This is a genomic window from Allobosea sp. NPDC055353 (assembly GCF_053644975.1).
The window spans coordinates 711,294-765,132 of sequence record NZ_JBSHMC010000001.1 but is presented as its reverse complement, the minus strand read 5'-3'; the positions used below and the strand labels follow the sequence as shown (position 1 = coordinate 765,132).

The 53,839-nt window shown below is 67.0% G+C and carries 58 protein-coding genes (2 of these 58 only partly in view); 16 read left to right on the top strand and 42 right to left on the bottom strand.

From position 1 onward, the window contains the following. From ACWIEX_RS03455 to ACWIEX_RS03420, 8 genes are all read right to left on the bottom strand, one after another. Positions 1-1,165 carry the 5' portion of an ArgE/DapE family deacylase gene (locus ACWIEX_RS03455; protein ID WP_454031734.1) on the bottom strand. Its footprint begins 125 nt before the window's first position, so only the first 1,165 of its 1,290 coding nucleotides appear in the window; it begins with the start codon at positions 1,163-1,165; its stop codon lies beyond the left edge, outside the window. A 135-nt stretch (positions 1,166-1,300) separates the two neighbouring features. Then, a complete protein-coding gene (locus ACWIEX_RS03450; RefSeq protein WP_454031733.1) occupies positions 1,301-2,908 on the bottom strand; it encodes an ABC transporter ATP-binding protein in 1,608 nt (535 codons plus the stop codon). 8 nt (positions 2,909-2,916) lie between these two features. Then, positions 2,917-3,753: an ABC transporter permease gene (locus ACWIEX_RS03445; protein ID WP_454031732.1), complete on the bottom strand. Its 837-nt coding sequence runs from the start codon at positions 3,751-3,753 to the stop codon at positions 2,917-2,919. 136 nt (positions 3,754-3,889) lie between these two features. Beyond that, positions 3,890-4,867: an ABC transporter permease gene (locus tag ACWIEX_RS03440; RefSeq protein WP_454031731.1), complete on the bottom strand. Its 978-nt coding sequence runs from the start codon at positions 4,865-4,867 to the stop codon at positions 3,890-3,892. A gap of 165 nt (positions 4,868-5,032) precedes the next feature. Then, positions 5,033-6,586: an ABC transporter substrate-binding protein gene (locus tag ACWIEX_RS03435; RefSeq protein ID WP_454033451.1), complete on the bottom strand. Its 1,554-nt coding sequence runs from the start codon at positions 6,584-6,586 to the stop codon at positions 5,033-5,035. Positions 6,587-6,724: 138 nt separating this feature from the next. Further along, a complete protein-coding gene (locus ACWIEX_RS03430; protein ID WP_454031730.1) occupies positions 6,725-7,519 on the bottom strand; it encodes a bestrophin-like domain in 795 nt (264 codons plus the stop codon). 113 nt (positions 7,520-7,632) lie between these two features. Continuing rightward, positions 7,633-8,241, bottom strand: coding sequence for a helix-turn-helix transcriptional regulator (locus ACWIEX_RS03425; protein ID WP_454031729.1), 609 nt, complete (start codon positions 8,239-8,241; stop codon positions 7,633-7,635). Between the two features lie 188 nt (positions 8,242-8,429). Next, entirely contained in the window at positions 8,430-9,200 is a 771-nt protein-coding gene (locus tag ACWIEX_RS03420) for a GntR family transcriptional regulator (protein ID WP_454031728.1), read from the bottom strand. 59 nt (positions 9,201-9,259) lie between these two features. On the opposite strand from ACWIEX_RS03420, the gene ACWIEX_RS03415 reads away from it, so the two are divergent. Then, on the top strand, positions 9,260-10,201 hold the full coding sequence (locus tag ACWIEX_RS03415) for a PfkB family carbohydrate kinase (RefSeq protein WP_454031727.1): 942 nt from the start codon (positions 9,260-9,262) through the stop codon (positions 10,199-10,201). Between the two features lie 120 nt (positions 10,202-10,321). Beyond that, positions 10,322-11,461, top strand: a complete 1,140-nt coding sequence (locus ACWIEX_RS03410) for a helix-turn-helix transcriptional regulator (RefSeq protein WP_454031726.1) — start codon at positions 10,322-10,324, stop codon at positions 11,459-11,461. Between the two features lie 118 nt (positions 11,462-11,579). Here ACWIEX_RS03410 and ACWIEX_RS03405 read toward each other — a convergent pair whose 3' ends face one another. Genes ACWIEX_RS03405 through pyrF form a run of 4 tightly spaced genes read right to left on the bottom strand, consistent with a single transcriptional unit; the run spans position 11,580 to position 14,073 of the window. After that, on the bottom strand, positions 11,580-12,722 hold the full coding sequence (locus tag ACWIEX_RS03405) for an anhydro-N-acetylmuramic acid kinase (protein ID WP_454031725.1): 1,143 nt from the start codon (positions 12,720-12,722) through the stop codon (positions 11,580-11,582). A gap of 2 nt (positions 12,723-12,724) precedes the next feature. Next, a complete protein-coding gene (locus ACWIEX_RS03400; protein WP_061965366.1) occupies positions 12,725-13,033 on the bottom strand; it encodes a DUF1330 domain-containing protein in 309 nt (102 codons plus the stop codon). 2 nt (positions 13,034-13,035) lie between these two features. Beyond that, positions 13,036-13,323, bottom strand: a complete 288-nt coding sequence (locus ACWIEX_RS03395; protein WP_061965368.1) for a DUF1330 domain-containing protein — start codon at positions 13,321-13,323, stop codon at positions 13,036-13,038. A 42-nt stretch (positions 13,324-13,365) separates the two neighbouring features. Further along, positions 13,366-14,073: an orotidine-5'-phosphate decarboxylase gene (gene pyrF / locus ACWIEX_RS03390; RefSeq protein ID WP_061965370.1), complete on the bottom strand. Its 708-nt coding sequence runs from the start codon at positions 14,071-14,073 to the stop codon at positions 13,366-13,368. Positions 14,074-14,252: 179 nt separating this feature from the next. Here pyrF and ACWIEX_RS03385 point away from each other — a divergent pair, with 179 nt between their 5' ends. Further along, positions 14,253-15,017 (top strand): TSUP family transporter, encoded by a 765-nt coding sequence (locus ACWIEX_RS03385; protein ID WP_454031724.1) that lies wholly within the window; start codon positions 14,253-14,255, stop codon positions 15,015-15,017. 108 nt (positions 15,018-15,125) lie between these two features. On the opposite strand, the gene ACWIEX_RS03380 is transcribed toward ACWIEX_RS03385, so the two are convergent. The 3 genes from ACWIEX_RS03380 to epmA all read right to left on the bottom strand — a co-directional run bounded on the left by ACWIEX_RS03380 (position 15,126) and on the right by epmA (position 17,988). Then, entirely contained in the window at positions 15,126-15,788 is a 663-nt protein-coding gene (locus ACWIEX_RS03380; protein ID WP_091856092.1) for a DsbA family oxidoreductase, read from the bottom strand. Between the two features lie 71 nt (positions 15,789-15,859). Beyond that, a complete protein-coding gene (locus ACWIEX_RS03375) occupies positions 15,860-16,927 on the bottom strand; it encodes a lysine-2,3-aminomutase-like protein (RefSeq protein WP_454031723.1) in 1,068 nt (355 codons plus the stop codon). After that, complete coding sequence (gene epmA, locus ACWIEX_RS03370) at positions 16,924-17,988, bottom strand: EF-P lysine aminoacylase EpmA (RefSeq protein ID WP_454031722.1); 1,065 nt, start codon at positions 17,986-17,988, stop codon at positions 16,924-16,926. Before epmA ends, ACWIEX_RS03375 begins: the two co-directional genes overlap by 4 nt. Before the next feature lie 176 nt (positions 17,989-18,164). On the opposite strand from epmA, the gene efp reads away from it, so the two are divergent. The 3 genes from efp to ACWIEX_RS03355 all read left to right on the top strand — a co-directional run bounded on the left by efp (position 18,165) and on the right by ACWIEX_RS03355 (position 19,979). Continuing rightward, positions 18,165-18,734, top strand: coding sequence for an elongation factor P (efp, locus tag ACWIEX_RS03365; protein WP_306226669.1), 570 nt, complete (start codon positions 18,165-18,167; stop codon positions 18,732-18,734). Between the two features lie 231 nt (positions 18,735-18,965). Further along, positions 18,966-19,484, top strand: a complete 519-nt coding sequence (locus ACWIEX_RS03360; protein WP_454031721.1) for a DUF1993 domain-containing protein — start codon at positions 18,966-18,968, stop codon at positions 19,482-19,484. Between the two features lie 15 nt (positions 19,485-19,499). Then, entirely contained in the window at positions 19,500-19,979 is a 480-nt protein-coding gene (locus tag ACWIEX_RS03355) for a GNAT family N-acetyltransferase (RefSeq protein ID WP_454031720.1), read from the top strand. Between the two features lie 260 nt (positions 19,980-20,239). Here the strand turns inward: ACWIEX_RS03355 and ACWIEX_RS03350 are convergent, their stop codons facing one another. The 10 genes from ACWIEX_RS03350 to ACWIEX_RS03305 form a co-directional block, all read right to left on the bottom strand. Then, complete coding sequence (locus ACWIEX_RS03350) at positions 20,240-20,896, bottom strand: MBL fold metallo-hydrolase (RefSeq protein ID WP_454031719.1); 657 nt, start codon at positions 20,894-20,896, stop codon at positions 20,240-20,242. Between the two features lie 150 nt (positions 20,897-21,046). Further along, a complete protein-coding gene (locus ACWIEX_RS03345) occupies positions 21,047-21,370 on the bottom strand; it encodes a hypothetical protein (RefSeq protein ID WP_454031718.1) in 324 nt (107 codons plus the stop codon). Further along, complete coding sequence (locus tag ACWIEX_RS03340) at positions 21,367-22,983, bottom strand: fumarate hydratase (RefSeq protein ID WP_454031717.1); 1,617 nt, start codon at positions 22,981-22,983, stop codon at positions 21,367-21,369. The genes ACWIEX_RS03345 and ACWIEX_RS03340 overlap by 4 nt, the downstream gene beginning before the upstream one ends. A 119-nt stretch (positions 22,984-23,102) precedes the next feature. Continuing rightward, positions 23,103-23,564, bottom strand: a complete 462-nt coding sequence (gene ptsN / locus ACWIEX_RS03335) for a PTS IIA-like nitrogen regulatory protein PtsN (RefSeq protein WP_454031716.1) — start codon at positions 23,562-23,564, stop codon at positions 23,103-23,105. Positions 23,565-23,649: 85 nt separating this feature from the next. Beyond that, a complete protein-coding gene (gene hpf, locus ACWIEX_RS03330; protein ID WP_454031715.1) occupies positions 23,650-24,234 on the bottom strand; it encodes a ribosome hibernation-promoting factor, HPF/YfiA family in 585 nt (194 codons plus the stop codon). A 136-nt stretch (positions 24,235-24,370) separates the two neighbouring features. Next, the gene (gene rpoN / locus ACWIEX_RS03325; RefSeq protein WP_454031714.1) at positions 24,371-25,894 is read right to left on the bottom strand and encodes an RNA polymerase factor sigma-54; all 1,524 of its coding nucleotides are present in this window, start codon (positions 25,892-25,894) and stop codon (positions 24,371-24,373) included. Positions 25,895-26,052: 158 nt separating this feature from the next. Continuing rightward, positions 26,053-27,015 (bottom strand): LPS export ABC transporter ATP-binding protein, encoded by a 963-nt coding sequence (gene lptB, locus ACWIEX_RS03320; protein ID WP_454031713.1) that lies wholly within the window; start codon positions 27,013-27,015, stop codon positions 26,053-26,055. Then, entirely contained in the window at positions 26,945-27,628 is a 684-nt protein-coding gene (locus ACWIEX_RS03315; RefSeq protein ID WP_454031712.1) for an LptA/OstA family protein, read from the bottom strand. Before ACWIEX_RS03315 ends, lptB begins: the two co-directional genes overlap by 71 nt. Positions 27,629-27,647: 19 nt before the next feature. Next, the gene (lptC, locus tag ACWIEX_RS03310) at positions 27,648-28,424 is read right to left on the bottom strand and encodes an LPS export ABC transporter periplasmic protein LptC (RefSeq protein WP_454031711.1); all 777 of its coding nucleotides are present in this window, start codon (positions 28,422-28,424) and stop codon (positions 27,648-27,650) included. Positions 28,425-28,581: 157 nt separating this feature from the next. Next, positions 28,582-29,196, bottom strand: coding sequence for a ribonuclease D (locus ACWIEX_RS03305; protein WP_454031710.1), 615 nt, complete (start codon positions 29,194-29,196; stop codon positions 28,582-28,584). A gap of 234 nt (positions 29,197-29,430) precedes the next feature. Here ACWIEX_RS03305 and ACWIEX_RS03300 point away from each other — a divergent pair, with 234 nt between their 5' ends. The 3 genes from ACWIEX_RS03300 (at position 29,431) to ACWIEX_RS03290 (ending at position 31,809) form a co-directional block, all read left to right on the top strand. Beyond that, a complete protein-coding gene (locus ACWIEX_RS03300) occupies positions 29,431-29,859 on the top strand; it encodes a DUF805 domain-containing protein (RefSeq protein ID WP_454031709.1) in 429 nt (142 codons plus the stop codon). A 91-nt stretch (positions 29,860-29,950) separates the two neighbouring features. After that, entirely contained in the window at positions 29,951-31,156 is a 1,206-nt protein-coding gene (gene dapE, locus ACWIEX_RS03295; RefSeq protein ID WP_454031708.1) for a succinyl-diaminopimelate desuccinylase, read from the top strand. Between the two features lie 68 nt (positions 31,157-31,224). Then, entirely contained in the window at positions 31,225-31,809 is a 585-nt protein-coding gene (locus tag ACWIEX_RS03290) for a hypothetical protein (RefSeq protein ID WP_454031707.1), read from the top strand. Between the two features lie 12 nt (positions 31,810-31,821). Here ACWIEX_RS03290 and truA read toward each other — a convergent pair whose 3' ends face one another. The 3 genes from truA to def all read right to left on the bottom strand — a co-directional run bounded on the left by truA (position 31,822) and on the right by def (position 34,248). Beyond that, on the bottom strand, positions 31,822-32,574 hold the full coding sequence (gene truA, locus ACWIEX_RS03285; protein ID WP_454031706.1) for a tRNA pseudouridine(38-40) synthase TruA: 753 nt from the start codon (positions 32,572-32,574) through the stop codon (positions 31,822-31,824). 53 nt (positions 32,575-32,627) lie between these two features. After that, positions 32,628-33,557 (bottom strand): methionyl-tRNA formyltransferase, encoded by a 930-nt coding sequence (fmt, locus tag ACWIEX_RS03280; RefSeq protein ID WP_454031705.1) that lies wholly within the window; start codon positions 33,555-33,557, stop codon positions 32,628-32,630. Positions 33,558-33,708: 151 nt separating this feature from the next. Continuing rightward, on the bottom strand, positions 33,709-34,248 hold the full coding sequence (gene def / locus ACWIEX_RS03275; RefSeq protein ID WP_454031704.1) for a peptide deformylase: 540 nt from the start codon (positions 34,246-34,248) through the stop codon (positions 33,709-33,711). A gap of 114 nt (positions 34,249-34,362) precedes the next feature. Between def and ACWIEX_RS03270 the strand changes: the two genes are divergently transcribed. After that, positions 34,363-35,547 (top strand): DNA recombination protein RmuC, encoded by a 1,185-nt coding sequence (locus ACWIEX_RS03270; RefSeq protein WP_454031703.1) that lies wholly within the window; start codon positions 34,363-34,365, stop codon positions 35,545-35,547. Here the strand turns inward: ACWIEX_RS03270 and ACWIEX_RS03265 are convergent, their stop codons facing one another. The 5 genes from ACWIEX_RS03265 to ACWIEX_RS03245 all read right to left on the bottom strand — a co-directional run bounded on the left by ACWIEX_RS03265 (position 35,548) and on the right by ACWIEX_RS03245 (position 39,201). Then, on the bottom strand, positions 35,548-36,057 hold the full coding sequence (locus ACWIEX_RS03265) for an OsmC family protein (RefSeq protein WP_454031702.1): 510 nt from the start codon (positions 36,055-36,057) through the stop codon (positions 35,548-35,550). Between the two features lie 83 nt (positions 36,058-36,140). Then, positions 36,141-36,590, bottom strand: a complete 450-nt coding sequence (locus tag ACWIEX_RS03260) for a VOC family protein (protein ID WP_454031701.1) — start codon at positions 36,588-36,590, stop codon at positions 36,141-36,143. A 5-nt stretch (positions 36,591-36,595) separates the two neighbouring features. Then, complete coding sequence (locus ACWIEX_RS03255; RefSeq protein WP_454031700.1) at positions 36,596-37,378, bottom strand: ABC transporter ATP-binding protein; 783 nt, start codon at positions 37,376-37,378, stop codon at positions 36,596-36,598. Between the two features lie 11 nt (positions 37,379-37,389). Further along, positions 37,390-38,220, bottom strand: coding sequence for an ABC transporter permease (locus ACWIEX_RS03250; protein WP_454031699.1), 831 nt, complete (start codon positions 38,218-38,220; stop codon positions 37,390-37,392). An 18-nt stretch (positions 38,221-38,238) separates the two neighbouring features. Further along, positions 38,239-39,201: an aliphatic sulfonate ABC transporter substrate-binding protein gene (locus ACWIEX_RS03245; RefSeq protein WP_454031698.1), complete on the bottom strand. Its 963-nt coding sequence runs from the start codon at positions 39,199-39,201 to the stop codon at positions 38,239-38,241. Positions 39,202-39,508: 307 nt separating this feature from the next. Here ACWIEX_RS03245 and ACWIEX_RS03240 point away from each other — a divergent pair, with 307 nt between their 5' ends. The 3 genes from ACWIEX_RS03240 to ACWIEX_RS03230 all read left to right on the top strand — a co-directional run bounded on the left by ACWIEX_RS03240 (position 39,509) and on the right by ACWIEX_RS03230 (position 43,675). Then, entirely contained in the window at positions 39,509-42,277 is a 2,769-nt protein-coding gene (locus ACWIEX_RS03240) for a [protein-PII] uridylyltransferase (protein ID WP_454033450.1), read from the top strand. Between the two features lie 170 nt (positions 42,278-42,447). After that, positions 42,448-43,050, top strand: a complete 603-nt coding sequence (gene grpE, locus ACWIEX_RS03235) for a nucleotide exchange factor GrpE (RefSeq protein WP_454031697.1) — start codon at positions 42,448-42,450, stop codon at positions 43,048-43,050. 4 nt (positions 43,051-43,054) lie between these two features. Next, a complete protein-coding gene (locus tag ACWIEX_RS03230) occupies positions 43,055-43,675 on the top strand; it encodes a trimeric intracellular cation channel family protein (protein ID WP_454031696.1) in 621 nt (206 codons plus the stop codon). 174 nt (positions 43,676-43,849) lie between these two features. Here ACWIEX_RS03230 and ACWIEX_RS03225 read toward each other — a convergent pair whose 3' ends face one another. The 3 genes from ACWIEX_RS03225 to ACWIEX_RS03215 all read right to left on the bottom strand — a co-directional run bounded on the left by ACWIEX_RS03225 (position 43,850) and on the right by ACWIEX_RS03215 (position 46,428). Continuing rightward, positions 43,850-44,470: an alpha-ketoglutarate-dependent dioxygenase AlkB family protein gene (locus tag ACWIEX_RS03225; protein ID WP_454031695.1), complete on the bottom strand. Its 621-nt coding sequence runs from the start codon at positions 44,468-44,470 to the stop codon at positions 43,850-43,852. 2 nt (positions 44,471-44,472) lie between these two features. Beyond that, a complete protein-coding gene (gene dapB, locus ACWIEX_RS03220; protein WP_454033449.1) occupies positions 44,473-45,279 on the bottom strand; it encodes a 4-hydroxy-tetrahydrodipicolinate reductase in 807 nt (268 codons plus the stop codon). A gap of 162 nt (positions 45,280-45,441) precedes the next feature. Continuing rightward, on the bottom strand, positions 45,442-46,428 hold the full coding sequence (locus ACWIEX_RS03215; RefSeq protein WP_454031694.1) for a Tim44 domain-containing protein: 987 nt from the start codon (positions 46,426-46,428) through the stop codon (positions 45,442-45,444). A gap of 193 nt (positions 46,429-46,621) precedes the next feature. Between ACWIEX_RS03215 and ACWIEX_RS03210 the strand changes: the two genes are divergently transcribed. Continuing rightward, on the top strand, positions 46,622-46,921 hold the full coding sequence (locus ACWIEX_RS03210) for a hypothetical protein (RefSeq protein ID WP_454031693.1): 300 nt from the start codon (positions 46,622-46,624) through the stop codon (positions 46,919-46,921). A gap of 585 nt (positions 46,922-47,506) precedes the next feature. Beyond that, on the top strand, positions 47,507-48,652 hold the full coding sequence (locus ACWIEX_RS03205; protein ID WP_454031692.1) for an extensin-like domain-containing protein: 1,146 nt from the start codon (positions 47,507-47,509) through the stop codon (positions 48,650-48,652). Positions 48,653-48,767: 115 nt separating this feature from the next. Here the strand turns inward: ACWIEX_RS03205 and mepA are convergent, their stop codons facing one another. Beyond that, on the bottom strand, positions 48,768-49,706 hold the full coding sequence (gene mepA / locus ACWIEX_RS03200; protein ID WP_454033448.1) for a penicillin-insensitive murein endopeptidase: 939 nt from the start codon (positions 49,704-49,706) through the stop codon (positions 48,768-48,770). Between the two features lie 221 nt (positions 49,707-49,927). Between mepA and ACWIEX_RS03195 the strand changes: the two genes are divergently transcribed. Continuing rightward, positions 49,928-50,098, top strand: coding sequence for a DUF3309 family protein (locus tag ACWIEX_RS03195; RefSeq protein ID WP_454031691.1), 171 nt, complete (start codon positions 49,928-49,930; stop codon positions 50,096-50,098). A gap of 119 nt (positions 50,099-50,217) precedes the next feature. Here ACWIEX_RS03195 and lhpI read toward each other — a convergent pair whose 3' ends face one another. The 5 genes from lhpI to ACWIEX_RS03170 all read right to left on the bottom strand — a co-directional run. After that, positions 50,218-51,171, bottom strand: coding sequence for a bifunctional Delta(1)-pyrroline-2-carboxylate/Delta(1)-piperideine-2-carboxylate reductase (lhpI, locus tag ACWIEX_RS03190; protein WP_454031690.1), 954 nt, complete (start codon positions 51,169-51,171; stop codon positions 50,218-50,220). After that, positions 51,171-51,509 carry a LapA family protein gene (locus tag ACWIEX_RS03185; RefSeq protein ID WP_454031689.1) on the bottom strand — a complete coding sequence of 113 codons (339 nt, stop codon included), beginning with the start codon at positions 51,507-51,509 and terminating at the stop codon, positions 51,171-51,173. Before ACWIEX_RS03185 ends, lhpI begins: the two co-directional genes overlap by 1 nt. A gap of 37 nt (positions 51,510-51,546) precedes the next feature. Next, positions 51,547-51,831, bottom strand: coding sequence for an integration host factor subunit beta (gene ihfB / locus ACWIEX_RS03180; RefSeq protein ID WP_047576935.1), 285 nt, complete (start codon positions 51,829-51,831; stop codon positions 51,547-51,549). Between the two features lie 28 nt (positions 51,832-51,859). Next, positions 51,860-52,831: a signal peptide peptidase SppA gene (sppA, locus tag ACWIEX_RS03175; protein WP_454031688.1), complete on the bottom strand. Its 972-nt coding sequence runs from the start codon at positions 52,829-52,831 to the stop codon at positions 51,860-51,862. Positions 52,832-52,992: 161 nt separating this feature from the next. Then, positions 52,993-53,839, bottom strand: partial view of an Hsp70 family protein gene (locus ACWIEX_RS03170; protein WP_454031687.1) — the 3' portion only. It continues 443 nt past the right edge of the window; 847 of the gene's 1,290 nt are visible here — the last part of the coding sequence; the start codon falls outside the window, past its right edge; it ends in the stop codon at positions 52,993-52,995.

Genomic DNA, 53,839 nt, shown 5'->3' with positions numbered 1-53,839 from the left:
CGTAGCAGAGCGCCGGGATCTTGTCGTAGAGCGCATGGACGCGGGTATCGAGATAGGCCGCCGTCATGAAGCTCTTGAGCGGCTTGCCGAGCGCCGCCTCATGGGCGCGGGCGAGCACGGCCTCGGCCTCGCTGCCGGGCTCCAGCACATAGCCCTCGGCCCAGAAGCCGTTGAACGTCACCTTCGGCGGGTTGTTCGCCAGGAAGGAATCGGCCCGCGCGGCCTCGCGGATGCAGTCCTCGATGCGCTGCGCCGTCTCCTTGGCGGTGACGCCGGGATAGAGCCCGACGCGGCAATCGACGCGGCACCAGCACGGCACGGAAGAGGCCCAGTCGCCGCCCTCGATCTTGCCGATATTCAGGTTGATCGGATGCGGATCGTTCTCGAAATGCTCGCGGCCGGCCTTCTCGAGATTGAACTGCTCCTCGAGCTTGCGCAAAGCCGCGACGACGCGATAGGCGGCGTCGATCGCATTGGCACCGGTGCCCATCTCGCGGACATGGGCGGGGATGCCGCGCACCTCGAACTGGAACCAGAGCACACCGGCATTGGCGCGGGCGAGCATCTCGTATTCCGGCTCAGGGATCAGCGCGGCCTCGGCGCGATAGCCGCGCAGATGCGTCATCAGCGCGCCGTTGCCGGTCGATTCCTCCTCGACGACGGATTCGACATAGACCGTCGCCGCCGGCTGCATGCCGATGCGCCGGAGCGCATCGAGGCAGAAGAGATTGGCGGCGGAGCCGGCCTTCATGTCGGCGCTGCCGCGGCCATACATCCAGTCGCCCTCGATGACGGGATCGAAGGGCGCGTGCTTCCATTGATCGGTGGGGCCGGCCGGGACCACGTCGACATGAGCCTGGAGGATCAGCGAGCGGCCCTTCTCCTCGCGGGGCCGATGGATGCCGACGACGATCGGGGCTTCGGAATGCGTGTCGGAAAACGGCGCGCCGCCGGGATGAGCCGCGATCAGCTCCCTGTCCATGGCGAAGCGGTCCATGGTGAAGCCGCGCTGCTTTAGGGCGCGGAAGATGAAATCCTGGACCGTGTGCTCCTGCCCGCGTGTCGAGGCGAAGCGGACTAGCTCCTGCGTATAGGCGACCTGCTCGTCGAAGCCCGCTTCGACGGCGGCGAGGATTTTTTCGCGCAAGGCGGGATCGAGAGGCATGGGGCAGGTCTCCTTTAGGCCAAATCCGTCATGCTCGGCCTTGTGCCGAGCATCCACGCCTTGCGACATGGATGAAGGGAAAGACGTGGATGGTCGGGACAAGCCCGACCATGACGCGGAGCGTGGTTCGCTCCATTAGTGCCCGAAGCGCCCGCCGCCCGGCACCGCCGCCAGCAGTTGCCGCGTATACGCGTGCTGCGGGTCGGCGAAGATCGCGGTGGTCGGCCCGCTCTCGACGATGCGGCCGCGCTGCATCACCGCGATGCGGTCGCAGATCTGCGCGGCGACGCGCAAATCATGCGTGACGAAGAGGATCGCGAGGCCGAGCCTGGCCTGGATGTCCTTGATCAGCGTGAGGATCTGGGCCTGCACGGAGACGTCGAGGGCCGAGACCGCCTCATCCGCCACCAGCACATCGGGCTCTAGCGCCAACGCCCTTGCAATGCCGACACGCTGGCGCTGGCCGCCCGAGAATTCATGCGGGTAGCGGTCAATGGCGTTGGCGGAGAGCCCGACGAGCTCCAGCAATTCCTTCGCCCGCGCCAGTGCATCCTTGCGCGGCGTGCCATGGGCGACGGGGCCGTCCGAGATGATGCGGCCGACGGTCTGGCGCGGATTGAGCGAGGCGAAGGGGTCCTGGAAGACCATCTGGATGCGCTTGCGCTGGCGGCGCAGTTCGGCCGGCTTGAGCTCGGAAAGGACAAGATCGCCGAGCGCGATGCGGCCGCGGTCGGGCTCGATCAGGCGCAGGCAGCAGCGCCCGACCGTCGACTTACCCGAGCCGGATTCGCCGACGAGGCCGAGCGTCTCCCCACGGACGAGCGCGAAGGAGATGTCGTCGGCTGCCTTGACCTCGCGGGCGACGCCGAAGAGCGAGCGCTTGCGATAGGTCTTGCCGAGACCCTCGACGCTGATGACCGGCGCGGTCTCTGGCAGCGGCGGCAGCACGGCCGGCGTCAGCGAAGGCACCGCCGCCAGCAGCTTCTGCGTATAGGGATGGCGCGGCGAACCGAGCACCTGATCGGCCGTGCCCTCCTCGACGAGCACGCCCTTCTCCAGCACGGCGATGCGGTCGGCGATCTCCGCGACCACGCCCATGTCATGGGTGATGAAGAGCACGGCCGTGCCGTGGCGATGGCGCAGGTTGTCGATCAGCTTGAGGATCTGCGCCTGCGTGGTGACGTCGAGCGCGGTGGTCGGCTCATCGGCGATCAGGAGCTTGGGTTCGAGCGCCAGCGCCATCGCGATCATCACGCGCTGGCGCTGGCCGCCGGAGAGCTCGTGAGGATAGGCTTTTGCGAGGCGCGGCGGATCGGGCAGGCCGACCTCGGTCAGGAGATCGATGGCACGGGCGCGGCGCGTCGCCCTATCGTGCAGGCCGTGGGCCTCGAAGGTCTCGACGATCTGGTCGGAGATGCGCATGACCGGATTGAGCGAGGTCATCGGCTCCTGGAAGATCATGCCGACCTCGCGGCCGCGCACCTCCTGCATCGCCTGTTCGTCGAGGGCGAGGAGATCGCGACCAGCGAGCCTGATGACGCCCGCGACCGGCTTCACCGCCTTGGGCAAGAGGCCCATCACGGCATGGGCGATCATCGACTTGCCGGAGCCGGATTCGCCGACGACGCAGAGCGTCTCGCCGGGCTGGATGGCGAGCGTGATCGTCTCGACCGCGTTCGGACGGTCGGCCATGGTCGGCAGGGCCAGCGTCAGGCCTTCGATGGAGAGCGCCGGAGCGGTCATTCGCGCCATCATTCCCGTCCCCTGGCCAGACGCGGATTCAGGGCATCGTTCAGCCCCTCGCCGGCGAGATTGAGCGCGAGCACCGTCAGGAAGATCGCGAGGCCGGGGAAGAACGAGATCCACCAGGCATCGAGCAGGCGCGTGCGGCCGGCGCCGACCATATAGCCCCAGCTCATCAGGTTGGGATCGCCCAGCCCGAGGAAGGAGAGCGAGGATTCCAGCAGGATCGCCGAGCCGATCATCAGCGAGCCCATGACGATGATCGGCGCGATGGTGTTGGGCAGGACCTGGCTGAAAATGATCCGCGGCGTCGACTGGCCGATGGTGACGGCCGCCTGGACATATTCGCGACTTCGCAGCGAGAGCACCTCCCCTCGCACCAGTCGCGCTACAGGCGGCCAACTGACGACCCCGATCGCGAGCACGATCGAACCGAGCTGCGGCTGCAGGATCGCGACCAGCACGATGGCGAGCGCGAAAGAGGGAATGGTCTGGAAGAACTCGGTGAAGCGCATCAGCGCGTCATCGACGAAACCACCGGCATAGCCCGCGGCCGCCCCCAACGGTACGCCGATGACCAGCGCGACCAGCGTCGAGACCACGCCGATCATCAGCGAGACGCGGGCGCCATGGACGAGGCCGGAGGCGAGATTGCGGCCGAGCGTGTCGGTGCCGAGCGGGAAGCGCTCCATGGTGAACGGCGCGAGGAAGGGCCGCGCCACCGGGCGCCAGGGTGATTGCGGATAGAGCGTCGGCGCCAGGATCGCGAAGGCGACGACGGCGAGCAGGATGACGATGCCGATGACGGCGCCGCGATTGCGGGCGAAGCGCTTGAGGAAGTTCAAGGAAGCGCCTCCAGCATCATGCCGCACTCGACGTCATGCTCGCCCTTGTGGCGAGCATCCACGTCTTGAACACAGCCTTCGACCAGCGAAGACGTGGATGGTCGGGACAAGCCCGACCATGACGGAAAGGACCGGTTCATGCGTGCGCCTCGATGCGCGGATCGACGATCCGGTAGACCAGATCGGTCGCGATGTTGAAGCAGACGACCATCGCCGATGAGACGAAGAAGACGCCCAGCAGGACCGAATAGTCGCGCTGGACCAGCGCATCGAACATCAATCGCCCGATGCCCGGCCAGGCGAAGACGGTTTCGGTCAGCACGGCTCCGCCGACGAGCTGGCCCGCCTGCAAACCGGCCAGCGTCACCACCGGCAGGATGGCGTTGCGGGCGACATGCCGCCGCCAGACGCGGGATTGCGAGACGCCCTTGGCGCGCGCCGTCTTGACGAAATCGGCGCCGGCCACCTCCAGCATCGAGGCGCGCATCATCCGGGCATACAGCGCGGTGAAGAACAGGCCGAGCGTCAGCGCCGGCAGGATGAGGTGCTGGCCGATATCGAGCGCGCGGGCCAGGCCGGTATAGTTCGCGCCGATGGTCTCGTAGCCGACATTGGGCACGAGCCCGAGCTTCAGCGCGAAGACGATCTGGCTCATCAGCGCCACCCAGAACAGTGGCGTCGCGTAGAACATCAGCGCCAGCGTCGTGATCAGGCTGTCCGACCATTTTCCGGCGCGGCGTGCGGCGAGCGCGCCCATGGCGGTGCCGACGACGAGCGACACGAGGAAGGCCGCGCCGGTCAAAAGCAGCGTCGCCGGCAGGCGCTCCATGATCAGGTTCAGCACCGGCTGCTGCTGGCGATAGCTGAAGCCGAGATCGAAGGTGAGATAGCCCTTCAGGTAGATCCAGAGCTGGGTCAGGAAGGGCTGGTCGAGGCCGAAGCGGGCACGCAGTTGCTCAAGGAGCTGCGCGTCGGCGGCACCTGCCTCGCCGGCAAGCACCTGCGCTGGATCGCCCGGCGCGGCGCGGATCAGCAGGAAATTCAGGATCGCGATCGCGAAGAGGACGATGATCCCCTTCACGAGCCGGCCGGCGAGGAATTGCGCGAGGTTCATTCAGGACTTTCGTGAAGCTGTCATCCCGCGCGCGCCGCGGCGCGAAGTGCCGCTGCGCAGACGCGGGACCGTCACCAGAATGGGGCGGCCCTGGAACCTAACCCCGATACGATCCCGGATCGCCGCTTCGCGGCGTCCGGGATGACGCGCCCCTCGGAGCTGACCTTACTCCTTCCAGGCGTCGCGGAAGCCGTCGTTCACGCCAACGCCGGTCGTGACGAGGTTCTTGACGTTGCAGCGATAGATGGTCGGGAAGTCCATCTCGAGCAGCCAGAGCACCGGCAATTCGTCGGCGAGAACCTTCTGCACCTTGGTGTAGAGCTCCTGGCGCTCCTTGTCGGTCGGTGCGATCGCAGCGTCGGCGAAGAGCTTGTCGACTTCCGGATTGGAATAGCCGCCGACATTGGCGAAGGGATTGCCCTTGGCAATGTTGGAGGAGATGTAAGAGCGCGCCACGCCCATGGCGGGGTCGCCGAGCTGGTAGAGGAAGTTGAAGTTCAGGTCGAAATCCCAGTTCGACGCCTTCTGCGTCCAGCCAGGCACGTCGGTGTTCTCGATCTGGATCTTGACGCCGACATCCTCGAAATTCTGCTTGATCGCCTCCGACCAACGGCTCCAGGTCTCGCCATAGGGCAGGTTGAGCAGCTTGATCGTCTCGCCCTTGTAACCGGAGGCCTTAATCAGCTCCTTCGCCTTGGCGGGATCGTAAGTGTATTTCGGCACGTCGGCCGAATAGAACTTGGTCTTGGACGAGATCGGCCCGGTCGGCAGCTTGCCGAGGCCGCCCCAGACCACGTCCTTCCCGAATTCGCGGTCGATCGCGTACATCAACCCCTGGCGGAACTGCTTGTTGCCGAGGATGCCGTTGCGCACGTTCGGCGTGATCCAGGCATGGGGGGCGAACATCTCCCAGCCCTTGGTGGTCATGCAGGTATTGGGCAGCTTGGAGAGGCGCGCGACGTCGTAGACGTCGACCGAGCCGCCGGTCAGCACGTCGACCTTGCCCGTCTCGTAGGCAACGGCGCGGGCGGCTGCATCGGGAATGATCTGCCAGTAGATCTCGTCGAGGTTGGGCTTGCCCTTCAGCCAGTAGTCCTCGTTCCTGACGAGGTGGATATAGGAGCCCTTCTTCCACTCCTTGAGCTTGAACGGGCCGGTGCCGATCGGCGTGTTGTTGGCGGGGTTGGCGCGATAATCCGTGCCGTCATAGATGTGCTTGGGGATCATCGGCGCGGAGGCGACCTCCTGCGTGATGATCAGCGGGCCGAAGGGCTGCTTCAGCACGATCTTCACGGTGAGATCGTCGACCTTCTCGATCTTCTCGACCTGGGCGTTGACGATCGGGCGCCAGCGCGGGTGAACCTCGCGCAGGAACTTGTCGAGCGTGAAAACCACGTCGTCGGCCGTGAACGGCTTGCCGTCATGCCATTTCACGCCTTCCTGGAGCTTGAAGGTGTAGGTCTTGGCGTCAGGCGAGATTTCCCAGCTCTTGGCGAGCGAGGGCTGCGGCTCGAGCTTCTCGTTATAGCGCAGCAGCGATTCGTAGATGTTGCCGGCGACCATGTTGGTCGGGCCGTTCTGGTTGAGGCCCTGCATCAGCATCGGCGGCTCGGGCTGGACGACGACATGGACCGTCCCGCCCTTCTTCGGTTCCTGGGCCTGCGCGGCGCCCAGCGCGAGAACCGACGCCGCCAGCGCCAAACCGAATCTCAAGCCCATAGCCCTGGCCATCATCTGCTCGTTCCCCTGTCTCATATCGAGATCATATCGTTTGAAGCGGATCCGTTCGGATCGTCGGATGCCATCGCACCCGATCATGCGTCTCTTGGCAAGCGCCGCGCCAACCGGCCGGGCGCGTCAGCGGGCCATGCCCGTAAGCGCATCGCGCATCGAGGCGCTGGAAATGCCGAACAACCCACCATAATGCGTCTCGAGATCGGTGATCACGAACATCACCGTGGAGATCGAGACGATGCCGATCGCCAATACGATCGCGGCGAGGCGCCGGCGCGGGATCTGCAACCCGAAGCTCAGGAAGACCAGCATCAGCCAGAAGGTCATGACGCTGGTGAACAGTGGCGAGACCGGGCCGCGCACATCCTCGATGACGGCCCAGCGCCGCTGCTGCACCCTCTGATAAGCCGCCCGGCACTCCGTAGCGACATTGGCATGAAGCGTGTCGCCGGGAGCCAGAGCGTTGATCGCCCGGCCGATGCGCGCGAGGAGAGCGCCGAGCGAGGGGTCGGCGCCTTCGCGGGCCATGGCAGTGGTATCGGGGTAGGAGACGCCCGCTGGGCGCGGTTCCAGCGGCCAGGTGCTGGCGATGACCGCGGCCGTATAGCTGCGCAGGTCGAACCGGATCGGATCGGCCTCGGCCCCGTAGCCGCGCAGGCATTCATCGAATTGGGCGAGTCCGGCCGCATCGGCATTGCGATCGCGATAGGCCGTATCGAAGGCCGCCTTGACGCTGGAAAGCTGCAGGCTGAGCACCAGGGCGGCGAAGGTCACCAGCAGGCTCGTCACCAGCCGGATCGCCTCCATCGTGCGTTCGGAGAGATGCTCCTCCGACAGCCAGCCCCGTAGCTTGACGCCGAAGATGGCGCTGCCGCTGAGCAATGCGCAGAAAATGAAGGCTGCCAGCGTCTCGGCCATGGTCGCGATCGCTCCGGACGGATGCGGTCCCTGCGCATACCGGCCCAGATGGGCGTGCGACCACAGGCCCTGTCAACAGAGGCGACGGATTCTTCGCCATGGAGCCCGCGTGCTCAGCGGAGTTCCTCGACATAGGTCGCGACGAAGCGGACGAGTTCGCTCTGCCGGGCCGTGCCGGTCTTGGCGAAGAGGCGCTGGAGATGGGTCCTTGCGGTGGTCGGCGCGATGCCCAGCCGCTTGGCGGCGATGATCGTATCCAGCCCCTCGACCATCAGGACGAGCATGCGCTCCTCGGTCGGCGTCAGGCCGCAGGCCTCGCTGACACGGGCGATGTTGCGGTCCATCGCGCTCTCGGGATCGTCCACCGTCAGGACGAACAATTCGATGCTCGTCAGATGAACCGCGTCGATCGCGATCTGCCGGCCATTGCGCAGCACCAGCGGCAACCGCATCTCGCCGGCCGCACTGCCCGTGCGGCAACGCTTCAGCCAGAGCTGCAACCGCGCCATGAAATCCTTGTCGCTGGCGGTGAAGCGGTCGATACCACCCAGACCGTCGCGGGTCAGCGCCGCCGCGCCGCAGTTGCCGAAGCGCTGGTTCAGCTCGGCATCGATGACGAAAACCGGCCTGGAAGCCCGCCCGAAGGCATCGGGGTCGACATGGGCGCGTGCGTGAAACGGGCTGTAGCTCGTCCTGGCGGCAATCGAGACGTGAAGCGACATCGCAATATCCATCCCTGCAATCGACGGGTCGCCGCACCCTGTTGCCGGAGAACCGAAAACCCGGCCGGATGCAGCTCCGTTCTCCTTGGTCGCGGCAAGGCGCGAGCAGGTTCAATGCTCGTCTCAATTTTGGACTGTTATTGGATATCGAATTCGGGCACCCGCGGCAGGGGCCTCGACCGCCCGCGTCAGGCGGTCAGCGTCAGCTTGTAGGTATAGGTATCGCCCCGGAACAGGCCCTCGACATATTCGAGCATGTCACCGTCGGCGCCGTAGCTGCGCCGCTTGATCAGCAGGCAGGGCACGGGAGCATCGAAGCCGAAGATGGCGCGCTCCTCGGTCGTCGGCGCCGCCGCCTCGATGGTCTGGTCGCAGCGCGTCAGGGGCAGGCCGAGTTCGGCGAGCCGGGCATAGACCGAGCCGGAGAGATCGCTCTCGGCCAGGTCCGGCGCCCGCTCCAGGTTATACCAGGCGACCTCGCGCGACATCGGGATGCCGTCGCCGGAGCGAATGCGGACCAGCTTGAGGAAGCGCGCATGCGAGGAACGACCGAAGATCGAGGCGATCGAGCGGTCGTTGACCACGGAGCGCTCGACGATGCGGGAGGACGGCACACGGCCGAGCTCCTGCATCTCCTCGGTGAAGCCCTTCAGCCGGTCCATGCCGGAATGCAGGCGCGGCCCGGCCCCTTGCACGATCGAGCCCAGCCGCCCCTGCGCGCTCAGCAATTTGCGCTCGCGCAGGGCGTTGTAGGAGCGCTGCACGGTGGCGCGGCTGATGCTGAGGCGCTCGGCGAGCTGGCGTTCGGCCGGCAGGGTCGTGCCCGGCGGCAGCGTGCCGTCGCCGATCAGCTGAGTCAGCTGGTCCTCGAGCTGCTGGTAGAGCGGCTTGGCGGTGTCGGTGCGCAGTTCCAGCAGGTTCTGGAAGGGCGGTTTTGCAATCTGCTTAGGCACTGTCATCGATGGCATGAGCGTGACACAACCCGCGTAGCAGTTCGTGAATGGGAAAATCAAACCCTATGACCGGCAAACCTGTTTTCGTGCTGGGAAGCTTCGTCGTCTCCTGCTCGGCGAAAGTCGTCCGCTTCCCGCGCCCGGGCGAATCGCTCGCGGCCGAAACCGTGACGATCGAGCCGGGCGGCAAGGGGCTGAACCAGGCGATCATGGTGCGCCGCCTTGGCGCCGCGGTCGAGGGCCTGCTCGCCGTCGGCGACGACCTCGCCGCAGCCTTCGCGCCGCCGGCGCTCGAACGGGCCGGCCTGCCGCAATCGATGCTGGTCCGTCTCGACGGCGCGACCGGCAGCGGCATCGGCTTCACGGACGCCAGCGGCGAGACCTGCCTTGCCGTCGCCTCCGGCGCCAATCTCTCCTTGTCGGCCGCGAATGTCCGGCAGCGGGCGCCGGCCATTGCCGATGCGACGCTGGTGACGGCCCAGTTCGAGGTCGGCGATGCACCGATCGAGGCGGCCTTTGCGCTGGCCCGACAGGCCGGTGTCCCGACCCTGCTCAACCCCTCGCCCTTCCGGCCGATTCCCGCCGCCATCCTGGCGCTGACCTCGATCCTGATCATCAACGAGACCGAAGCCCGCGGCCTCGCGGCCACGCTCGGCCGGGAGCAGGACGAGGCAACCGATCCGGACCGCTTCGCGAGGGAACTCGGGCCAGCACTCCTGAAGCACGGCCCGCGCCTCGTCGTCCTGACCCGAGGTGCAGCCGGAGCCGTGGCCGTCACGGCGGATGGTCCCGCCATCGTGCAGGCGGGCTTCCCCGTCGAGGCGATCGATTCGCTCGGCGCCGGCGACGCCTTCGCCACGACGCTCGGCGTCCGGCTGGCGATGGGACTGGCCTTGCCCGAAGCCCTGCGCGACGCCGCGGCGGCGGGCGCGCTGACGACCACCCGCCACGGCGTCTTCGAGGCGTTGCCCACGGCCGAGGCCATCGCGATGATGAGCGGGAGGTGAAGCGACCTCCTCGCGATGAGAAAATTTGGATTGCTTTTGGACTTTTCCTGAACGGTCCATACTGCTAGTTTCGGGATTGCGCATCACGCATGCGCCTTCCGTGGCCAGCCGGGACCTCTCATGCCGCGCCTCGACGTCGATACCGTGATGTCCGCGATCGACCGGTTGTTGGTCGGGGCGATGGACGAAGGGCAGATGCAGGCCGCTGCGGAAACGATGCGGCAGCTCTTCAACGGCTCGAAAGCCTGCTTCGCCGGGTTCGGCCCCAACGCCGAGGACTGGGCGTCCTACGCGACCAATCCCGACCCCGCGCTGCAGGAGCGCTGCTTCGGCGAGCTCGCGCCCGATTTCATCGAGATGGGCGACGCATTGCGCGACATCCCGTTCGGCGCGATCTACCGCGATCACGAGGTGTTCGGCGCGGAAGCCCTGCGCAGCTCCCGCGTCTGGCAGGAATGGATGCGCCCGCAGGACATGTTTGGCGGCCTGGCCTGCCGGCTTGCCGGGAATGGGCAGGCCTTCTGGTTCTTCGACGTGCAGCGCGGCCGGCATCAGGAGGGTTTCGACGCCGAGGATGCCGCCCTGCTCGAAAAGCTCTATCCGGTGCTGCGGCGCGTGGTCGAACTGCGCCGTCATATCGGCCGGGTGACCATCCAGCGGGACGAAGCCCGCGGCGCTCTCGACCGGATCGCCATCGGCCTCGCAATCCTCGACCAGGACATGCGCATCACCTATGCCAATGAAGGCGCCGACGAGATCCTGGCCGACCCTGACGGCGCGCTCGGGCTGCGCCAGGGCCGCCTGTTCGCGCGCCAGCCGGCCGACCAGCGCCAGCTCAGGCGATTGGTCGAAGGCACCCTGCGAAGTGCACTGGACCCCCTCGCCCATCATCAGGCCAGCATGATCCTGCATGGCGAGGATGGTTCTCATTCGCTTTCGGCCTGCGCCATGCCAGCGCCCCCTTCGCCTGCTCAGGATCACGCGGCCGGCCAGGTCCTGATCGCGCTGCGGCGCCTGGAAACAGCGACCAATCTCGTCGCCTGCGCGCGCCAGCTCTTCGACCTCACCGATACCGAAGCCAAATTCGCCTCCGCGCTCGCGAGCGGATCATCCCTGACCGAGGCCGCCGAAGCCCAGGGTGTCCGGATTTCGACCGCCCGCACGCATCTGGCGCGGATCTTCCAGAAGACGAATACCCGACAGCAAAGTCAGCTCGTTTCACTGCTGCGCAGCGCCGAACTCCCCCTTCGGCCGCGCTGAACCCTCGACATCCCCGGCTGAAGCCAAGCAATATTTGCCGATTCTTTGGCCCGTTTTCCTGTCTTCCTCTCGGTCAGGTTATGAAAACGAGCCTAGACGAAGCGCCGCGGCCGTTTCGTCATCCAAATGACGGAGAATATCCGGCAGGTCGATGAAACCGCCCGCCCGTCATCGGCTTGGGCACGCCGGTGGTCGAAGGCAGGCTCAGCGGCAGTCCCTTCACCGAGCGTATGGCGAAATAGGCAAAGATCTGCGCCTCCAGCGCATCGCCGTTCCAGCCGACCGCCTCCACCGGCTCGACCGGCACACCCAGCCGCTCGGCGAGCCGCGTCATGAAATGCCGGTTGAGCCGGCCACCACCGCCGACGAGCCAGCGCTGCGGCCGGCGCGGGACATGGCGCAGCGCCGCAACGAGGCTCTCGATGGTAAAGGCCGCCAGCGTCGCCGCGCCATCGGCATCCGAGAGCCGCTCGACGACCTGGGCGCGGCGATGGAAATCGTTGCGGTCGAGCGATTTCGGCGCAGGCCGGTCGAAGAAGGGATTGGCCATGAAGCCGGCAACGAGATCGTCATGCACGCGCCCGCTGGCCGCCAGCGCGCCATCGGCGTCATAGGGCCGGCCGAGCCGGCGCAGCACGAAATCGTCGAGGATCGCGCTTGCCGGACCGGTATCGAAGGCAACGACGGTATCGCCGTCGATATAGGTGACATTGCCGACGCCGCCGAGATTGAGGACCATCACCGGCTGCTCGAGGCCCTGAGCGAGGGCGCGATGATAGAGCGGGGCAAAGGGTGCGCCCTCCCCGCCGGCCGCGACATCGGCATCGCGGAACCGGTCGACCGTGGGGATGCCCAGCGCATCGGCCACCGCCTGACCGTCGATGAGCTGGCGGGTGAAGCGCTGCTCCGGCCGGTGGTAGACCGTCTGGCCGTGCAGGCCGACGAGATCGATGGCGGCGAGAGCGAGCCCCTGATCGGCGATGTAAGCCCGGATGGCGGCGAGATGGTCGGCGGTGACAGCGGCCTCGAGCTCCGCCAGCGGAGCGCGCCCGGCCCGCTCGGCATCGGCGATCACGGCCTGAAGCTCCCGGCGCGTGGCGTCGCGGTAGGGATAGGAGGCGCCGGCGCCGAAGGAGACGACGTCACGCCCGTCGCTCGTCACCAGCGAGACGTCGATGGCATCCATCGACGTGCCGCTGATCACGCCGATCGCGGTCAGGCTCTCCTGCGGCAGGTCGGCCTCAGGCCTCGCGCCGGACAAGGCTATTCGCCCGGCTGCGGCCCGTCATAGCCGCCGATGATCACGAGATCGGACTGGCCGGCGCTGCTCAGGTGCTTCACCGCCTCCTGGTACTCGGGCGAAGCGTAGCAGGCGCGGGCCGTCTCCTCGTCCTTGAACTCGATGACGACGTTGTGCTTGCGGCCCTCGCCGCGGGCGAGCTTGTATTCGCCGCCGCGCACCAGGAATTTCGCGCCGTATTTGGCGAAGGCGACAGCGTTGAGCGAACGGTACTTGGCATAGGCCTCGGCGTTCTCGACGTCGACGCGCGCGATCCAGTAACCTTTGGCCACGGTCAGGCTCCCTCGACGGCGACGAGATCGATCTCGCCGGCACCTTCGCGCAGCTTTCGCGCCTCGGCATATTCAGGCGAGAACAGATAGGCTCGTGCCGATGCGAAATCCTTGAACTCGATGATGATGTTGCGGGCGCGGCCCTCGCCTTCGCCTACCGTCATCTGGCCGCCGCGCACGATCGGCGTGCCGCCGTAGATCTTCATGACCTCGGAGGCCTTGGCGGCATAGCCCGCCCATTTGGTCGCGTCGGAGACCTTGGCGCGGCCGATGACATATCCCTTGGGCATGGTGCAGTCCGTTGGCTGAATCGGGTTTGCGATCGGCGGAGCTTACGAAGCCGCGACGATCTCGTCCATGACCGCGCCCGCCGCCGCACGCGGGTCTGCCGCGCGGATGATGGGACGCCCGACGACAAGGTGATCGGCGCCGACGCGGATCGCCTCGGCCGGGGTGAGCGTGCGCTTCTGGTCGCCCGCCGCGCTGCCGGAAGGCCGGATGCCCGGCGTCACGATGACCATGTCCGGCCCGATGACCTCGCGCACGATCGCCGTCTCGGCAGCCGAGCAGACGATGCCATCGATGCCGGCCGTGCGGGCCTGCTCGGCGCGCAGGCGCACGAGATCGCGCACCGCGAGCCCATAGCCTGCATCGCGCAGGTCGCCATCGTCATAGGAGGTGAGCGCAGTGACCGCGAGCAGCTTCAGGTCGGCATCGCCGCGGCCTTCGACGGCGCCGCGCATGGTCTGCGGATAAGCGTGGACCGTGAGGAAGGTGACGCCGAGCTTGGTCAGCGAATCCACGCCCTCGGTCACGGTGTTGCCGATGTCGTGCAATTTGAGGTCGAGGAAGACCTTCTTGCCCTCGGCGACGAGCTGACGCGCGAGATCGAGGCCGCCGGCGAAGGCGAGGCGATAGCCGATCTTGTAGAAGGTGACGCCATCGCCCAGCGTCGAGACCAGGCGGTAGGCATCCCACACGGTCGGTACGTCGAGGGCGACGATCAGGCGGTCGCGGACATCGTTGATCTTCGGGTTCATCAACCGGCTCCCTGAGTTTCGAGGGAAGGCGCATGATTCGAAGCAGGATGCAAGCGCGGGAAGCGCGAGCCCGGCACGGAGAACATCCTTCTGCGCATTGCTGCCTTTCCGAGAAACCTGTTTCCCCCGACCGGCCGACCCTCTAGGCCACATGCTCCGCTTCCTCGGAGACGCCGACGATGTCCTGGGCTGCCCTGACCGGGTTTCTGCTGCTGACCGGCATGGCCGCCTATGTCCAGACGCTGACCGGTTTCGCCTTCGGGCTGATCACGATGGGCGGCGTCGGGCTGACCGGTCTGCTCTCGCTGCCCGATGCCGCCATGCTCGTCAGTGTTCTCACGCTGGTCAACGCGGCGCAGATGCTGCTCAAGGGCTGGCGCGATGTCGACTGGCGCAGGTTCGGGCTGGTGCTGATCGCGAGCTGGCCCTTCCTCTTCATCGGCTTCAATCTGCTGGAATGGCTGGCCGCGAGCCGGGCCGATCTGCTGCGACTGGCGCTGGGTTTCGTCATCATCGTCTCCAGCCTGCAGCTCGCACGGAAGCCGGACCCGCTCCGGCAGCCGTCGCGAGCTCCCAGCTTCCTGTTCTTCGGTGGCATCGCCGGATTGATGGGAGGCCTGTTCTCGACCGCGGGCCCGCCGCTGGTCTACCATTTCTATCGCCAGCCGATGCCGCTCGTCGTCGTCAGGGAAACGCTGGTGACGATCTTCGCGCTGAACGCCCTGTTCCGGACGGGGCTCGTCATTGCCTCCCAACAGATTCCCGCGGCATCGACGCTATCGGCTCTCTTCGCCATTCCGGCAGTGATCGCGGGAACGCATCTGGCACGCCGCTATCCGCCCCCGCTTTCGCAAGCCGTCATGCGGCAGATGGTGTTCCTGCTGCTGTTCCTGTCGGGCGTGTCGCTCGGTGCGCCAGCGGCCGTCCACCTGCTGGGCTTTTGAAACGTCATGCTCGCCTTTGTGGCGAGCATCCACGTCTTGAACACCGCATTGCCTGAAGGAAGACGTGGATGGTCGGGACAAGCCCGACCATGACGGGAGCGGCCGCGCTTAGAACTGCGGCTCCTGCGGGGCCTGCGCCGTCAGCACCTGCTGGAAGACCTGCGCCCAGACTTCCGGCGGCTGCGCGCCCGAGACCGCGAGCTTGCCGTCGACGATGAAGAAGGGCACGCCTGTGACGCCGACCTTGCGGGCGTGATCCTCCAGCCCGATCACGGTCTCGCGCAACTCGTCATTGGCCAGCTCATCCCGCGCAGCCTGCTCGTCAAAACCCTGCTCGACCGCAATCTGGATCAGCGTCTCGAGATCGCCGATATCGCGCCCATCCTGCCAATAGGCCTTGAACAGGGCCGCCGTCATGTCGCCGCCGCGCTGCACCGTCGAGGCAGCCGCGACCAGCATATGCGCCATGCGGGTGTTGACGCTCTTCGTCACCTTCGCCCAGTTGAAGGTGACGCCGCTCTCCAGCGCCGCCTCCGACAGCCGAACCTCGATTTCCTTGCGCTTGCCGGGGCCGAACTTGCTTTCGAGGTATTGCGTGCGGTCCATGCCCTCTTCAGGCATCTCCGGGTTGAGTTCATAGGGCAGCCAGGTAATGGCGAAGCGCTCGTTCAGGCCGTAGCGCTCCAGCGCCGTCTCCAGCCGCGCCTTGCCGATGAAGCACCAGGGGCAGGCGATGTCGGAGACGATCGCGAGCGGCATCTTGTCCTGCATGTCGATATCCTCATGCTCGTCTCGGCATCGGCTTTTCCCGAAAACCGGATTCCACTTCTCGGGCCGATGCCTCAGGCCGGCGGGTAGCGATGCTGCCCGCCATGACGGTCTTCGGCGAGCGCTTCCACGCCCGGCGTCTCGCAACCGGAGAGGAAGGCAGGGCCAACCGGAATCTTGCCGGCACCGCCGGGGATGTCGAGGATATAGGTCGGCTGGCACAGGCCGGAAAGGTTCCCGCGCAGGCTTTTGACCAGCGCCTGCCCCTCTTCCAGCGTCAATCGGAAATGCGAGGTGCCGGGCGCGAGATCGGGATGGTGCAGGTAATAGGGCTTGATGCGGTTCTCGACGAAGGCCCGCATCAGGGCGCCCAGCGTCTCGACATCGGCATTGACGCCCCTGAGCAGGACCGACTGGCTGAGCAGGACATGGCCGGCATCGGCCAGCGTCGCGATAGCGGCGCAGGCATCCTCGGTGAACTCGCGCGGATGGTTGGCGTGGATGGCGATATAGCTCGCCTTGCCGGGGATGCGCAGTGCCTTCGCGTAATCCGGCGTGATCCGGCCGGGATCGACGACGGGCACGCGGGTGTGCCAGCGCGCGACCTTGATATGCGGGATCGCGCCAAGGCGCTTCGCCACCTCGCGGACGCGGCGGGCGGAGAGGATGAAGGGATCGCCGCCCGTCATGATCACCTCCCAAATCTCGGGCCGGGAGGCGAGATAGCCGAGCGCGGCGTCGAGCTTCGCGCCGGTCAGGGCATCGCCGCCGGGGCCGACCATCTCGCGGCGGAAGCAGAAGCGGCAATAGACCGGGCAGGCGTGGACGAGCTTGAGCAAAGCGCGGTCGGGATAGCGATGGACCACGCCTTCGACCGGAGAGTGAGCGTCGTCGCCGATCGGATCGGCAAGCTCCTGCGGCAGCGTGACGAGCTCGGCGACATCGGGAATGAACTGGCGGGCGATCGGGTCGGCCGGCTTGGTGGGATCGATCAGCCCGGCAACGGCCGGCGTCACCGAGACGGCATAACGCTCGGCGACCTTCTGCAGGGCATCGCGGCGCGCGGGCGTGGCCAAGCCGACCTCGATGAGCGCGTCGATGCTGCGCAAAGGCTGGCCGCCGGGGGGCTGGTGAACGGTCATGCCCTTCCCCTGCCCGGTTCCGCGACCGGCGTCCAGAGCACGTCCTCGATCCGGCGCGCGCCGACGCAGAGCATGACGAGCCGGTCGAAGCCGAGCGCGATGCCGGAGGCCGCCGGCATCAGCGCCAGCGCTTCCAGGAAATCATCGTCGACAGGATAGCGCTCGCCATAGATGCGCTCCTTCTCGTCCATATCGGCCTCGAAACGGCGACGCTGCTCGGCCGGATCGGTGAGCTCGCCGAAGGCGTTCGCAAGCTCGACGCCACAGGCATAGAGCTCGAAGCGCTCGGCCACGCGCGGATCGCCGGGCTTGGGCCGGGCGAGCGCGGCCTCGCTGATCGGATATTCGCAGAGGATCGTGGCGCGGCCGCGACCGAGATGCGGCTCGATGCGCTCGGACAGGATGCGGCTGAAGATGTCGGACCATGTGTCGTCTTCGGCGACCCGGATGCCGGCCTCGATTGCATCGGCCGCGAGCCCGTCCCGATTGACCTCCCGGTCGGCCGTGACGGTGCGTAGCAGGTCTATGCCGGCATGGCGCTTGAACGCTTCCTGCAAGGTCAGACGCTCGGGCTCGGCGAAGGGGTCGGCCTCGATGCCCCGCCAGCGCAGCATGGTGGCGCCGGCGGCACGGGCAGCCTCGGCCATCAGCGCCGCGCAATCCTGCATCAGCGCCTCATAGTCCTCGCCGGCGCGGTACCATTCCAGCATCGTGAATTCGGGATGATGCAGCGCCGTGCGCTCACGATTGCGAAAGACGCGAGCGAAATCGAAGATGCGGGTCTCGCCGGCCGCGAGCAGCTTCTTGGCGGCGAATTCCGGCGAGGTATGCAGGTAATAGGGGTGTGGCTCAGCCGCGTTGTCGATCAGCGTCGTACCAAAGCCGTGCAGATGCGTCTCGTTGCCGGGCGAGAGCTGGAGGATCGCCGCCTCGACCTCGGTGAAGTCTCGGACCTCGAACCAGCGGCGCAGCGCCGTCTTGATCCGCCCGCGCGCCAGCAGAGCCGGCCGGCGGTCGGCATGGACATCTGGTCGCCAGAACGGCGTCGGGGACGAACTCATCGAAACTCGCATCGAATGCGTCGGAAAGCTTTCGTTTCGCGCGCGAATGCGGTAGTTGCGCGGCGACAGAATTCGCATAGAGCATCGCGCGAAAAAGTGGGAACCGGTTTTTCGCGATAGCGATGCTCTGAATTTCAGATTTGCGCGACAACGCTGCGCACCAGAAGGACATTCACGTGGTCAAGGTCATCGCCTCTTCCGTCCGCAAGGGCAACGTCCTGGATCTGGACGGACATCTCTGCACGGTCATCTCGGCCGAGAGCTTCTTCCCGGGCAAGGGCACGCCGACGACGCAGATCGACATGCGCCGCATCTCCGACGGCACCAAGATGACCCAGCGCTACAAGACGACCGAACAGGTCGAGCGCGCCTATGTCGAGGACCGCGACTTCACCTATCTCTACCAGGACGGCGAGCAGTACGTCTTCATGAACCCGGAGACCTACGACCAGATCCCGGTCGACAAGGACGTGATCGGCGATGCCGCTCCCTATCTCCAGGAGAACATGAAGGTCTCGCTCTCGGTGTTCGAGGACAAGGCCGTCGCGATCGAATTGCCGCAGCGCGTGACACTGGAAGTCGTCGAGACCGAGCCGGTGACCAAGGGCCAGACGGCCTCCTCCTCCTACAAGCCGGCGATCCTCTCGAACGGCGTGCGCAGCGCCGTGCCGCCGCATGTCGGCGTCGGCACCCGCGTCGTCGTGATGACGGCCGACGGCTCCTATGTCGAGCGCGCGAAGGATTGATCCAAGACGCCGCCGTCAACGCTACTGCGGCGGCCGATTGACGGCGCTTTCTGCGCTTCCGGTGCTCACGTACTGAGGTACGCTCCGCTCCGGTTCTCGAAAGCACCGCCATTCGCCTCCCCGCAGCGCATTGCCGACAACCTCTTGTGCGCAGAGCCCTGGAGAAAGTTCTCCTCTATAGCTTTACGCGGCGGGCCCTTTCCGGGCCCGTTGTCGTTTCCGAGGACATTCATGACGCTCACAGTCAAGGCCGCCGCCCTTTCCGGCTTCGTGCAGACGCTCAAGGCGCTCGACGCCATTCTCGACAAGGCCGTGGACCAGGCCGAGACCCGCAAGATCCAGCCGGAAGTGCTGCTCTCCGCCCGCCTCGCGCCGGACATGCTCGCCTTCACCCGCCAGATCCAGCTCTGCTGCGACTTCGCCAAGAACGCGGTCGCGCGCCTCTCCGGCGGCGAGAACCCGCGCTTCCCCGACGAAGAGAAGAGCTTCCCGGAGCTGAAGGAACGCATCGCCAAGACGCTCGCCTTCATCGCGACGGCCGATGGCGCCACGCTCGATGCCGGGCTTGCCCGCGAGGTCACCTTCCCGCGCGGCCCCTCGGCGACCGTGACGATGACCGGCGAGGCCTATCTGACCCGCTTCGCCATCCCGAATTTCTATTTCCACGCCACGACGGCCTACGACATCCTGCGCCAGAACGGCTTCCAGATCGGCAAGCAGGACTTCCTGCTCGGCGTCTTCGACGCCTGAGGCCTGCCTTCGGGCATGAGCGCGACGCCTGCCGTCACGATCGAACGCGCCTCTCCCCGGGATGCCGGGGAGATCGCGGCGCTTTACCTGGCGTCGCGCGCGGAGGCCCTGCCCTATCTGCGCCGAGTCCATAGCGACGACGAGGTCAGGGGCTGGATCACGCATGTCAGGCTCGCCACCGGCGAGACCTGGGTCGCGCGCGAGGCCGGGCGCATCCTCGGCTTCCTCTGCCTCGACGGCGAGGATCTCGACCAGCTCTATCTGCTGCCAGGGGAGTTTCGGCGCGGCATCGGCTCGCTGCTTCTCGCCAAGGCGAAGGAGCGCAGCCCGCAACGGCTCCACCTGTTCACCTTCCGGCGGAACGCGGCTGCGCGGGCCTTCTACGAGCGCCACGGCTTCCGCCTCGTCGACCTCAACGACGGCGAGCGCAATGAAGAGGGCGAGCCGGACGCGCTTTACGAGTGGCGCAGTTCTTTTTCGACCGGGGACTTGTAATCGGGAAGCGCCCTTCCCATTTCAGAATCACGGCGATGTCGAGAGCGTTCCACAGCTCTCCAGCGCCGTTGAAGACGGCCATGAGCCGAACGTTTGACGCCGGATGTACGCGCACCCGTTCAGGACATGGCCGTTGGTTCATTCCGAGGCCCGTAGCGGACATCCGCTGCGGGTCTTTTCGTTTCCACCTCCCGTCTCGGCAGGTTGGCGACCAGACGCGGATGCTCGCCACAAGGCGAGCATGACGCCATGGCTTTCTCTCAACCCTGCAGGAACGGATTATTCTGCCGCTCTTCGCCGAGCGTGCTGGCCGGGCCGTGGCCGGGCAGGAACTGGACGTCATCGCCGAGCGGCAGGAGCTTGGTCTTGATCCCCGAGATCAGCGCCTCGTGGTCGCCATAGGGGAAATCGGTGCGGCCGACGGAGCCGGCGAAGACGGTGTCGCCGGCCAGCAGGAAACGCAGGTCCTTTTGGAAGAAGGTGACATGGCCCGGCGAATGGCCCGGCACATGCGCGACCGCGAAGGTCAAATCCCCCAACGAGACCGTGTCGCCCTCCTTGAGCCACTGCGTCGGTGTGACCGCCTTCATGCCGGGGATGTCGAAGCGCAGCCCCTGCGCCGGCAACGCGTCGAGCAAGGGCTTGTCGCCCTCATGCGGGCCGATGATCGGGAGCGACAGCGTCTCCGCCAGCTCGGTCGCGCCGCCGGCATGGTCGAGATGGCCGTGGGTCAGCCAGATCGCCACCGGCGTGACGCCGAGCTGCTTCAGGGCACCCAGGATCTGCGGGACGTCGCCGCCAGGATCGACGATCGCCGCCTCGTTCGACTTCGGCTCCCAGACGATCGAGCAGTTCTGCTGGAACGGCGTCACCGGCACGATGGCGATCTGGAGCGGCGGCTGCGGCTGGTCGGTCATGGAAGGCCTTTCGACTGTCTCAGAAGGCTACTACCACGCCGCGACGTCATTGCGAGCGCAGCGAAGCAATCCAGGGAGACCGGGCTGAACGGTTCTACCCAGTCTCCCTGGATTGCTTCGTCGCTTCGCTCCTCGCAAGGACGGATGCGCTTACCGCCCGCCGCAGCGATTGGCGATCAGGGCGCGGTAATTCACGAGTTCGCCATCCATCTCCCCGACATTGCGCGCGCGCTCCGCTCCGCCCTGGCAGGTCGCGAAAACGGTGCGGGCCTTCTGGAGATAGGCAACGTGCTCGCGATAGGCGCGGCACTGCGTCGCCTGATCGGCGCTCGCAACCCCCGCGAGCCGCGTCTGCTGCTGGCGGAAGCCGGCCTCGTTCTGGAAGAGGTCGCGCGAGCAGGTCGCCGGGCGCGGTTGCTGGGCCGACGCGGGAGCGGCCAGCAAAAGCGCCGCAACGGCAAGGACCAGCCTCATCCGAGGTTCAGCTCCTTGAAGAAATCATTGCCCTTGTCGTCGATGACGATGAAGGCCGGGAAATCCTCGACCTCGATCCGCCAGACCGCTTCCATGCCGAGCTCTGCATATTCGAGGACCTCGACCTTGCGGATGCAGTCCTGCGCGAGACGCGCCGCCGGGCCGCCGATCGAGCCGAGATAGAAACCGCCATGGGCCTTGCAGGCCTCGCGCACGGAGGCCGAGCGGTTGCCCTTGGCGAGCATCACCATCGAGCCGCCGAAGGACTGGAACTGGTCGACGAAGGAATCCATCCGCCCTGCCGTGGTCGGGCCGAAGGAGCCCGAAGCGAAACCCTCCGGCGTCTTGGCCGGGCCGGCGTAGTAGACCGGGTGGTTCTTGAAATAGTCGGGCATGCCCTCACCGCGCTCCAGCCGCTCGCGGATCTTGGCATGGGCGAGGTCGCGGGCGACGACGATGGTACCGGTCAGCGACAGGCGAGTCTTGACGGGATGCTTCGATAGCGTGGCGAGGATCCCGCTCATCGGCTGGTTGAGGTCGACCTTGACGACGTCGCCGCCGAGCGAGGCGTCCTCGACCTCCGGCAGGTATTTCGACGGATCGGTCTCCAGCGCCTCCAGGAAGATGCCGTCTTTGGTGATCTTGCCCTTGGCCTGGCGGTCGGCCGAGCAGGACACGCCGAGGCCGATCGGCAGCGAAGCGCCGTGGCGCGGCAGGCGGATGACGCGCACGTCATGGCAGAAATACTTGCCGCCGAACTGCGCCCCGACACCGAGCGCCTGCGTCATCTTGTGGACCTCTTCCTCCATCTCGATGTCGCGGAAGGCATGGCCCGAGGGCGAACCCTTCGTCGGCAGCGCGTCGAGATATTTGGTCGAGGCCAGCTTCACCGTCTTGAGGTTCTGCTCGGCCGAGGTGCCGCCGATGACGATGGCGAGGTGATAGGGCGGGCAGGCGGCGGTGCCGAGCGTCAGGATCTTTTCCTTGAGGAACGCCATCATGCGGTCCTTGGTCAGAAGCGAGGGCGTCGCCTGGTAGAGGAAGGTCTTGTTGGCAGAGCCGCCGCCCTTGCAGACGAAGAGGAATTTGTAGGCGTCCTCGCCCTCGGCATAGATGTCGATCTGCGCCGGCAGGTTGGTCGCCGTATTCTTCTCCTCGAACATCGAGAGCGGCGCGAGCTGGGAATAGCGCAGGTTGCGCTTGAAATAGGCATCCGCCACGCCCTCGCCGAGCGCCGCCTCGTCGTCGCCATCGGTCCAGACCTTACGGCCCTTCTTGCCCATGACGATCGCGGTGCCGGTGTCCTGGCACATCGGCAACACACCGCCTGCGGCGATATTGGCGTTCTTCAGCAGGTCATAGGCGACGAACTTGTCGTTCGAGGTCGCCTCGGGATCGTCGAGGATCTTGCCGAGCTGCGCGAGATGACCGGGGCGCAGCAGGTGGTTGATGTCGATGAAGGCCTGCTCGGAGAGCTGGCGGATCGCCTCGCGCGAGACGTTCAGGACCTCGCGATCGCCGATCTTCTCGACGCTGACGCCTTCGCTGCCGAGCTTGCGATAGGGCGTGGTGTCCTCGCCCAGCGGAAAGAGATCGACATGCGTATAGGCCATGGCCAGCGGCTCCGAAACAGGGTGCACCGCGATCAGGACATGGAAGACGCGGCAACGATCCAGCCGGCGTCATAGCCCGTCGGCCGGCATCGTCCAAGCAGTCTTTAATGCGTTTAAGCCTAGGCCGCCTGCGCGGCTGATTCGGCGAGGATCGCGTAGATCGCGGCGGGATCGCGCGCCTTGCGGACCTGTTCCAGAACGGTCTGGTTGCGCAGCACGCGCGCGACACGGGCGAGCGCCTTGAGATGATCGGCGCCGGCACCTTCAGGCGCGATGAGCACGAAGATGATGTCGACGGGTTGACCGTCGAGCGCGTCGAAATCGATCGGCTTCTCGGTACGGGCGAAGAGCCCGACGAGACGATCGATCGCCGGCATGCGGCCGTGCGGGATCGCGATACCATCGCCGATACCGGTGGAGCCGAGCCGCTCGCGCTGGAGCAAGGCTTCGAAAAGCTCGCGGTCCGGCAGGCCCGTCAGCGAGGCGGCATGCTGCGCAAGCTCCTGCAGAGCCTGCTTCTTGCCGTTGGCCCGCAGCGGCGAGATCACCGCTGCTGGGCTCAGAAGATCGGTCAGCGTCATTCGCCCGTCCATGCATGTCCCGTGCCGGTCGAAAAGCCGGCGGCACGGGTCAGGTTCGACGGCCGGAGCGGATCGCCCGCCGGCCTCAGGACAACGATGCCGGCGGGTCGATCCAGCCGATATTGCCGTCGCGGCGGCGGTATACGACGTTCATGCGGCCATTGCCAGCGTGGCGGAAGATGACGACCGGCGCGCCCGTCAGGTCAAGCTCCGCGACGGCGTCGCTCACAGTCCGGATATGCAGGGATTTGGTCGATTCCGCGACGATCACCGGGTTATCCCCGACGGAGCCCCCATCGATTTCCTCGATATCCTCATCGGGAGCCGCGATTACGTAGCTGGGGATTTCGATGCCGACGTCGCGGCCATTGCCCGCCGAACGATCCTTCAGCCGACGCTTGTAGCGTCGCAGCCGCTTCTCGATGCGCTCGGCCATCTTGTCGAGGCTGGCATAGGGATCATGGGCAGTGGCAGAGGCTTCCAGCGTGATTCCCGAGGAGAGGTGCAGGACACCGTCGGTCCGGAAGGCGGAGCCGTCCTTGTCCACCGTGACGTGGCCCTGGTAGCCACCCTCGTAATATTTGCTGACCGCCGCAGCGACCCGCTCCTCGGCCTGGCCGCGCAGGGCCTCGCCGACATCGAGATTCTTGCCGGAGATTCGCAAGCTCATGGAGTGCTTCCCCTTGGTTTAGCCATGGCCCTGTTCGGCCATCCCTAGGAGCTAAGAACCGCGAGTCGGGGTTGTCAATGAGCCGGCGCACTCATGACGCGCATGCGCCAGCGCTTTGGAACAAAATCGCGCGACGCTACCCCAGCGCCATCGCGACTTTCTCGCGCCGGCGCTCCATGGAGGACGGGATTCTGAGGGATTCGCGGTATTTCGCCACGGTGCGCCGGGCGATATCGATTCCGCCATCCTTGAGCCGGGTGACGATGGCATCGTCCGAAAGGACCGCCGAGGGCGCCTCGTCGTCGATCATCTGCTTGATCCGGAAGCGGACAGCCTCGGCCGAATGCGCTTCGCCATAGCCGGTCGCGGCGATCGCTGCCGAGAAGAAATACTTCATCTCGAAGACCCCGCGCGAGCAGGTCAGGTACTTGTTCGAGGTCACGCGCGAGACGGTCGATTCGTGCATGCCGATCGCATCCGCCACGGTCTTGAGGTTGAGCGGGCGCAGATGCTCGACGCCATGGGCGAAGAAGCCGTCCTGCTGGCGCACGATCTCGCTCGCGACCTTCAGGATCGTCCGGGCGCGCTGCTCCAGCGAGCGGGTCAGCCAGTTCGCGGTCTGCAGGCATTCGGCGATGAAGGCCTTGTCCGAATCGTTGCGGGCGGCCCGGGAAACGCGCGCATGATAGGTCTGGTTGACCAGCAGGCGCGGCAGGGTATCGGGGTTGAGGTCGATCAGCCAGGAGCCGTCTGGCGCGGCGCGGATGAAGACGTCCGGCACCACGGTCTCGGCGGCCGAGCCACCGAAGGCGCGGCCGGGCTTGGGGTCGAGGCGGCGGATTTCGCCGACCATATCGGCGATATCCTCGTCATCGACGCCGCAGAGGCGCTTCAGCGCAGTGAAATCGCGCCTGGCGACCAGCGGCAGGTTCGCCACCAGCGCCTGCATCGCCGGGTCGAAGCGGTTACGATCGCGCAACTGGATGGCCAGGCATTCGGCGACGTCGCGGGCCGCGACGCCAGACGGATCGAAACCCTGGACGACGCGCAGCACCGCCTCGACCCTGTCCAGGTCGATGCCGAGCCGCTCGGCGATCTCCGCAAGAGGCTCGCCGAGATAGCCACTGTCGTCGACGGCATCGATGATGTGGCGGCCGATGATGCGCTCGACCGGCGCGATCACGACGAGATCGAGCTGCGCGATCAGGTGATCATGCAGCGAAGCGTCCGCCGTCAGGCTGCTTTCGAAACCCTCTGGATCGCCATCGAAGGAGCCGCCCGACGCGCCATAGGCGCCGCCGACGATCGGCAGGCTGTCGGCGCCGCCCGCCTCGCTGCGGGCCGGGGTCGGCTGCTCGTTCTGGAAGACGTTGTCGAGCCCGGTGCCGAGCCTGCCCTCCATGCCCTCCTGCGTGTGCAGGCTCTCGGCACGGGCGAAGCTCTCAGCGTCGGCGGCGTGAAGGCCATCGGCATCATCGGGCCGGGCCGGCAGGTCGTTCGCCTCGTCGCGCTCCAGCAGCGGATTGCGCTCGAGTTCGCCCTCGACGAAATTCTGAAGCTCAAGATGCGAGAGCTGCAGGAGCTTGATCGCCTGCAGGAGCTGCGGCGTCATCACCAGGGATTGCCCCTGGCGCAGCTCCATGCGCGGCATCATCGCCATGCGCCAAAGGCCCTTCCTGCTCGCGCGCCATCGGCACGCTTCTTGCTTGCGAAAGGGACACTAGCGCCGGCTTACCGCCGCGTCAAAGGTTCAGCCATGCCTGCAGCCGGAAAATTGATGCACCGCAACAAATCCGCAGCGGAGCAGGCCAAAGCGCCTCAGAGGCGGAAATCCTCGCCCAGATAGACGCGCCGGACATCCGGATTGGCGATGATCTCGGCCGGCGAGCCCTCGGTCAGCACGCGCCCGGAATGGATGATATAGGCGCGGTCGACCAGGCCGAGCGTCTCGCGGACATTGTGATCGGTGATCAGCACGCCGATGCCACGATCGGTCAATTGCCGCACCAGCGCCTGGATGTCGCCGACCGCGATCGGATCGATGCCGGCGAAAGGCTCGTCGAGCAGGATAAAGGAGGGCTTGCCGGCCAAGGCCCGCGCGATCTCGCAGCGCCGACGCTCGCCGCCCGAGAGCGCGATCGAGGGCGCCTTGCGCAGGCGGGCGATGGTGAATTCCTCGAGCAACTGGTCGAGCTGGCGCTCGCGTGCCTTGCGGTCGGGCTCGACCACCTCCAGCACCGAGCGGATATTGTCCTCGACCGACAGGCCGCGGAAGATCGAGGCTTCCTGCGGCAGGTAGCCGATGCCGAGGCGCGCGCGCTGGTACATCGGCAAGGCCGTGATGTCGTTGCCTTCGAGCGAGATGATGCCGGCATCGGCCGCGACCAGCCCGGTGATCATGTAGAAGATCGTCGTCTTGCCAGCGCCGTTCGGGCCAAGCAGGCCGACCGCCTCGCCCTGGCGCAGATGGAGGCTCGCATCCGAGACGACGGCACGCCCGCCATAGCTCTTGCGCAGTCCATCGACCGCAAGGATGCCCGGTCCGCCGATCGCGGCGACGCTGGACGAGGCCTGGCGGACCTCCTCCTTGTCACGATTGCCGAACAGTCCGCGCAGCCGGCCGAAGACGCCCGGCTGCTGCGGGCGTGGAGCCGGCCGCGCCGGCGCGGCCGTGGGACGAGGCGCTTCGGAAACAGTCACTGCAGCACGATCAGTTGGTGGGCTTGGGCGCCGGCTTGGCGCCGGGCTTGCCGGCCTCGGTCTTGTTGGCGTCTGCCGCATTCGGAACGAACAGGCCCTGCACGCGCCCGCCCTGGACATTCGCGATGCCGGTTGTCGTGTTGTAGATCAGCTTCTCGCCACGGGTCACGTTCGGCCCGTCGTTGAGGGCGACATTGCCGGTCATGATCACGACATTGTTGGCGCGATCGAACTCGGCATTGTCCGAGGTCGCGGCCTGCGTCTTCGAGACCACCGTAACCGGCCCCTTGCACAGAATGCGCTTGATCGAGCTGTCATTGGCCTGGCCACCCGCGCCCGCTGCTGCGGGGCTGGGAGCCGGCGCGGGCGTCGCCGGGCGTCCGGCGGTTCCGCCCGGGCCGCCACGGCCCTCGTAGAGCACGGTCATCACGGTGCAGCGAACCGTCGTCTCGCCCTGCACGGCGACGACATTGCCGGAGAAGACCGCCTTGTTCTCCTTGTCGAGCACGTCGAGCTTGTCCGCGTCGATCTTGATCGGCTCCTTGCTGTCGCCGCCGAGACCACCCAGCGCCGAGGATGCGCCCCGCGGCTTGGCGGGGGCGGCCTGCGCGAAGGCCTCCTGCGGCGCGCCGAGCAATGCGAAACCCGCCGCAAGAAGCAGCGCAGCGTCGCGGACATCTGCGAAACGGAGCATCTGGCCAGCTCTGGTCATGTCACTGTCTCTTCCCATTACCAGCGTCGCCTGCCGGTGCTGCATCCGCGGGAGGAACCCGATTCGCGTTCAGCAGTTCCGGCATCGGCGTGCTGCCCTCGCGTTCGGGGCCGGCGAGCGTACCTGCTGGCGCGTTCCGGATGAAGACCCGCACCCGTCCCTCGAAGGCGATCAACTCGCCATTGTTCTTCACGTCAAGGGTGTCGGCGTCCACCGTGGTCTCGCCGAGGCTGACCTTGACCGGCTCCTTCGAGACGACAGTGCCGGATTTGAAGTCGACATCGGCCGTCTTCATCTGCATCTCGTGGTTGCTCTCGGTGCGGATCCTGACGTCGTCGATGAGACGCAGCTTCTCCTTCTGCGTATCGAACACCCCCGTCTTCGCGTTCACCGTCACCCAACCCTCGCGCTCCATCTGGATTCGCGCCGTCAGGGTCTGGAGCTCGATCTGCGTCGGGTTCCTGATCTCCTGGAAGGCGTTCACGGCCGTGACCTGGTAGGGCCGGTTGTCCTTGCGGTAGCCCGAGAGCTTCGGCGTCTCCATCCGGACCTTGCCGCCGGTAATGCCGACGGAGCTGACCGAGACATTCTCCAGCTTGCCGCCAAGCGGCGACAGGAAAGGAATGACGACGAGCGCCAGCACGAGCACGATCGCGGCAAGGGGAATCACCCGGCGCAGGAGGTGCACCAGTTGCGTATGGCGCCGCGCCGCGCCGAAGGCCGCGCGCCGGCGCAGCGCCTGCGCGGCCAGCCCCGCAGCCGGGTCGTTGAAGGTCATTGCCAAAGTCATGTCCCGCGCAATGGCAGCCGCTGACGGCATTTTCGTGTCACTGGACAGGCCACATCGCGCCCCCGCGTGGCTCGTCCATGTCGGGGGCGCGCTTGTCCGCGCGCTCCGCCCGCGCGCAGACTGACGCAAGAAGCCTTGGAAATTGTCAAGTGTGCGCGAAGATATCGGTTTCGCCCCAGCCGGCAAGATCGAGCTCGGCACGATAAGGCAGGAACTGGAAACAGGCCTGGGCGAGGTGCCCGCGCCCTTCGCGCGCCAGCATCGTCTCGAGCTTCTCGTGCAGCGCGTGCAGGTGCAGCACGTCGGAGGCGGCATAGGCGAGCTGGGCCTCGCTCAGCGTATCGGCGCCCCAGTCGGATGATTGCTGCTGCTTCGACAGGTCGACGCCGAGCAATTCGCGCACGAGATCCTTGAGCCCGTGCCGGTCGGTATAGGTGCGGGTCAGCTTCGAGGCGATCTTGGTGCAATAGACCGGCGTGGTGACCACGCCGAAGGCGTGCTTGAGCACCGCGACATCGAAGCGGGCGAAATGGAAGAGCTTCAGAACGGCCGGATCCTCGAGCAGGCGGATCAGGTTCTTCGGACGCTCGCCGTCCTTGGGAATCTGTACGACATCGGCGGTGCCGTCGCCGCGCGACAGCTGGACGACGCAGAGCCGGTCGCGGTGCGGATTGAGGCCGAGCGTCTCGGTATCGATCGCGACGCTCGACCCGGCCTCATAGCCGTCCGGCAGGTCGCCGCGATGGAAACGGATGGTCATGCTCGAAACCTCACTGGGGCCGCACGGAGGCGCCCTTCAACTGCACTTCACGACAAGGGGAACGGCAGGCCGCGAGCCGAAAGCAGCGCGCGTTCCGCAGCTAACCGCCAGCCCCGCCCCGTTCAAGCCCTTTCTGAGCCGACATAAACTCTTAAGGGGCGCGTTAACCTTTTATTCACCATAAGCTTCACCCTCGCGGCAAGCCGTGCGACAAAGGCCATCGGAGCTTGCCTGATGTCCCTGATCCGCCTCTTCAGCGATTTCGATGGCCGCATCGGCCTGCGGACCTTCTGGCTCGGCAGCATCGCGGTCGCTCTGACGCTGCTCGCCATCCAGCGCACCGTGCCGCTTCTGGTCGGTTACCGGGACGCGATCATGGTCGTCGCCTTCGTCAAGGCCTTCGCCCTGTTTCCCTGGGCCGCGCTGGCAGCAAAGCGCGCCACCGACCGTGGCAGCACACCGCTCTTCGGCATCCTGCTGATCTGCGCGATCGTGCTGCCGGAGCATCTGCGCGTCGTCATGCCGTTCGGCTGGCGCCCGTCGCTGGAAGCGATCTCGACCATGGCCTGGGTCGTCGCCTTCATCGATCTCGGGCTACTGCCGTCGGCAACGAAGCAGGATAGGGTTCCGGCCACGCCAGCGGGGGCTAGAACATCGGATTGAAGACCAATCCGATGTTCTAGATCTTTGATTCTGCATCGGCTTTCCCGAAAACCGCATTCCACTTTTCGGGCCGATGCTCTAAAGCGGCGGAATGAGCGCCGCACCGACCTCCCCCGCCCTGCCTTTCGACCCGACCGACCCCGTCGCCCTGACGCAGGCCCTGGTCCGCTGCCCCTCGGTGACGCCTGCGGAAGGCGGCGCGCTCGCGCTGCTTGCCGCCGTGCTCTCGGCGGAAGGCTATGATGTGCATCGCCCGGTCTTCAGCCAGCCCGGCACGCCCGATGTCGAGAACCTCTATGCCCGCATCGGCAGCACCGCTCCGGTCTTCGTGATCGCCGGCCATACCGATGTCGTTCCTGTCGGCGACGAGGCCGCCTGGACGCGCGAGCCCTTCGGCGGCGCGATCGAGAACGGCACGCTCTACGGGCGCGGCGCCTGCGACATGAAGGGCGGGCTCGCCGCCATGGTCGCAGCCGCGATCCGCTACGGCCGTGACAATCCCGATGCGCCCGGCTCGATCGCCTTCCTGGTCACCGGCGACGAGGAAGGCCCCTCGGTCAACGGCACGGTGAAGCTGCTTGCCTGGGCGCATGAGCGCGGCGAGCGCTTCGACCACTGCATCCTCGGCGAGCCGACCAATCCGGCTGCGATGAGCGACATGATCAAGATCGGCAGGCGCGGGTCGCTGACCGGCAAGCTCACCGTGCAGGGCACGCAGGGTCATGTCGGCTATCCTCATCTCGCCGACAACCCGATCCGCGGCATGGTGCGCCTGCTCGCCGCCCTCGACGCCACGCCGCTCGACGGCGGCACGCAACATTTCGACCCGAGCAATCTCGAAGTGACGACGCTCGATGTCGGCAACCCTGCGACCAACGTCATCCCGGCCCAGGCGAAGGCAGCCTTCAATATCCGCTTCAACGACACCTGGACGCCGGAGACACTCGCCGCCGAACTGGAACGGCGCCTGCACGAGGCCGCCGGCAACCAGGTTCGCTACACACTCGAGGTCCAGCCGACCAATGCCGTCGCCTTCCTCACCGAGCCCGGCCCCTTCGTCGCGATGGTCTCTGAGGCCGTTGAGGCCGAGACCGGCAAGCGCCCGGCGCTCTCGACCACAGGCGGCACCTCGGACGCGCGCTTCATCAAGAATTACTGCCCCGTCGTCGAGTACGGCGTCGTCGGCAAGACGATGCACCAGATCGACGAATCCGTCGCCGTCGCCGATCTCGTGGCGCTCGAACGGATCACGCATCGCTTGATTGCCAGCTATTTCGCCGCGCACCGTCAGGCTTGACGCGGCGGAACCACGGCTCATTATCGCAGTTAGACGAAAGTCTAAGATCGCAGATGATGGAGACCGTGATGAGGCTGGCAGCCGATGACGTCGCGCGTTCGCTGCGCGGCTCCTGGCACCTCATGACGCGGGGCGCCGAAGCTCTCCCCGAGCTCGACCTGACGCGGGATGGGTTCTGGCGCTCCTTTCTCGCCTTCGCGCTGATGCTGCCGGCGACGGTCGCCATCCTCGCCGCCGCGCGCCTGGTCGCCGGGCTGCCGAACAGCGCCGGGCTGTTCGCCGCGCCGACGCTCGCCCTGTCGGTGATCGCGGCGATGGCGCTGACGATCCTCGCCGTCCCGGCCCTGCTGATCGTGCTGCGTCCGGAGCTCGCGCAAAGCCCGCGCTTCACCAGCTTCGTGATCGCCTGGAACTGGGCCGGCATCGTCTCGGCCAGCCTGATGGCGGTTCCGGCGGCGATCTTCGCGATCGGCTGGGCGCCGCCGAAGCTCGCGATCGTGCAGTCGCTCTTCTTCGCCGCGATCGTGCTGAGGCTGCGCTATTGCGTGGCGCGGGCGGTCTTCGGACCGGTAGCCCGCGGCATCGCCCTGCCGCTGGTGATTGCCAGCCTCGTGCTCGACTACAGCGTCACGCGGCTGTTCGGCCTGTTTTGAACCGCTTGGGTCTCAGGCCGGCTGTTCCACATAGTCGACGCCCGCGAGATAGAGCCCGCAGGACGGCGCCAGCGCCGCGCATTGCGACCGGTCGCGGGCGGCCAGGACCTTGCCGACCTTGTTTTCCGGCCAGCGTCCCATCCCGACCATCTTCAGGCAACCGACGATCGAGCGGACCTGATGATGCAGGAAGGAGCGGGCATGGACATAGATCACGATCTCGGAGCCCTCGCGGCGGACATCGCAACGATCCAGCGTGCGGATGGGGCTGTTGGCCTGGCATTCGGCGGCACGGAAGGTGGTGAAATCGTGCTGTCCGAGCAGCGCCTTGGCGGCGCGATCCATCGCCTCGTGGTCGAGCTTGACGGGCACATGCCAGACCCGGTCGCGGTCGAGCGCCGGCTGGGCCCGGCGGTCGAGAATGCGGTAGACATAATAGCGGCGGCGCGCCGAGATGCGGGCGTCGAAATCGCCGGGCACCAGCTCGGCGCTGAGCACCGCGACCGGAATCCGCTTCAGCCGGGCATTGGTGGCATCGCGCACGACATCGGTGCGCCACTCCCGGTCGATATCGACATGGGCGACCTGATGCGTGGCGTGGACGCCGGCATCGGTCCGCCCGGCGCAATGCAGGCGGACGGGATGGCCGCAGAAAGCCTCGACCGCCTCCTCGACGCTCTGCTGCACGGACGGGCCATTGAGCTGGCGCTGCCAGCCCGAGAACGGCGTGCCGTCGTACTCGATGACGAGCTTGTAGCGCGGCATCAGAGCCGGCCACCGAAAAGTGCGGAGCGGTTTTCGGACAATGGCCTGCTCATCTAAAGCTTGCTGCCGGCTCCGAGCCGGGCGCCGCGCAGGAACTCGGCCCCGCTCATCGGCGCCTTGCCGGCGCGCTGGACCTGAAGCAGCTTCACCGCGCCGACGGCGCAGGCGACGGTGCCCTCGTCATCGAGCAGCGTACCGGGCTCGGCCGCACCGCCCGCACGAGCCGTGCGCAGGATCTTCAGCCGCTCCGGCCCCTTGCCGAGATCGATCTCGGCGAAAGCGCCCGGGAAAGGCGAAAGGCCGCGCACGAGGTCATGGACCTGCTGGGCCGGCAAAGACCAGTTCAGCTTCGCCTCGGCATTGGTGATCTTGCTGGCATAGGTAACGCCCTCTTCCGGCTGCGGCGTGAACTGCAGGCCGCCGCGTCCGAGCGCCGCCAGCGCGCGCACCATCAGGTCGGCGCCGAGGGGGCTCAGCCGGTCGTGGAGTTCGCCGGCCGTCATGTCCGGGCCGATGGCGAGGCTTTCGACCATGGCGACGGGGCCGGTGTCGAGGCCGGCCTCCATCTTCATCACGCAGACGCCGCTCTCGGCATCGCCAGCCATGATCGCACGCTGGATCGGGGCGGCACCGCGCCAGCGCGGCAACAGCGAGGCGTGGAGATTGAGGCAGCCGAGTTCAGGCAGATCGAGGATCGCCTGGGGCAGGATCATGCCATAGGCGACGACGACGGCGACATCGGCGTCGTGCGAAGCGATGATCTCGGCCTGGTCCGGCGTCTTCAGCGTCGTGGGGGTGAAGACCGGGATGCCGAAACGTTCGGCGGCGCGGTGCACCGGCGAGGGTTTCAGTTCGAGGCCGCGGCCGGCCTGCGCCGGAGCACGGGTGTAGCAGGAGACGACCTCATGCCCCTGCCCGACGATCTCGGTCAGCACCGGCACAGCGAAATCCGGCGTGCCCATGAAGATGACGCGCAAACTCATATGCTGAACATGTCTCCATAGCAGCGGTCATCCCGGGCGACCGCAGGGAGACCCGGGATCCATTCCGGAACCTCTCCTGCCGGCGCTCCGGCATGGATCCCGGATCTGCGCTTCGCTCCGTCCGGGATGACGGCGCGCGGATTGGAAAACCTCAGGCAGCCCGCTCGCGCTTGGCTGCCTTGGCGAACTTCTTGGTGACGCGCTCGCGCTTCAGCCGCGAGATATGGTCGATGAAGAGCACGCCATCGAGATGGTCGATCTCGTGCTGCAGGCAGGTCGAGAGCAGGCCATCGGCCGCGATCTCATGGGTCTTGCCGTCGAGATCCATGTAGCGGACCTTGACCTCGGCCGGGCGCTCGACCTCCTCGTAATATTCCGGGATCGAGAGGCAACCTTCCTCGTAGGCGCTGAATTCGTCCGAAGACCAGGTGATTTCCGGGTTGATGAAAACCTGCGGCTTCTTCGGCTCGGGCTCCTCGCCCTCCTTCGTCTCGGGCTTCGACAGGTCGATCGTCACCACGCGCAGCGGCACGCCGATCTGAATTGCGGCCAGCCCGATGCCAGGCGCGTCGTACATCGTCTCGAACATGTCCGCGACCAGCGTCCTGATCTCGGGCGTGACGGCCTCGACCGGCTTCGAGACGAGGCGAAGCTGGGCGTCGGGCAGGATGACGAGCGGGCGAACGGACATGGGTTTCCAAAGGAAAAGAGCTGTTGAGCCCGGGACATAAGCATTTGTGGAGGAGCGGTCAAACTGTTCCGCTTTCGTTCGCAATTCTCTGTCGAATCGGCTAGGCTCCCGCGCATGAACGAGATCGCCTTCACCTTGCTGGGACGCCCGGTGACATGGGCCGAGGCCGCGCTCGGCTTCGGTATCCTGAGCCTCGCCCTGCTGCTGATGGCGGTGATCGCCGGCTGGCGCGGCGGCCGGAGCCGCGCCATCGAGGCCGCGATGGCGACTGAGCGCGCCCGCGAAATGGACGACAAGGTCGCCGAGATGAACCGCCAGCAGGCCGAGCTCGCCGGCCGGATGCAGTCGATGGCCGAAATCCTCTCGACCCGGCAGGGCGATCTCGCGCGGCTCGTCGCCGACCGGATGGACGGCTTGAGCCATAAGGTCGGCCAGGGCCTTGAGCAGAATGTCCGCCAGACCACCGAAAGCCTCGGCAAGCTGCAGGAGCGGCTGGCGGTGATCGACAGCGCCCAGAAGAACCTGACCGACCTCACCTCCGAGGTCGTGACGCTCCGGGACGTGCTCTCCAACAAGCAGGCGCGCGGCGCCTATGGCCAGGGCCGGATGGAGGCGATCGTCCGCGACGGCCTGCCCGCCGCTTTCTTCGCCTTCCAGCCACAATTGTCGAACGGCAAGCGGCCGGACTGTCTGGTCACCCTGCCCGGCGACGGGCGCGGCCTCGTCATCGACGCGAAGTTCCCGCTGGAGAGCTTCACGCTGCTGCGCGAGGCGCGCGGCGACGACGCGAAGAAGACTGCCGGCCAGCGCGTGCGCAGCGATGTCGGCGTGCATGTGAAGGATATCGCCGAGCGCTATTTCCTGCCCGGCGAGACGCAGGATATCGCGCTGCTCTTCGTGCCCTCCGAATCGATCTATGCCGACCTGCACGAGCATTTCGACGACGTGGTCCAGCGGGCCCACCGGGCGCGCATCATGATCGTCTCGCCCTCGCTGCTGACGCTGGCGATCCAGCTGATGCAATCGCTGGTTCGCGATGCCCGGATGCGGGAAGAGGCGCAGGTGATCCAGACCGAGGTCGGCAAGCTGCTCGACGACGTGCGTCGGCTCGGCGAGCGCGTCGACAAGCTCGACAATCATTTCCGGCAGGCACAGGACGATGTCGGCCAGATCAAGACCTCGGCCGGCAAGGTGACGAGCCGCGCCGAGAGGATCGGCGCGCTCGATTTCGACGACGAGAAGAGCGAGCCGAAGCTGCCCTTCGCCAAGGGGCTGGAGCTGAAACGCGCCGCCGAGTGATCAGCCGCGGTCGAGCGCCGCTGACAGCTCGGGCTTCACGTTCAGGGTCTGGAAGACCACGCAGTAGCGCTCGGTGAGCTTGAGCAGCGTATCGAGCTTCTCCTGCGGCGCATCGGTCTCGACATCGAAGAACAGGCGGATCGCCTTGAAGCCGACCGCGGCATCTCTGGCAACACCGAGCGTGCCGCGGAAATCCAGATCGCCCTCGGCACGGACCACGCCCTTCTTCAGGTCGATTTCCAGCGCGGTCGCGACCGCCTTCAGCGTCACGCCGGCGCAGGCGACCAGCGCCTCCAGCAGCATGTCGCCGGAGCAGAGCTCGGCGCCCGAACCGCCCGTAGCGGGATGGAGGCCTGCGAGCGCGATGGCGCGGCCGGTCTCGACCTTGCAGGCGATATGCTGGTCGTCGAGCTCGCCATGGGCCTTCAGCGTGATCACCGCCGCCTCGGGATTGGTGCGGTATTCGTCCTTGAGGGGGGCCTGCAAGGCACGCAGTGCGGTAACGTCCATAATCGGTTTCCTCGACGCGAAACGGGAGTGGGTTTCCCTTAGCGGGTCACCCGCACTCGCACCACTGCGGCGCTGAGTGGCTTTCAAGTCTGCGCTGCGGCTGCGCCCCGGCAACAGGCTTCGATATTGTTCCCGTCCGGATCGAGCACGAAGGCCCCATAATACGCGCCCGCTCCCTCGCGCGGGCCCGGGGCGCCGTTATCGGCGCCGCCGGCTGCGAGCGCCGCCCGGTAGAATGCGTCAACCGCATCCCGGCTCGGCGCGATGAAGGCGACGTGCATCTGGTTCAGGCCGGCGCGCGAACCCTCGACCCAATAGGACGGGCGCGTCGTGCCGATCCAGAGATAGGGGATCGGATCCTCGGCGCTGCGGCCGAACAGGAAAGACTCGGGGCTGTTGCTGGCGGTGCTCAGGCCGAGCGGCCTGGCGATGGCGTCGTAGAAGCGCCGGGCGCGGCCGAGATCGGTGACGACGATGCCGGTATGGTCGATCATGACCGGCCAATGCGATGGATCACGGGCAGGTTCCGCCACCAGCGTCACCACCACATGCCCGCGGTCTCGGCCGCCCTCTCCTGATGCGGGGCCTCGTCGCGCAGCGAGCGGTCGAGCGCGCGCAGGGCCTCGCGCTTCGCCGCCTCGAAGGCTGGCGAGAGCCGGTCGCGCGGCCGGGCGAGCGGGTTGTCGAGCTCGTCGAAGACGCGGCCGGGCTTGGGCTGCATCACGACGATGCGGTCGGCCAGCGTCACGGCTTCCTCGACATCATGCGTGACCATGACCACGGTCGGCCGGCTCTCCTGCCAGAGCGCCAGCAAATGGCCGTGCAGGCTCGCCCGCGTCGTCGCGTCGAGCGCCGAGAAGGGCTCGTCCATCAGCAGGAGCTTCGGCCGGGTCACGAGGGCACGCGCGATGGCGACGCGCTGTTGCTGGCCGCCGGAGAGTTCGCGCGGCCAGCGCTTCTCATGGCCGGCGAGACCGACGCGGACCAGCGCGTTCGTGACCAGCCCCTCGCGCTCGAAGGCCGAGAGATGCGACAGGCCGAAGCCGACATTCTCGGCAACGCTGAGCCAGGGGAAGAGCCGCGGCTCCTGGAAGATGACGCCGACATCGGCGCGCGGCTCGGCGATCGCCTCGCCGTCGAGGCGGATCGCGCCCTCGCTCGGCCGGTCGAGCCCGGCAATGAGGCGCAACAAGGTGGTCTTGCCGCAGCCGGAGCCGCCGAGCAGGGCGACGATCTCGCCGCGCCCGACATCGAGCGCGATCGATGCCAGCGCATGCGTGCCGTCCGCATAGGTTTTGGAAAGCCGGTCGAAACTCAGCACGGGTTCAACCTTCAGAGCTTGTCGCGCGCCGTATCCTGCCAGGCGAGGAAGGGCCGCGTGATGGCGACGAGCAGCCCATCCGCCAGCTTGCCGAGCACGGCGAAGCTGATGATGGCCGCGATGATGGAATCGGGGCGGCCGAGCTGCTGGCCGTCCACGAGCAGATAACCCAACCCCTCGCTCGCCCCCATGATCTCGGCCGCAACCACGAACATGAAGCCGAGGCCGAGACCGGAGCGCAACGCGACGATCCAGTCCGGCAGAATCGCCGGCAGGAGCACGCGCCTGACCATGGCGAGGCGCGAGAGGCGGAAGACCCGGCCGACCTCGACGATCTTGCGGTCGATGCCCTGGATCGCCGCGGCGACGCCGAGATAGACCGGAAAGAAGACGCCGGCCGCGATCAGCGCCACCTTCGAAGCCTCGAAGATGCCGAACCAGAGGATGAAGAGCGGCACCCAGGCGATCGAGGGGATCGCGCGCAGCGCCTGCAAGGTCGGGTCGAGCAGGCTGCGGGCGACGGGCAGCGCGCCCGTGACAGCGCCGAACACCGTGCCGGCGAGCGCGCCCAGGCCGAAGCCCGCCCCCACCCGCCAGAGTGTCGCCCCGGCATGGGTCAGGAGTTCGCCCGAGGCGGCGAGACCCCAGAGCGTGCGCCCGACGACGCTCGGCGGCGGCATCAGGCGCCCGTTGGCGATGCCGGCAGCGACGAGCCATTCCCAGAGGATGGCCAGCACGACCGGCAGGACGAAGCCGGCGATCGCGAGGCCATAGGAGCGGCGCGGGGCGGCAGGACGCCGCTCCGGCTCATCCAGGGCATTTGCGATCTCCAGGATGCTCATCGCCTAGGGCTTGTGCCGTCAGTTGGTGGCTGCGAAGCGCCGGTCGAGCAGCGCGTCGACCGCGGCCTTCACATCGGTCGAGGCCGGCAGCACGCCGGCATCCTTCAGCGCGATGCCGGCGGCGGTGATGCCGTCGATCTGGGCCTGGCCGATGCTGGAATGGGTCAGCTCTGTACGGGTGAGCTGACGCTCGATTACGGCGTCGGAGAGCTTGGTGGCGTCGACCAGCACCTTCTTGACCTCGGCCGGATTGGCGAGCGCATAGGCGCGCGCTTCCTCGTAAGCCGCCAGCACCTTCTTCACCAAAGCCGGGTGCTCGTTGGCGAAGGCCTCGCGGACATTGAGGATGCCCCAGGTGTTGTCCTCGGGCTTGCGGTAGAACAGCTTGGCGCCGCTCTCGACCTCGGCGGCGGCCATCATCGGGTCGAGCCCGGCCCAGGCATCGACATCGCCGCGCTCCAGCGCGAGGCGGCCGTCGGCATGCTGGAGCAGGACGAGCTTGACGTCCTTCTCGGTCAGCTTGGCATCGGCCAGAGCGCGAACCAGGAAGATATGCGGGTCGGTGCCGCGGGTGACGGCGACGCGCTTGCCCTTGAGATCGGCGACCTTGGTGATCTCGCTCTTGGCGCCGGTGACCAGCGCCGTCCATTCCGGGCGGGAATAGACATAGATCGACTTGATCGGGTTGCCGTTGATCTTGCCGATCAGCGCGGCGGCGCCAGCGGTCGAGCCGAAATCGATCGAGCCGGCATTGAGGAACTCGAGGGCTTTGTTCGATCCGGCGGACAGGACCCAGCGCACCTTGATGCCGTCGGCCTCGAGTGCCTTTTCGAGAATGCCGCGCTCCTTCAGCAGGAGGCTGACGGGATTATAGGTCGCGTAGTCGAGCCGGATTTCCTTGGGGGCCTGCGCGAAGGCCGGCGCGGCGAGACCGGCGGCAGCGATGACGGCGAGCGCGAGGCGGCGGGTGATGCTGGTCATGGGGCTTGTCCCTCTGTCGATGGTGCGAGGGATCGGGACGGGTCAGGTCCTTGGCCCCACGCTTTAGCTGCACTTGTTTCGCGCCCGCAAGCTGGTGGCTCAAATCGGCGCGTATCCGACCTTTAGGTCCAATCGTTCTGTTTGTCAAACAACACAAATGCAGGTGTCTTTTTCTGCATTTCACATTCATGTATGTTTAATTTTGCACTCTCCCTGCCTTCGCCGCCATGTTACGAAAGGCGATGTCCGCCGCAACGGAGCTTTCGTGACCGCGCCTCCCGCAAAGCCTGCCCTGTCGCTCGCCGAGATGCTGCAGAGTCCCGAGGCCGAAATCGTGCGGCTGTTCGAGACGGTCAACCGGCGCGACAAGGCCAGGATGCGTCAGCTTCTGATCGCCGGTCTCCGGGAGGTGCTCGACGCCGGGCACGCCTCGGCCCGGGCGATCCTGGCCGGCCCGCGCGGCGGGCTGGCCTGCGCGCGCCGGCTCTCAGCCGTGATGGATGCCGTGGTGCGCGCGCTGCACAGCGCCGCGACCAGCTATTTCTACCCGGCCGACAACCCCTCGCAATCGGAGCGGATCGCGGTCGTCGCCGTCGGCGGCTACGGGCGCGGCACGCTGGCGCCGGGCTCGGATGTCGACCTGCTCTTCCTGTTCCCGCACAAGCAGACGGCCTGGGGCGAGAGCGTGGTCGAATCCATGCTCTACCCGCTCTGGGACCTGAAGCTGAAGACCGGCCATTCCGTGCGCTCGATCGACGATTGCGTGCGCGAGGCCCGCGCCGACATGACGATCCGCACCGCCCTCCTGGAAGCGCGCTTCCTGGTGGGGGACCGCTCGCTGTTCGACGAGATGGTCCGCCGCTTCGATGCCGAGGTGGTCGAGGGCACGGCTCCAGCCTTCACCGAGGCCAAGCTTGCCGAGCGCGAGCTCAGGGTGCAGCGGGCGGGTGCTTCGCGCTATCTGGTCGAGCCCAACGTCAAGGACGGCAAGGGCGGCCTGCGCGACCTCAACACGCTGTTCTGGATCGCCAAATACGCCTACCGCGTCCATGACGTGCGCGAGCTCGTCGAGGCCGGGCTGTTCGACGAGCAGGAGCTCCAGATGTTCCAGCGCTCGGAGGAGTTCCTCTGGCGCGTGCGCTGCTGGCTGCATTTCATCACCGGCCGGGCCGAGGAAAGGCTGTCCTTCGATCTGCAGCGGCAGGTCGCGGCCGCGATCGGCTATGCCGGACGCAGCGGGCAGGCGCCGGTCGAGCGCTTCATGAAGGCCTACTTCCTGATCGCCAAGGATGTCGGCGACCTCACGGCTATCGTCTGCGCCGCGCTGGAGGCGCGCCAGCAGAAGCCGCGCGCGAGCCTGTCGAAGCTGCTCGGCACCTTCGCCAAGCGCAAGCGCGAGCGTTCGCTCGGCCACACCGACTTCAAACTGACGAACCAGCGCCTCGACGTCGTCGACGACAGCGCCTTCGAGCGCGATCCGGTCAACCTGCTACGGCTCTACGCCATCGCCAGCCGCGAGGATCTGGCCATCCATCCGGATGCCAGCCGGCTGGTGACGCAGTCGCTCAGGCTGGTCACGCCGGGCCTGCGCAACGACCCCGAAGCCAACCGCATCTTCCTGGAGATCGTGACCGGCCGGCGCTCGCCCGAGGTGGTGCTGCGGCGAATGAACGAATCCGGTTTGCTCGGCCGGTTCGTCCCGGATTTCGGCCGCATCGTCGCGATGATGCAGTTCAACATGTACCACCACTATACGGTGGACGAGCATCTGATCCGGGCCATGGGCGTGCTGGCCGAGATCGATGCCGGCGCGCTCGAGGCCGAGCATCCGCTCTCCAACGAGATCATGCCGGCCATCTCCAACCGGCGCGCGCTCTATGTCGCGCTCCTGCTGCACGATATCGCCAAGGGGCGGCCGGAAGACCACTCGATCGCGGGCGCCCGGATCGCGCGCAAGCTCGGCCCGCGCTTCGGCCTGACCAGCGCGCAGACGGAAACCGTCGCCTGGCTGGTCGAGCACCATCTCGACATGTCGACGGTGGCGCAGAGCCGCGACCTCGGCGACCCCAAGACGATCGAGAGCTTCGCCGCGACCGTGCAGACGCTGGAGCGGTTGAAGCTCCTGCTGATCCTCACCGTCGCCGATATCAAGGCGGTCGGGCCCGGCGTCTGGAACGGCTGGAAAGGGCAATTGCTGCGCACGCTCTACTACGAGACCGAGCTCGTGCTCACCGGCGGGCATTCGGCAGTCGAGCGCAAGGCGCGCGTCGCCATGAAGCAGGACGAATTGCGCCGGCGCCTGTCCGACTGGAACACCGAGGAGCGCGATGCCTATGTCGCGCGGCACTACCCCGCCTATTGGATCAAGGTCGATCCGGAGCAGCAGGAGAAGCATGCGCGCTTCCTGCGCGAGGCGGAAGCTGCCGGGCGGACCACCGCGACCATCGTCGAGACCGACCAGTTCCGCGGCGTGACCGAACTGACCGTGCTCGCGCCCGACCACCCGCGCCTGCTCGCCATCGTCACCGGCGCCTGCGCCGCGGCCGGCGGCAATATCGTCGACGCGCAGATCTTCACGACCAGCGACGGGCTGGTGCTCGACACCATCTCGGTCTCGCGCGCCTTCGATCGCGACGACGATGAATTGCGCCGGGCCGAACGCATCGCCGCCGCGATCGAACGGGCGCTGAAGGGCGAGATCAAGATCGCCGACCTCGTCGCGCAGCGCCGCGCCCCGCCGCCGCGCGGCCAGACCTTCCAGGTCGAGCCCGAGGTCGTGATCGACAACGTGCTGTCGGCGCGCCACACCGTGCTGGAGGTCTCCGGCCTCGACCGGCCGGGCCTGCTCTACGATCTCACCACCGCGATCGGAAAGCTCAACCTCAACATCGCCTCGGCCCATATCGCGACCTTCGGCGAGAAGGCGGTCGACGTGTTCTACGTCACCGACCTGACCCATGCGAAGATCGTCTCGACCGGCCGGCAGCTGACGATCCGCAAGGCCCTCATCGACGTCTTCAAGTTCGAGGCGGAGAAGCCGGCCCCGGCCAAGGCGAAAGTGCCGGCCCGCGCTTGATTTAAACGACCATAAGGCCGATATCCGGCACGAACGCGGCTGCGGCCCCGCAAGGGGCGGCGCAGCCAAGTCTTTATTTGCCGCATTTTCGCTGACGCGGACCTTCGGTTCTTCACGCGAACCGGCATCCACTTCGCTCGAAAATGCTGAGAAAGGGACGTGACGATAAAATGACGCAGAACCCTGCGACGGAAGACCCCAACCTCGAAGCCGGCGCGGACGCGCCCGAGCAGGCGGCCACCGCCGAGGCAGGCCTCGACGCGCAGCTCGCCAAGCTCCAGGCCGAACGCGACGATCTCAAGGACAAGCTGCTGCGCACGCTCGCCGAGATGGAGAACCTGCGGCGACGCACCGAGCGCGAGATCGCCGATGCGAAAACCTATGCCGTGACCAGCTTCGCCCGCGACATGCTCGGTTCCTCCGACAATCTCCGCCGGGCGCTGGAAAGCCTGCCCGCCGATGCCCTGAAGGCGGCCGATGCTGCCGTGAAGGCGCTGCATGAAGGCGTCGAATTGACCGAGCGCGAGCTCGTCAAAACGCTGGAGCGTCACGGCGTGCGCCGTATCGATCCGCAGGGCGAGAAGTTCGATCCCAACCTGCACCAGGCCATGTTCGAGGCGCCCGACGCCGAGATCGCCAAGGGGCTGGTCTCGAAGGTCGTGCAGACCGGCTACAAGATCGGCGAACGTGTCCTGCGCCCGGCGCTGGTCGGCGTCTCCGCCGGAGCCCCCAAGGCCCCGGAAGCGCCCGCCGGCGAACCGACCCAGCACTGACCCCGTGTTCGAGGTCGCCGGCGTCGCCATCTTCGCGCTGACCGGCGCCATCGTTGCGACCCGCAAGGGCATGGACCCGTTCGGCTTCATCCTGCTGGCGACCGTCACCGGCGTCGGCGGCGGGACCTTGCGCGACGTCCTGCTCGGGCGTGGGATCTTCTGGGTACGCGACCCCGGCGATGTCATCATCTGCACCGTGGTCGCGCTGAGCGCGTGGGCCCTCGCCTATGCGAGGCCCGGCGTCCTCGAAGGCTGGGCCGGCCGCAAGCTGCTGATCTGGGCCGACGCTGCCGGCCTCTCGCTCTTCGCCGTGATCGGCACGCTCAAGGCCCTCGACGCTGCAACGCCAGTGCTTTCGGCGGTCGCGCTCGGCGCGATGACCGCGACCTTTGGCGGCCTCCTGCGCGACATCCTCGCCGGCGACCGGCCGATGGTGCTGTGGAGCCGCGACTTCTACGTCACCGCCGCAACCGCCGGCGCCGGCACCACGGCACTGCTCGCCGGCCTCGACCTGTCCGGCCCGGTCGTGATGCTCGGCGGGCTTGCAGCCTGCTTCGGCCTGCGGGCAGGCTCGCTGCTGTTCGGCTGGTCGTTCCCCAGCCTGCCCGGCAAATCGACCGATTAGGCGGCGCGCTCCACCTCTGTCATTCCGGGGCTTCGCGCAGCGAAGAACCCGGAACCCACGACCGGGCGAGCCCTTCACATATCGAGCCTGAAAGTTTCACCCAGTCGTGGGTTCCGGGTTCGCGCCTGCGGCGCGCCCCGGAATGACAAGGGGCGTGCCTGGTGAAAGCGGCGTCTATTTCGGCTTCGTCACCCGCCGCAGCGTCAGGTTGATCCGCCCGCCCTCGGGCAGCAGCGTCGAGGACCCCGTCAGGATGCGGTCGATGCCGTGATAGGCGAGCCGCGCCTCGCCTCCGAAGATCAGGACATCGCCCGACGCCAGCTTGAGCGAGGTGGTCTTGCCGCCGCGCGTCGTGCCGCCGATGCGGAAGAGCGCGGCATCGCCGAGCGAGACCGATAGGACCGGAGCGTCGAAATCCTGCTCGTCGCGGTCCTGATGCAGCCCCATCTTGGCACCGGCAGCGTAGAAATTGACGAGACAAGCCTCGGGTGGATGCGGATAGCCGGCCAGTTCGCGCCAGAGATCGAGAAGCGGCGCCGGCATCAACGGCCAGGGCTCGCCCGTGTCGGGGTGCTCCGGCTGGTAGCGATAGCCACGCTCGTCCGAGACCCAGCCGAGCGAGCCGCAATTGGTCATGCGGACCGAGAAGGGCGTACCGGTCTTCGGCATGCGCGGCTGGAAGAACGGCGCCTTCCGCGCCACGGCACGCAGCTCCGCCACCAGGGCGGCCTGCTCCTCCGGCGCCAGCCTACCCGGCCAGTGGACGACGCCCGGTGCGACGGTGACGCGCGTCATCGTCAGAGCGCGTCGAGGCCGAGCACGTCGGCCATGGAGTAGAGCCGCGCTTCACGCCCCCTGCCCCAGAGCGCGGCCTTGACCGCGCCCTGCGCGAAGAGGCTGCGGTCCTCCGCAACATGGGCGAGTTCGAGCCGCTCGCCCGCGCCGGCGAAGATCACCTTGTGATCGCCGACGACCGTGCCGCCACGCAGGGCAGCGAAGCCGATCGTGCCAGCCTGGCGCGCGCCGGTGATGCCATCGCGGCCGGCGACGCGCTGCTGAGCGAGATCGACCGCGCGCCCTTCCGCCGCCGCCTCGCCAAGCAGGACGGCCGTGCCGGAGGGGGCATCGACCTTCATGCGGTGATGCATCTCGACGATCTCGATGTCCCAGTCGATCCCGAGCGTCGCGGCGACCTTGCGCACCAGTGCCCCCAGCAGGTTGACGCCGAGGCTCATGTTGCCGGAGCGGATGATCGGCGTGCGCTTCGCCGCCTCGGCGAGCTCGGCCAGATGCTTGGGCTCAAGCCCGGTCGTGCCGACCACATGCAGGATGCCGGCCTCGGCCGCCAGATCGGCGAAGGCGACCGTCGCATCCGGCGCCGTGAAATCGAGCACGCCGTCGGCGGCGGCGAAAGCTGCGGCGGCGTCGCTCGTCACCTTGATGCCGGCTGCCGGCAGTCCGGCGAGAATCCCGGCATCCTCGCCGAGCGCGACAGAGCCCGGCCGCTCGATCGCGGCCACGAGCCTGCAGCCGTCGGCCTGATCGATGGCGCGGATCAGCATCCGGCCCATCCGCCCGGCGGCACCGACGACGACGAGACGCATATCACTCATGGAAGGCGGGCTCCGGGCTGGGTCTGCGACGAAAGCAGATGCCTTCGCCAGTACCGCAATAGCCTTGGGTTCGCCAGCGGCACACCCGAAAGCCGGGCATGGAAAAACGGCCGGGTCGCCCCGGCCGTTCCTGTTCTCTCAAGGGATCGGCGCTCAGGCCGCCTGCTGGATGCCCGAGAGCTTCCAGGTGGCGCCGCGCTCGCGCAGGAAGGTCCAGTATTCGCTGACCTCCTGGGTCTGCGTGGCACTGCCCTCGACGACATTGCCGGACTTGCGGTCATAGAGCGCGTTGATCAGGCTGAAGCGCATCGCCACCGTCGCATAATCGGCATCACCCTCGTGCCAGGCCTGCGACAGGTCGCCCTGCAGCAGCTTGACGTCGGAGACGCGGTCGACCACGCCGCGGCGGGCGTTATCGCTGAGATCCTCGTCGAAATAGCCGAACATCTCGGGTGTCGTCCGCTGACGCAGGCCGGCCTCGTCCTCGTTGGAATAGGCGGTGTTGACCTCGCCGAGCAGGCGCTCGAAGGCGTTGAAATCCTCACCCGAAAGCTCGATCGGCTGCGGCTGCGCGGCGGCAGCGCCGCCACCGAAACCGCCCATGCGAGCCATGGCAGGCTGCGACTGCGGAGCGCCATGGCCCTGACGGGCATAGGGCGCGCCCGCGCCGGCGAGCTGCGGCTCGGAACGACGGCGGAAGAAGCGGATCGCGAGCATGATGATGCCGGCGATCAGGCCGATCTGCAGCAGGAAGCCGAGCATGCCCGCGAGCGAGGCCAAGCCACCGAAGAAGCCCGAGCCCGACAGCATGCCGAACAGGCCGGCGCCAAGCAGGCCGGCGCCGATGCCCATCATCATGTTGCGCGCGAAGGACGGGCGGGCCGCCTGGGCAGCCGCACCGGCGGCCGAGGGGCCAGCCATCGACGGCGAAGCCGGCGAGGACGGGGCCGAGCGCTGGAAAGTCTGGGCGCCGCCCGGCGTCGTATTGGTCGACGGCGGCGCGCTATTGGTGAACGACCCACGGCTGCCCGAGCTGCGGCCACCGCCCGGACGGGCTTCGGCAACGAGCGGCACGAGCAACAAGGCCCCGGCGACCAGGGCGACGGCACGTCCACGACGGGCGAGCGAAATCAGAGACATTGTTCCTCCCGGGGCCCCAAATGGGCCCACCGCCGACCAATATGGAGAGAGCCCGCATCCCGCGCAAGGCCCCATCCGGCTAACATGTTGAAATGGCTTATTATTTCAAATCGGTACATAATTATTCGTTGCGATCGGACCGGTATGGTAAACTCCTGAGCCGTCTCGCCATGCGAGGCGCAGGGAGAGAGCCATGACCGGATCCGGACCGAGGCCTCACCGACATCGCGTGCTGAGCTGCATGCTCGCGCTCGCCGTGCTGTTCCTGTTCAGCGAAGCGGCAGCCGCCGGCGAGCCGGCCGTCGCGCTGGACAAGCCGCGCCTCGCAGGGGCGCCGGAGCCGCTCTGTTTCTGCTGGAACGACGGCCGCAAGATCGCGGAAGGTTCGATGTCCTGCATCAGGACCACGCAGGGGCGCCGCGTCGCGACCTGCGGGCGGGTGGTCAACATGATGTCCTGGCAACTGACGGAAACAGCCTGCCCGGAGAGCTGAGCGCTCCAGCCCGAGGCGTGAGCCCAAACAGAAACGCCGCCGGGACTTCTTCCCGGCGGCGTTGTTGTCATTGCTCTTGTGGTCCTAGCGACTTCGAGACTGACCCGTTGTCAGAACGCTCCCAGAACGATCGCCATCATGAAAACGAAGGCCGCACCCATGATCAATCGGTCGAGACGTAGCGTGACACTCATCACACCCTCCTGTGTCATTGACCTGTCGTGGAGGCTATCAGAACTGACGAAGGCCGCAAGGGGGCAGCATCGTGGCAGGGCCGGGACGGAGGGTACAACATCCTTAATCAGGGGTTAAACCATTGATTAGATTTGGGGATACTCCTGACTGCGAAATTTCGTCGCGAGTCTGCTCCAACGCGGCGCCACAGCTTCGCCACGGTTCGACCTCGGGCCCCATGGCCTGATCTTGGCGACATCTGGGAGATGGTTCGAGACGGCGAAATCCGCCCTGGTTAAGGCCGGGAACGGCGCATTAAGGCGCGATTCACCACGGCGCCAAAGTTAATCCGCCTGTGGCGGCCGGAGCGCAGTCGGTTGAGAAACCGTTCACCAAGCGGTTCGCATTTGAATGGTCATGCGACGCGCTCATCTCGCCCTCATCGCACTCGGCATCGCCGGCGCAGCCGGCCTGGCAGGATGCGGCAAATTCCAGAAGCCGCAGCGCGCCGCCTGGCGCGACCAGGCGGAAGCCGCCTGCATGGCCTCCCGGCAGGTGCAGATCTCGTCCTATGTCAGCCTGCGCGGCAAGGCGATCGACGGGCCGGGAACCTGCGGCATGCAGCAGCCGCTGAAGGTCTCGGCCTTCTCGAATGGCGGCATCGGCCTGACCAGCTCGGCCACCCTCTCCTGCCCGGTCGTCGCGACCACCGACAAATGGCTGGCGGAGGTGGTGCAGCCGGCGGCGATGAACGTGCTCGGCGCGCAGGTGATCGAATTGCGGGCCGGCTCCTATTCCTGCCGGGCGATGAACAACGGCACCAGGACAACGCGCACCTCGGAGCATGCCTTCGGCAATGCCGTCGACGTCTTCTCCTTCCGGCTCAACGACAACCGCGTGATCACGGTGAAGGATGGCTGGCGCGGCTCCCCCGAGGAGCAGAATTTCCTGCGCGAGGTCTTCGTCGGTGCCTGCCAGCATTTCTCGACGGTGCTCGGCCCCGGCGCCGACCCGCTGCATTACGACCATTTCCATATCGACCTGGCCCGGCACTCGAAAGGCCGGCACATCTGCAAGCCGGTGATCAAATACACGCCGAACTACAATCTGCAGCCGCCGGACCCGGCGCGGCCCTACGCCTCGTCCCAGTCGCAGCCGCGTGACATGGCGCCGGCGGCCGGCACCATGGTCGCGGATGGCAGGCTGCTCCGGCAGCCCAGCGACGGCTTGCGGCCACCCGGCGCGATGCAGGGCGGCTACCCGGTCGCGAACAATGGCCGAGGCCAGGCCCAGGGCCTCGATGCGCAGCAGCGCTTCCTGGAGCAGTACGACGCGCGCCAGCGGCAGGGACACTTCCAGCCGCAGCCGCTGCCCAGCGAGAACCGCGGGCCGCTGACGCTGCCGGGGGCCGTGCCGCCGACCGAGGAAGCCGTTCTCGGCGACGAGGGTGGGACGGGCGTCGTCGATATGGAAGGCGAGGACCAGGCCCAGCCGATGATCACGCCGCAGCACGACCCCTTCGCCTACAGCTCCGGGCGGGTGCCGCCGCGGCGCTGAGAAGCGCAAACGGCAACCTGTTCGTCATTCCGGAGCTCCGGAGCCCTCCGATGGATCCCGGGTCAAGCCCGGGATGACGGCTTGGTTTGGAACCAAGAAGATCGACCCAACCCGCTCAGCGCGAGACCAGCACCTGCCGGCATTCCGGCGGCAGGGCATCGAGCGACATCGGCGGCTTCGGCTTGGGTTTCGGTCCCGGCCTGGGCTTCGGCGGGTTGAAGATGGCCTTGTGCTGGCGCTCGATCCAGCCGCTGAGCTCGGCGCCGCAGCCATCACCGAAGTTCGGAGGTTCCTGGCCCTGACAGCTCGCCATGCCGGCCGGGCAGGCCAGCCGGATATGGAAATGGTAGTTGTGGCCCCAGATCGGGCGCACCTTGCCCAGCCAGCTCTTGTCGGCGCCGGCCTCGCGGCAGAGCGCGACCTTGAGCGCCGGGTTGACGAAGATGCGCTCGACCTTCGGCTCGGCCGCGACCGTGCGGATCAGCCTCGTATGGGCCGGGGTCCAATGGCGGGGATCGACATCGCGCCAGTCGGAGCGGGCCATGTTGACCGCCGACATGTTCTCGCGCTGCTCGCGGTCGAGCCGGCCCCGCGGCATCGGCGTCAGCCAGACATCGGCATCGAGCCCGATCTGGTGCGAGGCATGGCCGGTCAACATCGGCCCGCCGCGCGGCTGCGACATGTCGCCGACGAGCAGCCCGGCCCAGCCGGTGATGCGCGGCACGTCGCGCGCCAGCTTTTCCAGATAGTCGATCAGGGCGGGATGGCCCCAGTTGCGATTGCGGTTGAGCCGCATGACCTGCCAACTCGGCCCATCGACCGGCAGGGCTTCGGCGCCGGCGAGGCAGCCGCGCGCATAGGAGCCGATGGCCCGCGCCTGCATGCTCGCCGGCGCGGTCTTCTGGCCGAAGAGCGTGCGGGCGGCATCGGGCCAGGCGGCAATGTTGGCGGCGCGGTTCTTCGCCTCCTGATCCGCCGTCGACTGGGCGAGTGCTGCAACCGGCAGCAAGGCGAGCGGAACGAGGAGAGCTGCGATTCGGGCGATGGTGCGCATATCCCGGAGAATCACCGCGACCCGCCATCGCGGTCAAGCGCCATGGCCGGACATGCGGCGCGGCGAATGGCGCCTTGCGCGACGGCGCCGCGGAGCACCGCCAGCCGTCATCCGCACCAAGGTGGAATGATCCGGAGCCGCCCGGGCGGAACCGAGGCTTCGCGGCCGGCGTTTCCCGCTAGACCTCGCCCGAAACGGGCACTGCTTTACGGGAGTTCGCCATGTCCACCGTTCTCATCATCGTGCTGCTCATCCTGCTTCTCGGCGGCGGCGGCTATTACGGCCATCGCAGCTATGGAACGGCAGGGCTCGGCGGCGTGCTCGGCCTCGTCCTCGTGATCGTCCTGATCCTGTGGCTGCTCGGAGCCATCGGCGGAGCGCGCATCGCCTGACGCTCAAGCAATGACGACCTGACCAAATCGTCATTGCGAGCGCAGCGAAGCAATCCAGGGAGACGTAGAGCTCTGCCGCCTCTGGATTGCTTCGCTGCGCTCGCAATGACGCAACCGGTTCAGCCTGCGGCGCGGCTTTCCCAGACCGCGACGGCCGCGGCCAGATCCTCTAGCGCGACGCCGACGGACTTGAACAGGGTGATGCCGCCGCCCTCGACCGGGCCGGCGATCCGGCCATGGCAGAGATCGGCGAGCGTGCCCGCAACCTTGTCGGCGCTGTAGCTGCCCTCGGCGATGGCGACGGCGACATCGCCGCCCTCGTCGATCGCCTTGCTGGAATCGACGATGACGCGGGCCCGGTGCAGCGCATCGGCATCGGCCTCGCGCATCTGCATGGTGAAGCCGCCGATCAGGTCGAGATGGGCTTCGCGCTTCAGCCAATGGCCCTGGATCAAGGGCTCGGTCGCGTTGGTCGCGCAGGAAATGATGTCGGCCGTGCGGGCCTCGCCTTCGAGATCGGTGGTGGCGCGGGCCTCGATGCCCTCCTTCGCCAGTTCGGCAACCGTTGCCTCGGCGGCTTCCGGCCGCCGCGCCCAGATCGCGATCTCCGTCAGCGGCCGGACGGAGCGATGCGCCTTGATGATGAAGGGCGCGAGCGCGCCGGCCCCGACCATCAGCATACGGCTGGCCTCTGGGTTGGACATGTAGCGCGAGGCCAGCGCAGAAGCGGCCGCCGTGCGCCAGGTCGTCAGGCGGTTGCCGTCCATCACCGCGAGCGGCTGGCCGGTCGCGCCGTCCATCAGCAGATAGGCGCCCATGACGCCCGGCAGGTTGCGCTTGCCGTTGCCGAAGAAGACCGAGACGATCTTGGTGCCGATATAGGGATTGGCGACATCCGGCCCGCTCCAGGCCGGCATGGTCAGCAGGATCGCATCGGTCTCACCGGGCCGCTCGATCGCGTATTGGCCGCGCTTGGGCGCGATGACCTCGCTGCGGAAGGCGTCGTCGAGAAGGTCGATCAGGCCGGGATAGCTCAGGGCCGCATCGATCTCGGTCCCGTCGAAAAGTCGCATCAATTCCGTCCGTTGGTCAGTGCCGGCAGCGCGGAGTCGGGCACCGCCGAGCGCAGCGCCTGGGTTTCGGAGCGCAGCGCTTCCGCCTCGCGGCGGTTGCGGCGCGCCGCCTTGCGGTGCTTGCCCTGCGCGACCCAGGAGGCCAGGCCGCCGACGAGGACGCCGACGGCGATCGCCGCGAGCACCACCGCGAAGAGCGGCAGCTCGATCGAGAACATGGGTAAGTCGCGACTGAAGGGATCGAGCGAGACGCGCACGGTGCCGCGGTTGGCGACCGAAAACAGCACGATCACCAGCGCGACGGGAACCAGCACCAGTGCCTTGAAGAAGGCCTTCATCACAATCTCCGTGTGGCCGCGGGACCGGCGCCTCAGCTCAATCCTTGCCGTTGAGGCGCAGCCGCAGCTCCTTGCCCGTCTTGAAGACGGGGACGAACTTCTCCTCGACTTCGACCGCGTCGCCCGTGCGGGGATTGCGACCGATGCGGGCCGAACGGCCCTTGCGCGAGAAGGCGCCGAAGCCGCGCAATTCGACCCGGTCGCCCCGGGCCAGCGCCTTCACCACCTCGTCCAGAATGGCCGAGACAATGTTCTCGATATCGCGCTGGTAGAGATGGGTGTTGCGGTCGGCGATCCGCTGAACGAGTTCGGATTTAATCATCGCTGGAGCATAACCATTTGTATCAAAATCACTTTTCAGCGGCAGGCTGCCAGAGCGCCAAGGGCGCGTCAAGCCGCAAGCCGAGCGGTTGATCCGCCGCGCGTGCGATCGTCGCGGCGAGCGCATCGAGGCCGGCGCCGCGCGCCATCGCCTCGGCGAGGCTCCACAGGCCGAAGGAGGAGGATTCGCTGCGGCGGCGCCAGTCGCGGACCTTCAGGTCCTTGGCGACGCTTTTCTCGCGCTCCATCCAGGCAATCGCCTCCGGCTCGCCGCCGATCTGGTCGACGAGCTTCAGCCCCACCGCCTGGCGGCCGGAATGCACCCGCCCATCGGAGACCGAAGCCACCTCGCCCTCGGCGAGATGGCGGCGATCGCGCACCATGTCCTTGAACCAGGTGTAGTTGTCGTTGACGACGCGCTGCAGCGCCTCGCGCGCCTCGGGCGAGGTCGGCTCGAAGCCGTTCGGCGCCGCCTTGAGCGGGCTCGACTTGACCGTTTCGACCTTGACCCCGACCGTATCCAGCAGGTTCGACACGTTGGGGAACTGGAAGAGCACGCCGATCGAACCGACCAGCGAGGTCTGGCGGGCGACGATGCGGTCCGCCCCCATCGCCGCGATATAGCCGCCCGACGCCGCGAGGCCGTCGACAACCGCGACCATCGGCTTCTTCGCCGCGAGCTGGCGCAGGGCCGTATGCACCGCCTCGGAGCCGGAGGTGGTGCCGCCGGGACTGTCGACGCGGAGCACGACGGCCGAGACCGCCTTGCTGTCCTCGACCGACTTGATCAGGTCAAGCGTGCGGCGATCGCCCGAGATGAAGCCGGAGATGGTGATGCGCGCGATATGCGCGCTCGACAGGCCGGCCGGGCCATCGCCCTTCCAGGCGAAACCGCCGACCACCGCTGCGACGATCACGCCGAGCACGGCGAGCACGCGCCAGAGCGTCAATTTGCGGCGCAGGCTGCGGCGGTCTGCAAGCAGATCGGCATCGGACGACATCGGTTACTCCCGGAGCATGTTCGGTCCGAACATGCTCAGCTTTTTGATTTCGCGCGAATTCTTTTCGTTCGACCGGTTCCGGCCGAACGGAAAGCGCGCGGCGGCTGCGGGTCCGTGATGTAGACCCGCCGCGCCGGGCGGGCAAGGCGGGAGGCGCTGCGTCAGGCCGCGACCGAGGCGCGCGCCCGGTCGAGCGCGAGCAGCGCAAGCCCGCTGGCGACCGAGCGGAAGGCATCGCCGATATGCACCTTGCCGGCGCCGAAGCGGCGGTCGAACAGGTTGCGTACGGCCGGGACATAAGAGGTGCCGCCGGTCATGAACACCGCCTCGATGCGGTCGCCGCCGAGCCCGGCCTCGGCCAGCGCGCGGTCAAGCGCGGCCTCGATGGCGCCGACATCGTCGGCGATCCAGCGCTCGAAATCGGTGCGGCGGATCGGCTTCTCGATGGTGACGCCCACCTGGCTGAAGCTCAGCGTGGTCGCCTCGTTGTCGGAGAGCGCGACCTTGGCGGCGGAGACGGCGCGGTAGAGCTCGTAGCCGAGATCGTATTCGATCACCGTCAGCAGATCCTCGAGCTTGCCGGGCTCGACCGCCTCGCGGATCAGGGCGTTGAGCTCGGCCATGGTCTCCCGGCTCTTCATCAGCGAGAGCTTGTGCCATTGCGCGAAGGCAGCGTGATAGTGCGCCGGGACAGGCAGCAGCTTGTCGAAGGAACGGTATTCCGTGCCCTTACCGAGCGCCGGCGAGACCGCGTGTTCGATGATCCGGTAGTCGAAGGTGTCGCCGGCGACGCCGACGCCGGCATGGGAGAGCGGGATCGCCTCCAGGCTGCCATTGCGGCCGGGCTCGAAGCGCATCACCGAGAAGTCGCTGGTGCCGCCGCCGAAATCCGCGACCAGCATGGTCTGCGGCTCCTTCAGGTCGCGCGCATACCAATAGGCGGCGCCGAGCGGCTCATAGGCGAAATCGACCTGAGCCATCCCGGCCTTGCCGTAGGAAGCCTTCAGG

Bases quoted from the DNA above. Each gene is read 5' to 3' on its own strand.
- ACWIEX_RS03265 (WP_454031702.1), bottom strand. From the start codon at position 36,057: ATGGACGTTACCGCACTGCGTGCCTTGCAGGCCCCCCTCAAGGACGAA.
- ACWIEX_RS03350 (WP_454031719.1), bottom strand. From the start codon at position 20,896: ATGACCGACCAGCCGCAGCCGCCGCTCCAGATCGCCATCGTGCCGGTG.
- ACWIEX_RS03290 (WP_454031707.1), top strand. From the start codon at position 31,225: ATGAGGCTGGCAGCCGATGACGTCGCGCGTTCGCTGCGCGGCTCCTGG.
- ACWIEX_RS03315 (WP_454031712.1), bottom strand. From the start codon at position 27,628: ATGCTCCGTTTCGCAGATGTCCGCGACGCTGCGCTGCTTCTTGCGGCG.
- sppA (WP_454031688.1), bottom strand. From the start codon at position 52,831: ATGTCGTCCGATGCCGATCTGCTTGCAGACCGCCGCAGCCTGCGCCGC.
- ACWIEX_RS03410 (WP_454031726.1), top strand. From the start codon at position 10,322: ATGCCGCGCCTCGACGTCGATACCGTGATGTCCGCGATCGACCGGTTG.
- ACWIEX_RS03250 (WP_454031699.1), bottom strand. From the start codon at position 38,220: ATGAGCATCCTGGAGATCGCAAATGCCCTGGATGAGCCGGAGCGGCGT.
- ACWIEX_RS03210 (WP_454031693.1), top strand. From the start codon at position 46,622: ATGACCGGATCCGGACCGAGGCCTCACCGACATCGCGTGCTGAGCTGC.
- ACWIEX_RS03375 (WP_454031723.1), bottom strand. From the start codon at position 16,927: ATGACCGTTCACCAGCCCCCCGGCGGCCAGCCTTTGCGCAGCATCGAC.
- ACWIEX_RS03355 (WP_454031720.1), top strand. From the start codon at position 19,500: ATGAGCGCGACGCCTGCCGTCACGATCGAACGCGCCTCTCCCCGGGAT.
- ACWIEX_RS03345 (WP_454031718.1), bottom strand. From the start codon at position 21,370: ATGAGGCTGGTCCTTGCCGTTGCGGCGCTTTTGCTGGCCGCTCCCGCG.
- ACWIEX_RS03245 (WP_454031698.1), bottom strand. From the start codon at position 39,201: ATGACCAGCATCACCCGCCGCCTCGCGCTCGCCGTCATCGCTGCCGCC.
- pyrF (WP_061965370.1), bottom strand. From the start codon at position 14,073: ATGAACCCGAAGATCAACGATGTCCGCGACCGCCTGATCGTCGCCCTC.
- dapB (WP_454033449.1), bottom strand. From the start codon at position 45,279: ATGCGTCTCGTCGTCGTCGGTGCCGCCGGGCGGATGGGCCGGATGCTG.
- ptsN (WP_454031716.1), bottom strand. From the start codon at position 23,564: ATGACGCTGACCGATCTTCTGAGCCCAGCAGCGGTGATCTCGCCGCTG.
- lptC (WP_454031711.1), bottom strand. From the start codon at position 28,424: ATGACCTTCAACGACCCGGCTGCGGGGCTGGCCGCGCAGGCGCTGCGC.
- truA (WP_454031706.1), bottom strand. From the start codon at position 32,574: ATGCCGCGCTACAAGCTCGTCATCGAGTACGACGGCACGCCGTTCTCG.
- def (WP_454031704.1), bottom strand. From the start codon at position 34,248: ATGTCCGTTCGCCCGCTCGTCATCCTGCCCGACGCCCAGCTTCGCCTC.
- ACWIEX_RS03205 (WP_454031692.1), top strand. From the start codon at position 47,507: ATGGTCATGCGACGCGCTCATCTCGCCCTCATCGCACTCGGCATCGCC.
- grpE (WP_454031697.1), top strand. From the start codon at position 42,448: ATGACGCAGAACCCTGCGACGGAAGACCCCAACCTCGAAGCCGGCGCG.
- epmA (WP_454031722.1), bottom strand. From the start codon at position 17,988: ATGAGTTCGTCCCCGACGCCGTTCTGGCGACCAGATGTCCATGCCGAC.
- ACWIEX_RS03300 (WP_454031709.1), top strand. From the start codon at position 29,431: ATGTCCCTGATCCGCCTCTTCAGCGATTTCGATGGCCGCATCGGCCTG.
- ACWIEX_RS03305 (WP_454031710.1), bottom strand. From the start codon at position 29,196: ATGACCATCCGTTTCCATCGCGGCGACCTGCCGGACGGCTATGAGGCC.
- ACWIEX_RS03380 (WP_091856092.1), bottom strand. From the start codon at position 15,788: ATGCAGGACAAGATGCCGCTCGCGATCGTCTCCGACATCGCCTGCCCC.
- ACWIEX_RS03420 (WP_454031728.1), bottom strand. From the start codon at position 9,200: ATGACAGTGCCTAAGCAGATTGCAAAACCGCCCTTCCAGAACCTGCTG.
- ACWIEX_RS03340 (WP_454031717.1), bottom strand. From the start codon at position 22,983: ATGGCCTATACGCATGTCGATCTCTTTCCGCTGGGCGAGGACACCACG.
- ACWIEX_RS03430 (WP_454031730.1), bottom strand. From the start codon at position 7,519: ATGGCCGAGACGCTGGCAGCCTTCATTTTCTGCGCATTGCTCAGCGGC.
- ACWIEX_RS03240 (WP_454033450.1), top strand. From the start codon at position 39,509: ATGCTGCAGAGTCCCGAGGCCGAAATCGTGCGGCTGTTCGAGACGGTC.
- lptB (WP_454031713.1), bottom strand. From the start codon at position 27,015: ATGCGGCAGACGCCAACAAGACCGAGGCCGGCAAGCCCGGCGCCAAGC.
- ACWIEX_RS03360 (WP_454031721.1), top strand. From the start codon at position 18,966: ATGACGCTCACAGTCAAGGCCGCCGCCCTTTCCGGCTTCGTGCAGACG.
- ACWIEX_RS03450 (WP_454031733.1), bottom strand. From the start codon at position 2,908: ATGACCGCTCCGGCGCTCTCCATCGAAGGCCTGACGCTGGCCCTGCCG.
- ACWIEX_RS03215 (WP_454031694.1), bottom strand. From the start codon at position 46,428: ATGTCTCTGATTTCGCTCGCCCGTCGTGGACGTGCCGTCGCCCTGGTC.
- ACWIEX_RS03395 (WP_061965368.1), bottom strand. From the start codon at position 13,323: ATGCCCAAGGGATATGTCATCGGCCGCGCCAAGGTCTCCGACGCGACC.
- ACWIEX_RS03415 (WP_454031727.1), top strand. From the start codon at position 9,260: ATGACCGGCAAACCTGTTTTCGTGCTGGGAAGCTTCGTCGTCTCCTGC.
- mepA (WP_454033448.1), bottom strand. From the start codon at position 49,706: ATGCGCACCATCGCCCGAATCGCAGCTCTCCTCGTTCCGCTCGCCTTG.
- hpf (WP_454031715.1), bottom strand. From the start codon at position 24,234: ATGAGCTTGCGAATCTCCGGCAAGAATCTCGATGTCGGCGAGGCCCTG.
- ACWIEX_RS03425 (WP_454031729.1), bottom strand. From the start codon at position 8,241: ATGTCGCTTCACGTCTCGATTGCCGCCAGGACGAGCTACAGCCCGTTT.
- ACWIEX_RS03225 (WP_454031695.1), bottom strand. From the start codon at position 44,470: ATGACGCGCGTCACCGTCGCACCGGGCGTCGTCCACTGGCCGGGTAGG.
- ihfB (WP_047576935.1), bottom strand. From the start codon at position 51,831: ATGATTAAATCCGAACTCGTTCAGCGGATCGCCGACCGCAACACCCAT.
- fmt (WP_454031705.1), bottom strand. From the start codon at position 33,557: ATGAGTTTGCGCGTCATCTTCATGGGCACGCCGGATTTCGCTGTGCCG.
- ACWIEX_RS03440 (WP_454031731.1), bottom strand. From the start codon at position 4,867: ATGAACCTCGCGCAATTCCTCGCCGGCCGGCTCGTGAAGGGGATCATC.
- lhpI (WP_454031690.1), bottom strand. From the start codon at position 51,171: ATGCGACTTTTCGACGGGACCGAGATCGATGCGGCCCTGAGCTATCCC.
- ACWIEX_RS03195 (WP_454031691.1), top strand. From the start codon at position 49,928: ATGTCCACCGTTCTCATCATCGTGCTGCTCATCCTGCTTCTCGGCGGC.
- dapE (WP_454031708.1), top strand. From the start codon at position 29,951: ATGAGCGCCGCACCGACCTCCCCCGCCCTGCCTTTCGACCCGACCGAC.
- ACWIEX_RS03435 (WP_454033451.1), bottom strand. From the start codon at position 6,586: ATGGGCTTGAGATTCGGTTTGGCGCTGGCGGCGTCGGTTCTCGCGCTG.
- ACWIEX_RS03270 (WP_454031703.1), top strand. From the start codon at position 34,363: ATGAACGAGATCGCCTTCACCTTGCTGGGACGCCCGGTGACATGGGCC.
- ACWIEX_RS03385 (WP_454031724.1), top strand. From the start codon at position 14,253: ATGTCCTGGGCTGCCCTGACCGGGTTTCTGCTGCTGACCGGCATGGCC.
- rpoN (WP_454031714.1), bottom strand. From the start codon at position 25,894: ATGGCGATGATGCCGCGCATGGAGCTGCGCCAGGGGCAATCCCTGGTG.
- ACWIEX_RS03185 (WP_454031689.1), bottom strand. From the start codon at position 51,509: ATGAAGGCCTTCTTCAAGGCACTGGTGCTGGTTCCCGTCGCGCTGGTG.